Source organism: Achromobacter ruhlandii (assembly GCF_002082135.1).
Taxonomy (GTDB): domain Bacteria; phylum Pseudomonadota; class Gammaproteobacteria; order Burkholderiales; family Burkholderiaceae_B; genus Achromobacter; species Achromobacter ruhlandii.
In genome coordinates this window covers 947,420-1,004,530 of record NZ_CP017433.1, presented here as the reverse complement: position 1 = coordinate 1,004,530, position 57,111 = coordinate 947,420, and the positions used below count along the sequence as shown (strand labels likewise).

The following is a 57,111-nucleotide window of genomic DNA, read 5'->3' as shown; positions in this document are numbered from 1 at the left end:
CATGCGCTTCGCGCTGCCGCAGGGCTATTCGCACGCCGATCCGTTCTTCCAGTACCTGAAAGACAGCTTCGACGCGCTCTACGCGGAAGGCGACGAGGCGCCCAAGATGCTCAGCATCGGCATGCATTGCCGCCTGCTGGGCCGGCCCGGCCGCATCGTCGCCCTGCAACGCTTCCTGGATCACATCGCGCGCCATGACCGCGTGTGGGTCTGCCGCCGCCTGGACATCGCCCGGCACTGGCAGGCGCGCCATCCCTATCAACCCGCTGCCTGAACCGCGCAACCATGGCCCCTACCCTCGCCCGATTCAACGACGCCGCGCCGCAAGACGCCGCCGCCATGCTGGCCGACCTGTATCCCCACGCGCCCTGGGCCGCCGAGCAGGCGGTGCGGGCGCGCCCGGTGCACAGCGTGGCGCAGTTGCAGTTGGCCCTGCAGCGCGCGGTGGACGACACTGACGCCGCCATGCAATTGGCGCTGCTGCGCGCTCAACCCGTCGCCATGCTCGACGCGGCGGCGGACGCCGCCGCGCTGGCCGCCGACTATGCCGCGCGTTTCGGCTTTCCCTTCATCCTGTCCCACTACGGCCCGCGCGGCGCCGGCCCGCAAGACGGGCAATGGCGCCAGGCGCTCGAACGCCGCCGCCACAACGCGCCCGACGACGAACGCCGGGAGGCCCTGCGCCAATTGCACCGTGACGCCGAAGTGCGGCTTTACGACCGTTTCGGCGTCGAACCGGACCTGGGCAACGACATCTGGGACTGGCAGGAAAAACTCAGCGCGCACAGCGATCCGGGCTACGCCGAGAACGGCCAGCTCACCGTCACCTACCTGACCGACGCGCACCGCGCCTGCGCCCAGCGCATCTCACACTGGATGCGCGATTGCGGCTTCGACGAAGTCGGCATTGACGCGGTCGGCAACGTGGTCGGCCGCTATCACGCCAACCGCGCCGACGCGCCCATCCTGATGAGCGGCAGCCATTACGACACGGTGCGCAACGCCGGCAAATACGACGGCCGCCTCGGCATCTTCGTGCCGATGGCCTGCGTGCGCGCGCTGCACCGCCAGGGTCGGCGCCTGCCCTACGCGATCGAAGTCATCGCTTTTTCCGAAGAGGAAGGCCAGCGCTATCCGGCCACCTTCCTCGGCTCCGGCGCGCTGATCGGCGACTTCCAGCCGCGCTGGCTCGAACAGCGGGACGCTGACGGCATCAGCATGCGCGACGCCATGGCGCACGCGGGGCTGTGCGTGGACGACATTCCCAAACTCAAGCGCGACCCGGCCCGCTACCTGGGCTTTGTCGAAGTGCATATCGAACAAGGCCCCGTGCTCAATGAAATGGGCCTGCCGCTCGGCGTGGTCACGTCGATCAACGGCTGCGTGCGCTACCGCGTGCGGATCCATGGCACGGCCTGCCATGCCGGCACCACGCCGATGGACCGGCGCCGCGACGCCGCCGTGGCCGCGGCCGAGCTGATCGTGTTCGTCGAAGGCCGCGCCGCGCGCGACGGCGACTCGGTCGGCACCGTCGGCATGCTGGAAGTGCCCAATGGCTCGATCAACGTGGTTCCCGGCGAATGCCGCTTCAGCCTCGACCTGCGCGCGCCCAGCGATCCGCAGCGCGATGCGCTGGCCAGCGACGTGCTGGCCGAATTGGAAGCGATCTGCCAGCGCCGCGGCCTGCGCTATACGCTCGAGGAAACCATGCGCGCCGCCGCCGCGCCCAGCGCGCCGGCCTGGCAGCAGCGCTGGGAACGCGCCGTGCAGGCCCTGGGCGTGCCGGTCCATTGCATGCCGAGCGGCGCCGGCCACGATGCCATGAAGCTGCACGAGATCATGCCGCAGGCCATGCTGTTCGTGCGCGGCCAGAACGCCGGCATCAGCCACAACCCGCTCGAATCCACCACCAACCACGACATGCAGCTGGCCGCGCAGGCAATGCAGCGGCTGCTTGACGATCTCGCCAACGAAGCAACGAGCTGAACCATGACCGACTACGCCCGACTCGACGCCTGGGTGGACGCCCACTTCGATGAAGAAGTGCGCTTCCTGCAGGAACTGGTGCGCGTGCCGACCGACACGCCGCCGGGCAACAACGCCCCGCACGCCGTCCGCACCGCGGAACTGCTGCAAGGTTTCGGCCTGCCGGCCGAGTCCCATCCCGTGCCCGCCGACGAAGTGCGCGCCTACGGCATGGAGTCCATCACCAACCTGATCGTGCGCCGCGAATACGGCGCCGGCGGCCGGCGCATCGCCCTCAACGCCCACGGCGACGTGGTGCCGCCAGGCGACGGCTGGGAGCACGATCCGTATGGCGCCGAGATCGTGGACGGCTGCCTCTACGGGCGCGCCGCCGCGGTCAGCAAGAGCGATTTCGCCAGCTTCACCTTCGCGCTGCGCGCGCTGGAAGCGGTGGCGCGTCCGAGCCATGGCGCGGTCGAACTGCACTTCACCTACGACGAGGAATTCGGCGGCCTGCTCGGTCCCGGCTGGCTGCTGCGCCAGGGCCTGACGAAACCCGACCTGCTGATCGCGGCCGGCTTCAGCTATGAAGTCGTGACGGCCCACAATGGCTGCCTGCAAATGGAGGTCACGGTGCACGGCAAGATGGCGCACGCCGCCATTCCCGCCACCGGCGTGGATGCGCTGCAGGGCGCGGTCGCGATCATGAACGCGCTGTACGCGCAGAACGCGCGCTATCGCGAGATCACTTCGCGGGTCGAGGGCATCAGCCATCCCTACCTGAACATCGGCCGCATCGAAGGCGGCACCAACACCAACGTGGTGCCCGGCAAGGTGGTGTTCAAGCTGGATCGCCGCATGATCCCGGAAGAGAACGCGGCCGAGGTCGAGGCCGACATCCGCCGCATCATCGAAGAAGGCGCGGCCGCCACGCCCGGCCTGCGCGTCGAGATCAAGCGCCTGCTGCTGGCCAACGCCATGCGGCCGCTGCCCGGCAACCAGCCGCTGGTCGACGCCATCCGCAAGCATGGCCAGGACCTGTTCGGCGAGCCGATCCCCGCCATGGGCACGCCGCTCTACACCGACGTGCGCCTGTACGCGGAGGCCGGCATTCCCGGCGTGATCTACGGCGCCGGCCCGCGCACCGTGCTGGAGTCGCACGCCAAGCGCAACGACGAGCGCGTGGTGCTGGAAGACCTGCGGCGGGCCACCAAGGTCATCGCCCGAACCCTGGCCGACCTGCTGCGACCGGCATGAAAAAAGGGCATGACGCGCGTCATGCCCTTTCGATCCGTGCGTGGCGCAACGCCTGGCCTATGGCTGCGCCAGCCGCGTCACGCGGCGCCAGAACAGCACCGCCACCAGCGCGAACACCGCCAGCCCCAGGAACGAGGCGGTGCGCGCGAATTCCTCGCCCGCGATCGCCAGCGGCGCATCGGTGCCGGCGGCGCCGATGATGGCGGCCATCACCACGCCCACCAGGCTCTCGCCCACGATCAGGCCCGAGGCGATCAGCACGCCGCGCCGGTTGGCGGCGTCGGCGAACGATTCATAGTCCTTGCCGGCGGCCGCGGCGCGGCGGCGCAGCGTGCGCTCCAGCAGCCAGGCCAGCAGCGCGCCGACCACGATCGGCGCCGCCACGGTCGGCGGCAGGTAGATGCCGATGCCCACCGCCAGCACCGGGATGCGGGCCACCTTGCAGGTGCGCTTGAGGATCTCGTCCACCACGATCAGGCCCACGCCCACCGCCATGCCGATCAGGATCATGGTCCAGTTCAGTTGATGCGTGAAGATGCCGCGCGCGATCGCCAGCATCAGCGTGGCCTGCGGCGCCGACAACGCCTGGGACGGGTCCATGCCTGCGCGCGGCATCGCATCGGCGAAGCCGTAGGCGTTGTACAGCAGGTCCAGCACCGGCGAGATCACCGCCGCGCCAAGGACGCAACCGATCAATAGCGCCACCTGCTGGCGCCACGGGGTCGCGCCGACCAGCCAGCCGGTCTTCAGATCCTGCAGATTGTCATTGGAGATCGAGGCCACCGCCACCACCGCCGACGTGCTGAAGATCGCCAGCGCGATGGTCATCTGCACGCCGTTCTGCACCGCCAGCAGGTCGCCGCCCAGCGCCAGCAGCAACAGCGACACCAGCACGATGGCAACGATGCCAACGCCCGAGATCGGGCTGGTCGAGGTGCCCACCAGACCCGCCATGTAACCGCAGGCCGCCGCCACCAGGAAACCGAACACGAAAGCGAACAATACAGCGTAGGCCACCAGTTTCCAGACCGCGGCGGCCGTCAGCGGCGCGTCCGCCAGGAACACCTGGAACGTGATCACCAGCACCGCCACCAGCACCAGCGTGACGACCGAAATCCAGCCCGCCGACAGGTCCCGCTCGGTGCGCGGCGCCTTGCCCGCGCGCGCCGCGCCGGCGCGGGTCAACGCCGAGAACGAGGCCTTGACGCCCCGCGCCATCGGCATGAACAGCGTCGCCAGCGTCCAGATGGCGCCCACGCCGATGACGCCTGCGCCGATGAACCGCACCTGCGACGACCACAGCCCGGTGGCGAATTTCGCCAGCGACATGTCCGCGGGAATCTGGGCCATTGACGTCAGGATCGGCACCGCGATGCCCCACGAGATCACCAGTCCCGTCAGCATGGCCAGGCCCGCCACGATGCCGATCAGGTAACCCGCGCCCAGCAGCGCCAGCGAAAAACCCATCGGCAGCCGGAACACCGCGCCGCCCAGCGAAAACCAGCCGCTGACGCCGTCGCCCAGCACACGCAGGCCGCTGGCCGCGAAGCTGACCGCCGCCGCCACCACGCCGCCGCTGACGATGTCGCCCATGCCGGTGGCCCCCGGCCTGGCCGGCGCCCGAGCGGAATCCTCGGCCGCGTCCTGGGCGCGCTCGGCGCTGCCCACCCGCAGGATCTCGGCGGCCGCCACGCCCTCCGGGTACGGCAGGTCGCTCTGCACCACCATCACGTGGCGCAGCGGAATCGTGAACATCACGCCCAGCATGCCGCCGGCCGCGCAGATGCCCAGGGTCTGCCAGAACGGAAAGCCCTGCCAGTGGCCCATCATGACCAGGGCGGGCAGGATGAAGATGATGGCCGACAGCGTGCCGGCCGCCGAGGCCTGCGTCTGCACCATGTTGTTCTCGAGGATGTTGGCGTCCTTGAACAGGCGCAACACCGACATGGAAATGACCGCCGCCGGGATCGCCGACGAGAAGGTCAGGCCGACCTTGAGCCCCAGGAACACGTTGGAGGCGGTGAAGATAATGGTGATGACCGCGCCCAGCAGCACGCCGCGGAATGTCAGTTCCGGTAGCGTGACCTCTGCCGGGACGCTGGTAGGTTGAGTCATTGAAGTCTCCCTGTACTGGCCGGGACGCGAGCCCGCCGCTGGGGCGGGACGGCCCCGGCTATCAGGGCGTTGCCGCCCTGTCTGGTTGCCGGTTTGTTTTTTGTGAAGCGCGATTCTAGCGCCTTGGCGTCCAACAGGTGGTCACCACCGGTAAGCGGCCCAAGGCGGCAGATCCTGCCGCCGCCACCCAAATCGGCAAACGATTATGCTGAAAACCTGGATTTCCTCCCGGCATTTTGATCACCCATGCCCCAGCGACAGGACTAGCATGGCGCTTACAAGGAGACAAAACCATCATGTGCGATGCCAGCCATTCCCCCGCCGGGACAGTCCCCCGGCAGGATGCCGATCCCGCCGAAACCGCCGAATGGCGCGACGGCCTGCAATCCCTGGTCGAAGCGTCGGGCGCCGAACGGGCCGGCTATGTGCTGGACAACCTGCTGGGACACGCCGCCACGCTGGGCCTGCGCGCCAACAGCCAGACGCGCACCGCCTACCTGAACACCATTCCCGCCGACCAGGAGCCGCCCTTCCCCGGCAACCTGGCGGTCGAGGAACGCATTGCCCGCATCAACCGCTGGAACGCCCTGGCCATGGTGGTGCGTGCCAACCAGGCCCATGGCGAGCTGGGTGGCCACATCGCCAGTTACGCCTCGGCCGCCGACCTGTTCGAGGTCGGCTTCAACCACTTCTTCCGCGCGGCCACGGCCGACGGTCCCGGCGATCTGGTCTACATGCAGCCGCATTCGGCGCCCGGCGTCTACGCCCGCGCCTACCTCGAAGGCTTTCTCAGCGACGACGACCTGGCCCACTTCCGCCAGGAAATCACCGCCACCGCGCGCGGCCTGCGCGGGCTGTCGTCGTATCCGCATCCCTGGCTGATGCCGGACTTCTGGCAGTTCCCCACCGGTTCGATGGGCATCGGCCCCATCAACGCGATCTACCAGGCGCGCTTCATGCGCTACCTGGAACACCGCTCGCTGGTGCCCGCGAGCGACCGCAAGGTCTGGGGCATCTTCGGCGACGGCGAGATGGACGAACCGGAGTCGATCGCCGCGCTGACCCTGGCCGCGCGCGAAAAGCTCGACAACCTGGTGTTCGTGGTCAACTGCAACCTGCAGCGCCTGGACGGCCCGGTGCGCGGCAACGGTCGCATCATCGACGAACTCGAAACCCTGTACGCGGGCGCCGGCTGGAACGTCATCAAGCTGGTCTGGGGCAGCGACTGGGATGCCCTGCTGCGTCGTGACACCAACGGCGCCCTGGCGCGCGCCTTCGCCAACACGGTGGACGGCCAGTTCCAGACCTTCGCCGCCAACGACGGCGCCTTCAACCGCGCGCACTTTTTCAACCAGAATCCCGAACTGGCGGCGCTGGTGGCAGACTGGACCGACGAGGCCATCGACCGCCTGCACCGCGGCGGCCACGACATGGTCAAGATCCATGCCGCGTACCACCGCGCCGCGCACCATCGCGGCCAGCCCACCGTGATCCTGGCGCAGACCAAGAAGGGCTTTGGCATGGGCACGGCCGGCCAGGGCAAGATGACCACCCACCAGCAGAAGAAGCTGGACGACGAGGCGCTGCTGGCGTTCCGCGACCGCTTCGCCCTGCCGATCTCCGATGCCGATTGCCTGGCGCTCAAGTTCTATCGCCCGGCCGAAGACAGCGCCGAACTGCGCCACCTGCAGGCGCGCCGCGCCGCCCTGGGCGGCCACATCCCGCGCCGCCAGACCCAGGCGCCGCGCCTGGCGCCGCCGGCGGTGGACCAATGGGCGCGCTTCGCGCTCAGCGCCGACGGCAAGGAGATGTCGTCCACCATGGCCATCGTGCGCATGCTGACGGCGCTGCTGAAAGACCCGCAGGTCGGTCCGCGCATCGTACCCATCGTGGCCGACGAAGCGCGCACCTTCGGCATGGCCAACCTGTTCCGCCAGATCGGCATCTACTCGGCGCAAGGCCAGCTGTACGAACCCGAGGACATCGGCTCGGTGCTGTACTACCGCGAAGCGCGCGACGGCCAGATCCTGGAAGAAGGCATCACCGAGGCCGGCGCGATATCGTCGTGGACGGCGGCCGGCACCAGCTATTCGGTCAACGGCCTGCCGATGCTGCCCTTCTATATCTACTACTCGATGTTCGGATTCCAGCGCATCGGCGACCTGATCTGGGCCGCGGCCGACCAGCGCACCCGCGGCTTCCTCATCGGCGCCACGTCCGGCCGCACCACGCTGGGCGGCGAAGGCCTGCAGCACCAGGACGGCTCCAGCCACATCATGGCCGCGGCCGTGCCCAACTGCCGCGCCTACGATCCCGCCTACGCCTACGAAGTCGCGGTGATCGTCGAGTACGGCATGCGCCGCATGCTGGACGAGCAACGCGACGAGTTCTTCTACCTGACCGTCACCAACGAGAACCTGGCACAGCCCGATCTGCCACGGGACGAGGCGGCTACCCAGGGCATCCTGCGCGGCATGTACCGCCTGCGCCCGGCGCGCCAGCAGGCGGCGGTGCGCCTGTTGGGCGCCGGCCCCATGCTGCGCGAAGCGGAAATCGCCGCCGAGCGCCTGCACGCGGAATACGGCGTGGATGCCGAGGTCTGGAGCGTGACCAGTTTCTCCGAACTGGCGCGCGACGGTCGCGAGGCCGAACGCGCGCGCGCCCTCGGCCTGGCCACCGCGCCCGACGCGGACTGGGTGCGTGCCAGCCTGGGCGGCAGCGATGCGCCAGTGGTGGCCGCCACCGACTACGTGCGCGCCGTGCCCGAACAGATCCGTGCCTGGGTGCCCGCGCCCTACCGCACGCTGGGCACCGACGGCTTCGGCCGCAGCGACACCCGCGCCCGCCTGCGCGACTTCTTCGAGGTCAGCGCCGACTGGATCGTGCTGCACGCCCTGGACAGCCTGGGCCGGCAGGACCAGGCCAGCGCACTACGCCGCAAACTCGGCGCAGCCGATCGCGCCACGCCTCCCTGGGCGCAATAACGCCATGAAAGCAAAGGAGAAAAGCCCCAGCCCGGGGCTTTTCTCCTTTTTCATCGGCGCCATCACAAGGCGCGCCGGTTTGATCAAAATCGGACGATCGCTGCGCTGCAACAACCAATCCGCGCCGCTTTCTGTTGAAATACGGGTGTTCCCTAAGCATTTCCCAAAGAATACGGCGGGCCGCGAGCCCGCTTTTTGCTTTCCGTTTTACCTTCTCGCTTTTATCTCCAGTTAGCGCCGAAAAGGCTGTATCCCATGGACGAAACCCTCACCAAACTGGCGTTGGATTACCACGCCTATCCCACCCCCGGAAAGATCTCGGTCACCCCGACCAAGACCCTCGCCAACCAGGACGACCTGTCGCTGGCGTACTCGCCCGGCGTGGCCGCCGCGTGCATGGCCATCTTCGACCAGGGCGACGACGCCGCGTCCAAGTACACCTCGCGCGGCAACCTGGTGGGCGTGATCACCAACGGCACCGCCGTGCTGGGCCTGGGCAACATCGGGCCGCTGGCCGCCAAGCCGGTCATGGAAGGCAAGGGCTGCCTGTTCAAGAAGTTCGCCGGCATCGACGTGTTCGACATCGAACTGGCCGAGAACGACCCCGACAAGCTGGTCGACATCATCGCCGCGCTCGAGCCCACGCTCGGCGGCGTCAACCTTGAAGACATCAAGGCGCCCGAGTGCTTCTACATCGAGAAGAAGCTGCGCGAGCGCATGAAGATCCCCGTCTTCCACGACGACCAGCACGGCACCGCCATCATCTCCTCGGCCGCCATCCTGAACGGCCTGAAGGTCGTGGGCAAGGACATCGGCACGGTCAAGCTGGCCTGCTCGGGCGCTGGCGCCGCCGCCATCGCCTGCCTGGACCTGCTGGTGCACCTGGGCGTCAAGCGCGAGAACATCTACGTGGTGGACTCGCGCGGCGTGATCTGGGACGGCCGCGATGAAAACATGGAAGCCAACAAGAAGCGCTACGCGCAGAAGACCGACGCGCGCACGCTGGCCGACGTGGTCAACGGCGCCGACGTGTTCCTGGGCTGCTCGACCGCCGGCGTGCTGACCGCCGACATGGTCAAGACCATGGCCGATCGTCCGCTGATCCTGGCGCTGGCCAACCCGGAACCGGAAATCCGCCCGGAAGTCGCCAAGGCCGCCCGCCCCGACTGCATCATCGCCACCGGCCGTTCGGACTACCCGAACCAGGTCAACAACGTACTGTGCTTCCCCTTCATCTTCCGCGGCGCCATGGATGCCGGCGCCTCGCGCATCACCGAGGAAATGAAGCTGGCGTGCGTCAAGGCCATCGCCGAGCTGGCCCAGGCCGAGCAGAACGATGAAGTGGCCCGCGCCTACGCCGGCCAGGAACTGTCGTTCGGTCCCGACTACATCATCCCGAAGCCGTTCGACCCGCGCCTGATCGTCCAGATCGCCCCGGCCGTGGCCCAGGCCGCCGCCGACTCCGGCGTGGCCGCCCGTCCTATCGAGGACATCGAGGCCTACCGCCAGAAGCTGATGGGTTTCGTCTACCACTCGGGCCAGTTGATGCGCCCGCTGTTCGCCCAGGCCAAGAAGGCGCCCAAGCGCGTCATCTACGCCGACGGCGAAGACGAGCGCGTGCTGCGCGCGGTGCAGACCGTGGCCGATGAAAAGCTGGCGTTCCCAATCCTGATCGGCCGCCCGTCCGTGATCGAGATGCGCATCAAGAAGTTCGGCCTGCGCCTGGTCGCCGGCCAGCATTTCGAGATCGTCGATCCCGAAGACGACAGCCGCTTCAACGAAACCTGGAACGCGTACTACCAGCTCAAGGGCCGCGAAGGCGTGACCCCGGCCATCGCCAAGGCGATGATCCGCAAGCACAACACGCTCATCGGCGCGATGCTGCTGCGCCGTGGCGATGCCGACGCGCTGCTGTGCGGCGTGGCCAGCAAGTACGACAACCAGCTCAAGTACATCGACGAAATCATCGGCAGGAAGGAAGGCCAGACCTACGCCGCCCTGAACGTGCTGATGCTGCCCGACCAGACGCTGTTCGTCACCGACACCCACGTCAACGAAAACCCGTCGGCCGAGGAAGTCGCCAACATCACCATCCAGGCCGCCGACGAGATGCTGCGTTTCGGCGTGGTGCCCAAGATCGCCCTGCTGTCGCACTCGAACTTCGGCAGCCGCGTCACGGAATCGTCGCGCAAGATGGCCGCCGCGCGCCAGCTGGTGCAGGACCGCGCGCCCGACCTGGAAGTGGACGGCGAAATGCACGCCGACGCCGCCCTGTCGGAAAAGATCCGCGTGCTGGCCTACCCGGACAGCACCCTGAAGGGTCGCGCCAACCTGCTGGTCATGCCGACGCTGGACACCGGCAACATCACGTACAACATGCTGAAGATGACGGGCAGCAATGGCGTCGCGATGGGCCCGATCCTGCTGGGCGCCGCGCGTCCGGTGCACATCCTGACGACCAGCGCCACCGTGCGCCGCATCGTCAACATGACCGCCCTGGCCGTGGTCGATGCGCAGCAGGAAGCCGCCGAGGCCGCCAAGAAGCGCCGTTGATCGCACTGCGCTGATCGGCACGCAAGGGACGCCCCACGGGGCGTCCTTTTTTTTGGGCCGCTTGATGCCGCGATAGTGCGCCGCGACGGGCGAATGGTAAAAACGGGGCAGCGACTCCCCTCGACCCTTCCCTACCGGAGCCCGACCCTATGTTGCTCGACGCCTTCCTGGCCTGGTTTCACTTCCTGGCCATCTTCGTCCTGGTGGTGGTGCTGACCGCCGAAGCGGTGCTGCTGCGCCCCGACCTGACACCGGCCACGCTCAAGCGCCTGGTGGTCTATGACCGCCTGTATCTGCTGAGCGCGATACTGGTGCTGGCCACCGGCGTGCTGCGCCTGACACTGGGGGTCAAGGGGGCCGCGTTCTACATGGGCAACCCATGGTTCCACGCCAAGATCACGCTGTTCGTCATCATCGGCCTCTGTTCGATCCCGCCCACGCTGGCCTTCCTGCGCTGGGCCAAACAGGCGCGCCAGCAGCCCGCCTTCGTGCCGGACGCCGCCCAGATCAAGCGCGCGCGCCGCTGGGTAATGATCGAATCGCACCTGTTCATCTTGCTGCCTCTGTTCGCCGTGCTGATGGCGCGCGGCATCGGCGCGTAGGGCGCGCCGCGATCCGCGCGGCCCGCCCGTCTTAGGGACAGCGCGCGCGGGTCGGCTGTGGCGTGTCGTCGCCGACGGTGATAGTGGCGAAGTGGAACACGCCGACGGCGTCGTTCCGGACCACGTCGATCACTTCGCCGGACAGCGTCTGCCTCACCGACATGCCCTCGGGCACATCGGGCTGGCCATCGCGCCGGGCGACGTCGCCGTTCCAGGGACTCAGCACCAGCACTCCCGGAAACGGCTCGCGGGCATCGCCACGACCGCGCCGCATCGACTGCACCTGGGTGCCGGCGGCATAACGGACGCCGCCGAACGTCGTCGGGCAGGCCAGCTCGGCATCGCTGACGCGCAACAGGCGCCGCTCGCCATCCAGGTAAAGCCGGGGCTCGCTCAATGGCAGCCCGAACACCTTGACCGCCACCGGGTCCTTGACCTCGATACGCCATTGATCCGGATCGCGCGAGCCATCCGTGTAGACGGTGCCGCTCGATCCATACACGATCGAACCAGGCGCAAGATCCAGCGTGTCGACCCGGTTGCCCGGCCCCAGCACGCATTTGTTCAGCGCCATCATCGCGCCATCCTTCGCCACGTCGAATTCAATGTCCTGGGTGGCGTCGCATTGCCAGCCCAGCACCGTCTGGCTGCCAGCGCCGCGCAGCAGGACGCTGCGCGGATGGCGCCCGCGCAGGGCGTAGGTGTCGCTGTCGTACTCGGCGTCCAGATAGCGTTGCGCGCGCGACGCCTGCACGCCGTACATGGTCACCGGCTGCGGAAACTCCGCTTCGACATAAGTTTCCAGTTCGCCCTCGTCCTGCAGCTTGAGGCGCGTGCCGGCGGGCATGGCAGTGCCGCCTACCGTCGTCGGCGCCTGCAGGGTGACGTTGCGGGCGGCCTCGCGGCGCGCGCCTTCGCGCTCGATCTGCCAGATGACCGTCTGGACCCAGGCATAGAAGGCAAAGGGGACCAGCAGCACCACGAACAGCAGTCCGGAGGTCTTCCAGTATTTGCGGACCGTGCGGCGCGCGCCGCCGCTGGCGACCAGCACCAGCGCCCAACCAAGCAGCACCAGGCCGGCAAGAAAACCCAGGGAAACGAGAATGTAGAAGCCCGCTGAGGGCAGCGCTATCGGAATCATGGCAAGGATGATAAACGCCAAACCGCGACGGCGGGGCGGCCATCGGCGGAACCGGCCGTGGAGCCGGCGGCCAACAAAAAACCGCCCGAAGGCGGTTTCCTGGTCAAGCGTGGCAGCGTATCAACGCTTGTCCATCGGGGGCACGTCGCGCGTGACCGAACCGGTGAACAGCTGGCGCGGACGGCCGATCTTGTAATCGGGATCCGACAGCATTTCGTTCCACTGGGCGATCCAGCCCACCGTGCGGGCCAGCGCGAAGATGGCCGTGAACAGCGAGGTCGGGATGCCGATGGCGCGCTGGACGATACCCGAGTAGAAGTCCACGTTCGGGTACAGCTTGCGCTGCACGAAGTACGGATCTTCCAGGGCGATGCGTTCCAGTTCCATGGCCAGCTTGAACAGCGGGTCGTTTTCCAGGCCCAGGGCCGAGAGCACTTCCTTGCACGTTTCCTGCATCAGCTTGGCGCGCGGGTCGTAGTTCTTGTAGACGCGGTGGCCAAAGCCCATCAGGCGCACGCCCGAGTTCTTGTCCTTGACCTTCTCCATGAACTCGCCGACCTTGGCGATGCCGCCGTTGGCTTGCAGCTCTTCGAGCATCTGCAGGCAAGCTTCGTTGGCGCCGCCGTGAGCCGGGCCCCAAAGGCAAGCCACGCCGGCCGAGATGGCGGCGAACGGGTTGGTGCCCGACGAACCGCACAGGCGGACCGTGGAGGTCGAGGCGTTCTGCTCGTGGTCGGCGTGCAGGATGAAGATGCGGTCGAGCGCGCGCTCGACGACTTCGTTGACCTTGTACTCTTCGCACGGCGTGGCGAACATCATGCGCAGGAAGTTGCCCGTGTAGGACAGGTCGTTCTGCGGGTAGATGAACGGTTGGCCTTGCGAGTACTTGTACGCCATCGCGACCAGCGTCGGCATCTTGGCGATCAGGCGGATGGCCGAGATGTGACGATGCTGCGGGTTCGTGATGTCGGTCGAGTCGTGGTAGAACGCCGACAGCGCGCCCACCAGGCCCGTCAGGACGGCCATCGGGTGGGCGTCGCGACGGAAGCCGCGCAGGAAGAAGTGCAGCTGTTCGTTGACCATCGTGTGATGGGTCACTTGCGAATCGAAATCGGCCTTCTGTTCCTGGTTCGGCAGTTCGCCGTTCAGGATCAGGTAGCAGATGTCCATGAAGTCGCAATTGACGGCCAGCTGTTCGATCGGGTAGCCGCGGTACAGCAGCTCGCCCTTGTCGCCGTCGATGTACGTGATGCCCGATTCGCAAGCCGCGGTCGACATGAAACCGGGGTCGAACGTGAACATGCCCGTCTGGCCGTACAGCTTGCGGATGTCGATCACATCCGGACCGACCGTGCCCTTGTAGACAGGGAACTCAATGGGTGCGCTGCCGTCCGAGAAGGACAGAGTGGCTTTTTTGTCAGACAGGTTCATGTTTTTCCTCTCAATTAATCAGAGCGACCGCATCTGGCCGATGATGCCGCGGAGTCGGGGCGTGTCCAGTGCGCCCTCGAGTTCCTTGCGGGCCAGCAGCAGGTCGAGAAGATCGTTGTCTCCCAACTCGAAGAGCTGCGTCAATGCCGTCACGTCATCGTCGGTAAGCTCGGCCTCGTAGGCGTCGAGATACCGGGTGATGATCAAGTCGTTTTCGAGCAGGCCCCGGCGCGCCCGCCAACGCAGCCGCGCCCGTTCCAGTTCAGTAAGCCTGCTCATCATTACACCTTAAATACACCAAACTACTAGACCGTGCGACGGACCATCAGTTCCTTGATCTTGCCAATGGCCTTGGTCGGGTTCAGCCCCTTGGGACAGACGTCGACGCAATTCATGATGGTGTGGCAACGGAACAGGCGGTACGGATCTTCCAGGTTGTCCAGACGGCTGCCGGTGGCTTCGTCGCGGCTGTCGGCGATGAAGCGGTAGGCTTGCAGCAGGCCGGCCGGGCCGACGAACTTGTCCGGATTCCACCAGAACGACGGGCAGGAAGTGGAACAGCACGCGCACAGGATGCACTCGTACAGGCCGTCCAGCTCTTCGCGCGCCTCGGGCGACTGCAGGCGCTCTTTCTCGGGCGGCGGCGTGTCGTTGATGAGGTACGGGCGGATCGAGTGGTACTGGTTGAAGAAGTGCGTCATGTCCACGATCAGGTCGCGGATCACGGGCAGGCCCGGCAGCGGGCGCAGCACGATCGGTTCCTTCAGCTCGCGCAGGTTGGTCGTGCAGGCCAGGCCGTTCTTGCCGTTGATGTTCATGGCGTCCGAACCGCACACGCCTTCACGGCACGAGCGGCGCAGGGCCAGGCTGTCGTCGACGTCGTTCTTGATGCGCACCAGCGCATCGAGCAGCATCTTGTCGGTCGGCTGGAGTTCGACTTCCAGCTTCTGCATGTAGGGGCGCTCGTCCTTGTCCGGATCGTAGCGGTAGATTTCGAACTTGACGATTCTCTTGGTGCTCATAGTAGGCTCTATCCGGACTTAGAAGGTACGCGCCTTGGGCGGGAAGGACTCGACCGTCAGCGGCTTCATCTGCACAGGCTTGTAATCCAGGCGGCTGCCTTCGGAGTACCACAGCGTGTGCTTGAGCCAGTTCTCGTCGTCGCGAGTCGGGTGATCGTCCAGCGCGTGGGCGCCGCGGCTCTCGGTGCGGTTGGCGGCCGACTTGATAGTGGCGCGGGCCACTTCGGTCATGTTGGCCAGTTCCAGCGCCTCGACGCGCGCGGTGTTGAACACCTTGGACTTGTCCTTGAAGTAGATGTTGTCGGCTTGCTTGGCCAGGTCTTCGATCTGGGTCACGCCTTCGTTCAGCAGTTCCAGCGTGCGGAACACGCCGCAGTGGCGCTGCATCGAGAAGCGGATGGCATTGCCGATATCCTGGGTCTTCTCGCCCGAGGTGCGCGATTCCAGCTTGTTGACGCGGTCCATCGAGAATTCGACGGCCTGCTGCGGCACGGGCTGGTGCGCGTGCTGGCGTTCCGGATGCGAATTGACGATGTGGTTGCCGGTGGCGCGGCCGAACACGATCAGGTCCAGCAGCGAGTTGGTGCCCAGGCGGTTGGCGCCGTGCACCGACACCGCGGCGCATTCGCCGATGGCGTACAGGCCGTTGACGATCTTGTTCTCGCCGTTTTCGCGCGTCAGCACCTGGCCGTGGTAGTTGGCCGGGATGCCGCCCATCTGGTAGTGGATGGTCGGGACGACGGGGATCGGTTCCTTGATCGGGTCGACGTTGCCGAACTTGATGGCGATTTCGCGGATCGAGGGCAGGCGCTTGTTGATGACGTCGGCGCCGAGGTGGTCGAGCTTGAGCACCACGTAGCTGCCGTCCGGACCGCAGCCGCGGCCTTCCTTGATTTCCTGGTCCATCGAGCGCGACACGAAGTCACGCGGGGCCAGGTCCTTCAGCGTGGGCGCATAGCGCTCCATGAAGCGCTCGCCATCCTTGTTCAGCAGGATGCCGCCTTCGCCGCGCACGCCTTCGGTGATCAGCACGCCGGCGCCGGCCACGCCGGTCGGGTGGAATTGCCAGAATTCCATGTCCTGCAGCGGGATGCCCGCGCGGGCGGCCATGCCCAGGCCGTCGCCGGTGTTGATGAAGGCGTTGGTGGAGGCGGCCCAGATACGGCCGGCGCCGCCGGTGGCCAGCACCGTGGTCTTGGCTTCCAGGATGTAGATCTCGCCGGTTTCCATTTCGAGGGCGGTCACGCCCACGACGTCGCCGGCTTCGTTGCGCAGCAGGTCCAGCGCCATCCATTCGACGAAGAACTGGGTGCGGGCGGCGACGTTGCGCTGGTACAGGGTGTGCAGCAGCGCGTGGCCGGTACGGTCGGCAGCGGCACAGGCGCGCTGGACCGGCTTTTCACCGAAGTTGGCGGTGTGGCCGCCGAACGGACGCTGGTAGATGGTGCCGTCGGGATTGCGGTCGAACGGCATGCCGAAGTGTTCGAGCTCATACACGGCGTTGGGGGCTTCGCGGCACATGAACTCGATGGCGTCCTGGTCGCCCAGCCAGTCCGAGCCCTTGACGGTGTCGTACATGTGCCAGTACCAGTTGTCTTCGCTCATGTTGCCCAGCGAGGCGCTCACGCCGCCCTGCGCGGCAACGGTGTGCGAGCGCGTGGGGAACACTTTGGACAGCACCGCAACGGACAGGCCCGCTTGGGACAGTTGCAGCGAACAACGCATGCCGGCTCCGCCGGCGCCAACGACCACCACATCAAACTGGCGGCGCGGCAAGGATTTCATGACAGAGACCACGGCTTAGATGCTCCAGAGGATTTGCGCGAAGTAAACGACCGAACCGATCAGCCAGAGGATCGTCAGCACTTGCAGCAGCAGGCGCACGCCCACCGACTTGACGTAGTCCATCCAGATGTCGCGCACGCCAATCCAGGCATGCCAGGCCAACGCAATGAATGCAAGGGTCGCCAGGATCTGGCCGACCGGAAGAACGCCCACGTAGAACGTGAACAGCGCGTGCCACGATTCATACGTGAAGGCAGGCATCAACAGGATGCCGATGAGCAGCACCAGCGTATACACGGCCATGATGACGGCGGTGATGCGCTGGATGATGAAATCCATGACGCCATAGTGGGCGCCGACGACCAGGCGCTTGGGTCCGTAGTTTTTAGCGGCGGCCATTTACAGCACTCCGAACAGTTTGAGGGCGAACACCAGGGTCAGCGCCAGGCTGACACCGAAAACCACGCCGGCGCTTTTCTTGGCCGACAGCTTGTCGATGCCCAGGTGCAGGTCCAGCAGCAGGTAGCGGATGCCCGCACAGAAGTGATGCAGGTAGCCCCAGATCAGGACCAGGAGGACGAGCTTGACGATCGGATTGCCGGCATACGCGGCGACGGCCGCGAAGGTCTGCGGCGAGGCCACGCTGGCCGCGAACAGCGGCAGAATGACCAAGGGCAGACAGAGGAACAGCAATATGCCGCTGATGCGGTGCAGGATGGACAGCTTGCCGGCCAGGGGCAGGCGATAGGAGAACGCAACTTGGGCAAGCCCAATATTGCGAAACTGCGGACGTGGCTTGGCAGCGGTGTCGGACATGACGGCCTCGGTGTTTCGGAACTAGGGAATCGTGACGGCGGCAACGCCGTGGCCCTTGCGGGCAAACACGGTATTTTCGCCCAGAGATCGGGTTGGTATCAAATCGTAGGTAAAAAGCTCATCAATTCAGACTATTGCGGTAGTGATATCGATCGGTCAAGTACAAGCCCCGCCGGATTTCCATGGGGCGGTCACCATACGTGTACGACACGCGATCCACCTGCAACAACGGCGTGCCGGCGGCAACATTAAGCAGCGTACAGGCTTCGGACGGCGCCGCCACGGCGCGCAGCTTTTCGTCCGCGCGCACCATGCTGACGCCGAACTCGGATTCGAACAGACCGTAGAGCGGCGCCTTGTTGGCGCTCAACAGCTCGAAGGTGAGGCCGCGGAAGATGGATCCGGGCAGCCAGATGTCGTCCAGCACGGTGGGCGTCTGCCCCATGGACAGCAGGCGGCGGATCATGACGACGGTTTCGCCGGCCCGCAGGTCGAGCGCGCGCGCGATCTCGGCGGGCGCCCGCAGGCGCCGGCATTCGAGGATGCGGCTTTCGGCGCGGCCGGCCTCGCCCTCTTCATCGGGGGCCAGGCGCAGGAAGCGGTAGCGCACGCGGGCTTCATGGTGGGTGGCGACGAAGGTGCCCTTGCCCTGGCGGCGCAGCAGCAGGTGTTCGGCGGCCAGTTCATCGACCGCCTTGCGCACCGTTCCCTGGCTGACCTGGAAGCGGGCAGCCAGATCGATTTCGCTGGGGATGAGTTCGCCGGGCTTCCATTCGCCGCGATCCAGGCTCTGGACCAGCAGGTCCTTGATCTGGCGGTACAACGGGCTGAAAGCGGCCCCCTCGCCCGTCGGACGGGCGGCGCGAGTGCGTAGGGGAGTTTCGGGCCGGGGGTCTGCCATGGATCGTCTTGGAAGTGTCATGTTCATCCGGAGAATGGAAGGCAGCGCAAACGATGCGGTTTCCATTCGCATGCGCTGCTGCGGTGCCGGTGTTCTGGCCTGATACAGGCGCGCAGCCGGCGGTGCTGCGGCGCATTCGAACAAACGCTCTATTGTGGCATATCGGGGGTGGCGCTGTCCAACGTCTTATGTCTTATATAAGATATAAGATCAATTGACGCACCCGTAAATTAGTTCTAGGATTCCTGGCTGTCCGGCGACACATCCGCCCCCTCGCGCGCGGGCCGTCTTCGCCGTTCAACGGATTACACTGATTGGTGAGATTATTTTCTCGCCACACCATTACGGAGAACGTCCATGTCTAAGCCTGCCTTGCGTGTCGCCGTCACCGGCGCCGCCGGCCAAATCGGTTACGCACTGCTGTTCCGCATCGCCTCCGGCGAAATGCTGGGCAAAGATCAGCCCGTCATTCTGCAACTGCTTGAAATCCCCGACGAAAAAGCGCAAAAGGCCCTGAAGGGCGTCATCATGGAACTGGATGACTGCGCCTTCCCGCTGCTGCAGGAAGTCACCGCCCACAGCGATCCGCGCACGGCATTCAAGGACGCGGACGTGGCCCTGCTGGTCGGCGCCCGCCCGCGCGGCCCCGGCATGGAACGCAAGGATCTGCTGTCGGTCAACGCCCAGATCTTCACGGCCCAGGGCAAGGCCCTGAACGACGTCGCCAGCCGCAACGTCAAGGTGCTGGTGGTCGGCAACCCGGCCAACACCAACGCCTACATCGCCATGAAGTCGGCGCCGGACCTGCCCGCCAAGAACTTCACCGCCATGCTGCGCCTGGACCACAACCGCGCCCTGTCGCAACTGGCCGCCAAGTCGGGCAAGGCCGTGGCCGACATCGAGAAGCTGGTCGTCTGGGGCAACCACTCGCCCACCATGTACCCCGACTACCGCTTCGCCACCGTCGGCGGCGAATCGCTGGCCAAGCTGATCAACGACGACGCCTGGAACCGCGACACCTTCATCCCCACCGTGGGCAAGCGTGGCGCCGCCATCATCGAGGCCCGTGGCCTGTCGTCGGCCGCCTCGGCCGCCAACGCCGCCATCGACCACGTGCGTGACTGGGTCCTGGGCAGCAACGGCAAGTGGGTCACCATGGGCATCCCGTCCGATGGCTCCTACGGCATCCCCGAAGGCATCATCTACGGCGTGCCGGTCACCACCGAAAACGGCGAATACAAGCGCGTCGAAGGCCTGGAAATCGATGCCTTCTCGCGTGAACGCCTGGACTTCACGCTGAAAGAGCTCCTGGAAGAGCGCGACGGCGTCAAGGACCTGCTGAAGTAAGCAGCCGGCAAGCAGAATTGGGCCCGTTGACGCGGGCCCAATTCGCAAGCGGACGGGGCATCGACGGACGCCCCGTCCGCGGCACGTAAATCTGTCCCCTTTGCGACCGCCCCTTTGCGAGCGCGCAAGGAATTGTCGCGAAGGGGACAGATTTACGTGCCGCGGCCGCGGTAAGGTCATGGCCAGGGGCCGCGCCCCGATCCGGCCCGCCGCGGACCCGCAAGACCTGACATCCCAGCCGGGGCAACGTCACGACACCCGGCCCCTATAACGGAGACTCCCCCATGTCCAGACCCGAATCCGCCGGCGCCCTGTTCCGTCGCGCGCTCGCCGAAGAAAACCCGCTGCAGATCATCGGCGCCATCAACGCCAACCACGCGCTGCTGGCCAAGCGCGCCGGCTACCGCGCCATCTATCTCTCGGGCGGCGGCGTGGCGGCGGGCTCGCTGGGCCTGCCCGACCTGGGCATCAACACGATGGACGACGTGCTGACGGACGTGCGCCGCATCACCGACGTTTGCGACGTGCCGCTGCTGGTGGACATCGACACCGGCTTCGGCCCGTCGGCATTCAACATCGCCCGCACCGTCAAGAGCCTGATCAAGTTCGGCGCCGCCGCCTGCCACATAGAGGACCAGGTCGGCGCCAAGCGCTGCGGCCACCGTCCGGGCAAGGAAATCGTCAGCACCGAGGAAATGGCCGACCGCGTCAAGGCCGCGGCCGACGCCCGCACCGACAGCGACTTCTACCTGATCGCGCGCACCGACGCCATCGCCTCGCACGGGGTGGACGCCGCCATCGAGCGCGCCCTGGCCTGCGTCGAAGCCGGCGCCGACGCCATCTTCGCCGAAGCCGCCTACGACCTGCCGACCTACGACCGCTTCGTCAAGGCCGTCAAGGTGCCGGTGCTGGCCAACATCACCGAATTCGGCAAGACGCCGCTGTTCTCGGTGGAAGAGCTCAAGAGCGTGGGCGTGGGCATGGTGCTCTACCCGCTGTCGGCCTTCCGCGCCATGAACAAGGCCGCCGAGGCCGTCTACACCGCCATCCGCCGCGATGGTCACCAGAAGAACGTGGTCGACCTGATGCAGACGCGCGAGGAACTGTACGACCGCATCGGCTACCACGAATTCGAATCGCGCCTGGACGCCCTGTTCCAGAAGGGCAAGGCCTGACGCGCGCCACCGTATCCGGCGCCGCGGCGATCCCGCGGCGCCCCGCTTCCCCCATTGCATCGACCACCGCGAAAGGAAAGGAGTAGAGACATGAGCACGGCTCCCAAGAAGCAAGCTGCCAAAACGGATACCACCGCGGACGCCACCCCGGCCGCCAAGCCGGAAGAAAAGGCTGGCTTCAAGCCCAAGAAATCGGTCGCGCTGTCCGGCGTGGTCGCAGGCAACACCGCGCTGTGCACGGTCGGCCGCAGCGGCAACGACCTGCACTACCGCGGCTACGACATCCTGGACATCGCCCACACCAGCGAGTTCGAGGAAATCGCCCACCTGCTGGTGCATGGCAAGCTGCCCAACAAGGCCGAACTGGCCGCCTATAAGCAGAAGCTGCGCTCGCTGCGCGGCCTGCCGGTGCAACTGCAGGACGCGCTGGAGGCCTTGCCGGCCGCGAGTCACCCGATGGACGTGATGCGCACGGCCGTCTCGGTGCTGGGCTGCGTGCTGCCCGAGAAGGACGACCACAACCTGCCCGGCGCGCGCGACATCGCCGACCGCCTGATGGCCAACCTGGGCTCGGCCCTGCTGTACTGGTACCACTACAGCCACAATGGCCGCGTGATCGACGTGCAGACCGACGATGACAGCATCGGCGGCCACTTCCTGCACCTGCTGCACGGCGAGAAGCCGAGCGACGAATGGGTCAAGGCGATGCACATCTCGCTGAACCTGTACGCCGAGCACGAGTTCAACGCCTCCACCTTCACCGCCCGCGTCATCGCCGGCACCGGCTCGGACATGTACTCGGCCATCACCGGCGCCATCGGCGCGCTGCGCGGCCCCAAGCACGGCGGCGCCAACGAGGTCGCCTTCGACGTGCAGAAGCGCTACGAGACGCCGGACGAAGCCGAGGCCGACATCCGCCGCCGCGTCGAGGCCAAGGAAGTCATCATCGGCTTCGGCCACCCGGTCTACACCGTGTCCGACCCGCGCAACAAGGTCATCAAGGAAGTGGCCAAGAAGCTGTCCAAGAAAGCCGGCAGCACCAAGATGTTCGACATCGCCGAACGCCTCGAGACGGTCATGTGGGACATCAAGAAGATGTTCCCCAACCTGGACTGGTTCTCGGCTGTCAGCTACCACATGATGGGCGTGCCCACCGCCATGTTCACCCCGCTGTTCGTGATCGCGCGCACCGCGGGCTGGTCGGCCCACATCATCGAGCAGCGCGTGGACAACAAGATCATCCGCCCGACCGCCAACTACGTCGGACCGGAAGACCAGAAGTTCGTGCCGCTCGACAAGCGCAAGTAGGACGACGACATGGGCCTGCCGACGCCTTCCCCCGCGCCGCGCGGGCCCAGTGCCGCCTGTATTCACTCAGGAGAGGTACCCAATGTCTGCCCCGATCTCCAACGTCCGTCCCGAGCCCGACCAGGTCCTGGTCGATATCGCCGACTACGTCCTCAACTATGAAATCCAGAGCGGCCTGGCCTACGAGACCGCTCGCAACTGCCTGATCGACACCCTCGGCTGCGGCCTGGAAGCGCTGGAATATCCGGCGTGCCGCAAGCTGCTGGGCCCCGTCGTTCCCGGCACCGTCGTCCCGCACGGCGCCAAGGTGCCCGGCACCCAATTCCAGCTGGACCCCGTGCAGGCCGCGTTCAACATCGGCGCGATGATCCGCTGGCTCGATTTCAACGACACCTGGCTGGCCGCCGAATGGGGCCACCCGTCCGACAACCTTGGCGGCATCCTGGCCACCGCCGACTGGCTGTCGCGCACCGCCGTCGCCGCCGGCAAGCCGCCGCTGACCATGCGCGCCGTGCTGACCGGCATGATCAAGGCGCACGAGATCCAGGGCTGCATCGCGCTGGAAAACTCCTTCAACAAGGTCGGCCTGGACCACGTGGTGCTGGTCAAGGTGGCGTCCACCGCCGTGGTGGCGCAGATGCTGGGCCTGACCCGCGACGAAGTCATCAACGCCGTCTCGCTGGCCTGGGTCGATGGCCAGAGCCTGCGCACCTATCGCCACGCCCCCAACACCGGTAGCCGCAAGAGCTGGGCCGCCGGCGACGCCACCAGCCGCGCCGTGCGCCTGGCGCTGATCGCCCGCACCGGCGAGATGGGCTACCCCTCGGTGCTGTCCGCCAAGACCTGGGGCTTCTACGACGTGCTGTTCAAGGGCCAGCCGTTCCGGTTCCAGCGCCCCTACGGCAGCTACGTCATGGAAAACGTGCTGTTCAAGATCTCGTTCCCGGCCGAGTTCCACTCGCAGACCGCGGTCGAGTGCGCCATGCAGATCCACGACCGCCTCAAGTCCCTGGGCAAGTCCACCGACGACATCGCCAGGATCACCATCCGCACCCACGAGGCGTGCATCCGCATCATCGACAAGAAGGGCCCGCTGAACAATCCCGCCGACCGCGACCACTGCATCCAGTACATGGTCGCCGTGCCGCTCCTGTTCGGCCGCCTCACCGCCGCCGACTACGAGGACGACGTCGCCGCCGACCCGCGCATCGACGCCCTGCGCGACAAGATCACCTGCGTCGAGGACCCGGCCTACACCCGCGACTACCACGACCCCGACAAGCGCTCCATCGCCAACGCCCTCACCGTCCGGTTCACCGACGGCACCCAGCTCGACGAGGTCGTCTGCGAATACCCCATCGGCCACAAGCGCCGCCGCGCCGACGGCATCCCCCTGCTCGAAGCCAAGTTCCGCACCAACCTCGCCCGCATCTTCCCCGCCCGCCAACAGGCCCGCATCCTGGAAGCTTCGCTGGACCAGAAAAAGCTGGAAGCGATGCCGGTCCACGAGTACGTCGATCTGTATGTGATTTGAGGCGACAAGCACGGATCTGATCCGAAGCGACAAGCGCAGATCTGAAGCGACAACCTGCACGCCCCACGGCCCCATCACGGCAACACCGTCCGGGGCCGCTCTTCTCCCCTCCTCGCGGCTGCGCGCCAAGCAAGCACCTGCCCACCACCGCGCAGCGCCCCCCCCGTCTCGACGCAAGCCACCGCGTAAGTCAGGACCGGCCGCCCGCGCGGCCGGTCCTGACGGGCCCCGCAAACCTCTCCACCCCCCACCGGTCTGGCAGCGCATCATTTCTCGAAACCCGTAGCCCGTCGCGGCGGCGGTTTGGGGGGCGGGCAACCTCGATGCGCCCGACGGAAACCGAAGGCAGCCGCCGAACGGCGGCCACGAGGTTGAGGCAGGGGCAGTCCGGAGCGAACGCTCCGGACCGCAATCGTGGGCGCCCGCCCCCCAAACCGCCGCCGCGACGGGCGACCTACGAAGAACCCCCAGCCCTCAGCAATTACAATCCCCCTTCCCCAAGAAAACAGAGACCGCCCCCCACCATGTCCATGCTCTGGGTAAAAACCTTCCACATCGTCTTCATCGCCTCCTGGTTCGCCGGCCTGTTCTACCTGCCCCGCATCTTCGTGAACCTGGCCCAGCAATCGGATTCGGCCGTGCAGGTCACCCTGCTCGGCATGGCGCGCCGCCTCTACCGCTTCACCACCATCCTGGCGGTCGTCGCCGTCGCGCTCGGCATGTGGCTGTACCTGGGTTACGGCATCGGCGTCGGCCCCGGCAACGGCTGGATGCACGCCAAGCTCTTTTTCGTCCTGCTCGTCATCGGCTACCATCACGCCTGTGGCGTCATGCTGCGTAAATTCGAACAGGGCAAGAACACCCGTTCGCACAAGTTCTATCGCTGGTTCAACGAAGTTCCCGTCTTGCTGCTCTTGGTGGTGGTGGCGCTGGTCGTCGTCAAACCCTTCTGATTCCCCCTACCCTTTGCACATTCGCCAGGATTCGTATGTCCGCTGATGACCAGGACCGCCCGCGCAAGACGCTGACGATCAAGAAAACCGCGCGCGACGCGCACGCCGAAGCCGCCCCCAAGCGGGTGCGCACCGGCGCCCGCGCCCGCCTGGTCGCCCAGAACGAGCGCGCCAAGGACAACATCGAGCGTCAGAAGGACCCCGAGGGCTACCAGCAGCGCCAGGCCGCCGCCCGCGCCGCGCGCCGGCCGGACGATCGTGAACGCGGCGACGGCCCGCGCGGCGACCATCCGCGACGCGGTGACGGCCCCCGCGGCGACAGCCCCCGACGCGGTGACGGCTCTCGCAATGACAGCCCGCGCCGTAACGACAGCGCACGCGGCGACCGGCCCCGCCGTGGCGATGACGCGCGCGACGACCGCCCGCGCCGCGATGCGGAGCCGGCGCCGCGGTCGGGCCGCACGCCCCAGCGCGCCCCGCGCCTGGATGACCAGTACGTCGCCCCCGCCACGCCCGCCGGCCGCTTCTACGATCCGTTCGAGGACGACGGCCCCGCGCCCGAATTCGCGCCCGAACCCGATTACGACGACGAGGCGCCGGTCGACGCCGGCCCGGCGCACGGCGCCGACGCACCACATCGTCGCGCCCCGACCGTCGAGGTGCGCGAACGCCGTCCGCGCGAACCGCGCCAGGCCGAGCGCTTCAAGGTGTTCGCCCCCTGCCCTCAAGGCCTGGAGGAAGCACTGACGGCCGAGATGCAGGCTCTGGGTTACGAAGATGCCGAAGCCGGCCGCGCAGGCTGTTCCTTCACGGCCGATTGGGCGGGCGTGCAGCGCGCCAACCTGTATTCGCGCCTGGCGACCCGCATCCTGGTGCAAGTCGCGCACGCCGAAATTTCGCACGAGGACGATATTCTCGACCTGGCCCGCGACACGCCCTGGGAGCGCTGGTTCGGCGCCGAACAGACTTTGCGCGTGGACACCTCGGCGATCAAGAGCCCGGTGCAGAGCCTGCAGTACTGCAACCTGCGCGCCAAGGACGGCATCTGCGACCGCCTGCGCGAGCTGGAAGGCGAACGCCCCAGCATCGACACCGTCCGCCCCGACGCGCGCGTACACCTGTTCCTGACCGGCCACACCGCCACGCTGTACCTGGATACCTCGGGCGAATCGCTGTTCAAGCGCGGCTGGCGCCTGGACAAGGGCGATGCGCCGCTGCGCGAGAATCTTGCCGCCGGCATGCTGGCGCTGGCGGGCTGGGACCCGGCCGCGCCGCTGCTGGATCCGTTCTGCGGCTCGGGCACCATCCTGATCGAGGCCGCCTGGATCGCGCTGGGCGTGCCTCCCGGGATTTCGCGCCCGTTCGGCTTCGAGCGCCTGCGCGGCCACGACGCCTACCGCTGGCGCGACCTGAAGGACGACGCCCGCTCGCGCATCCTGCCGCAGTTGGACGCGCCACTGGTGGGCTACGACCTCGATCCGCAGGCGGTCGAATTTGCCCGCAACAACGCCGAGCGGGCCTGGCTCACCGCCGACACCATCCGGTTCGAGGTAGGCGACGCCCGTGAAATACAGGCGCCGGCGGATCATGGCTGGATCGTCACCAACCCGCCCTATGGCGAGCGCATGGCCACCGAGCAGGACGCCGACCTGTGGCGCGACTGGGCCACGTGCCTGAAGCGCAATTTCGCCGGCTGGCAACTGCACGTCATCACCAGCGACCTGACCCTGCCCAACCAGATGCGTCTCAAGCCCAAGCGGCGCGTGCCGCTGCACAACGGCGCGCTGGACTGCCGCCTGTTCGGCTTCGAACTGGTCGCCGCCGGCTACCGCGACGCCTGACCCCGGTACGCCCCGGGGCGGCGCCCCCCGGGCTCGCCCCCTTTTCAGCTGCCGGCGCGTTGTAAAAGCGCCGCAACATCGTGCCCGTATCTTTGCTTATGGTGCCCCGCAGCGCCGATTTGGGGCATCATCAGCACCAGGGTGTTGCCGGTACGCACCAGGTGCTTGCACAGTTTCAGGGTTAACCCTATAATTCGGGTTATCCCTAGTAGCTAAACAACAGTGCAAGCCCGTGGAGGCTATTGTGATCAACCCGAACAACACCATCCGCCTGACCGACGAACTCGAGCGTCAACTGATGCTTCAGGCCATTGAAGAACAGTTCCGCCCGCACCCGATGCGTGCGTTGGCCGCGGGCCTGCGTAAGCTGGCTCACGGCGTCCGTGCCCTGGCTGGCAAGACGAGCGCCAAGAACGCGCACTCCGCCGCCTGAGCAGGACCCAGGCCTTCGGGCCTGAACGATTTCCCCTTGGGGGCTGCATAGCCCCTTTTATAGACCCGCCCTTACCGGCGGGTTTTTTTTATGGCCGAAGCCGGGAAACCGTCAACCCACCAGGTGGCGGCTTTGTCGGATAATACCGGCCCATGACCGACGCCTCCCTCGACCAGACCCCCAACCGGCTGCGCCGGTTCGCCTGCATGATGTACGAAGCCGTGCTGCTGTTCGGCGTGGTTTTCCTGGCGGGATACCTCATGGATACCCTGACCCAGAGCAAGAATGCGCTGGAACTGCGGCCCGCCCGCCAGGCCTGGCTGTTCGTGGCCATTGGCGCCTACTTCGTGCTGTGCTGGCGCCGCCGCGGCCAGACGCTGCCGATGAAGACCTGGAACATCCGCCTGGTCGATCGCGATGGCAACCCGCCGTCCACCGCCCGCCTGATCCTGCGCTACGTGCTGGCGTGGCCGCTGGTGCTGGCGGGCGCCGCCGTGGTGTGGGCCGCCGCCAGCGCCACCGGTTGGCCCTCGATGGACATGTTCATCGTGGCCGCGCCGTTCACGATCTTCATCTGGTCCTGGTTCGATCCGGACGGCCAGTTCCTGCACGACCGCCTGCTCGGCACGCGCCTGCGCAATGCGCCGCAGCGCAAGAAAACCCGTTGAGCGACAGGAATCGGACGCCTGAACGGGCGCTGAACATACCTGCTTACAACTAGCAAAATCGTGCGGCGAATTAGGCGCAGGCTTTCAGAAAGTTGAAAGTCGCGTGCAAAGACAATGGGGCCCCTTTCATAGACGCTCCAATAACTCATCATGCGCGCATTCCTTTCCCGCCTGTCGCTGGCCGCCGCCAGTGCCTTGTTGTTCCTGCCCTTCGGCGCCTCGGCCCAGAATGCCGCCGCGCAACAGGAGATCGAAGCCGCGATGAAGGCCGCCTACGCGGCCGCCCAGGAAGGCCCGGCCGACGTGAAGCTGGGCGACCAGGCCGTGGTGCACCTGCCCGAATCGATGTTCTTCGTGCCGCGCCTCCAGGCCGATCGCCTGATGGCCGCCTACGGCAATGGCAAGGACCCCTCGCTCTTGGGCGTGGTCATGCCCAAGAGCGACGATGACGACTGGGTCATCACCGTCAACTTCGACAAGGCCGGCTACATCAAGGACGACGACGCCAAGAACTGGAACGTCAACGAGCTGCTGGACAGCCTGCGCGACGGCACCGAGGAATCCAACGTCGAACGCAAGAAGCGCGGCTTTCCCGAGCTGGTCATGGACGGTTGGGTCGAGGCGCCCAAGTACGACAGCAACACCCAGCGCCTGGTCTGGTCGGTCGCCGTCAAGCACAAGGGCGAAGCGGCCAACGACAACCCCACGGTCAACTACAACACCTACGCGCTGGGCCGCGACGGCTACATCACGCTGGACCTGATCACACAGAAGAACCTGGTGCCGAAGGACAAGACCGCGGTGCTGACCCTGCTGGACAACCTGAAGTACGTCGAAGGCAAGCGCTACGCCGACTTCAACTCGTCCACCGACAAGGTCGCCGAATACGGGCTGGCCGCGCTGGTCGCGGGCGTCGCCGCCAAGAAGCTGGGCCTGTTCGCCGTGATCGCGGCGTTCCTGGCCAAGTTCGCCAAGGTCGGCATCCTGGCCGCCGCGGCGCTGGGCGGCGGGCTGTGGAAGCGCTTTCGCGGCAAGAAGGCCGAACAGCAACAGCCCTGAGCGATGAAGCTGCTGCTACTGCTGTTCTCGGGCCTGAAATACCTGAAGTTCGGCAAGCTGTTCGCCACCGGCGGCACCATGCTGCTGTCGGTGGCGGTCTACGCCTTCGTCTTCGGCTGGCGCTACGCGGCCGGCTTCGTGCTGTTGCTGCTGGTGCATGAACTGGGCCACTACATCGCGGCGCGCCAGCGCGGGCTGGACGTGGGCGCGCCCGTCTTCATCCCGTTCGTCGGCGCCTGGATCCAGCTCAAGGAAATGCCGCACGATGCCGACACCGAGGCCTATGTGGGCCTGGGCGGGCCGCTGGCCGGCACGGTGGCGTCGCTGGCTTGCTACTTCGCGGCGCGCAGCACCGGCAGCGACCTGCTGCTGGCGCTGTCCTACGCGGGCTTTTTCATCAACCTGTTCAACCTGATCCCGCTGTCGCCCTTCGACGGCGGCCGCATCACCGCGGTGCTGTCGCCGCGCATCTGGCTGGTGGGCGTGCCGGTGTTGGTGGCACTGTTCTTCTGGCGCCCCAGCCCGATCCTGATCCTGGTGGCCGTACTGGCCTTGCCCAACGTGCTGCGGGCCTTCAAGTACGATCCCTCGCTGCCCGAAAACCAGGCCTATTACGGCACCTCGCTGGAAAGCAAGCTGACCTACACCTGCGCCTACCTGGGCCTGGTCTGCGTGCTGGCGATCATGGCCCACGACGTGCACGAGATGCTGGGGCACCTGCGCGGCTGAAGCTCTCCTGTTTGACGGCCGCCACCGCCGAAACGAGCGCGGCCGTCACAACAGCGTCACTTTTTTTTCATGTCACGGTCATCGCGGGATGGTTTCATTCCCAGGCATGACGACAGCCCCCATGGATAGCACCGTGAACGAAATCCGCCCCACGCACTGGCGCGCTCTCTGGATTTCCGACATTCACCTGGGCACCGCCGGGTGCAAGGCGGAGTTCCTGCTGGATTTCCTCGAGCACAACGATTCCGACACCCTGTACCTGGTCGGCGACATCGTCGACGGCTGGCAGCTGCGCAAGCACTGGCACTGGCCGCGGGCCCACAACGACGTGATCCAGCGCATTCTGCGCAAGGCGCGCAACGGCACCCGGGTGGTGTTCATCCCGGGCAATCATGACGAGTTCGCGCGCGAGTTCGCCGGCTACGCCTTCGGCGACATCGAGATCCTGGACGAAGACGTGCACGTCACCGCCAAGGGCTTGCGTCTGCTGGTGCTGCACGGCGACCAGTTCGACGGCGTGATCCAGCACAGCCGCTGGCTGGCGCACCTGGGCGACGGCCTCTACCAGCTGGCGCTGTGGATCAACCATCATTTCAACCGCCTGCGCCACCGCCTGGGGCTGCATTACTGGTCGCTGTCGCAGTACCTCAAGCACAAGGTCAAGAACGCGGTGTCGTTCATCACCGACTTCGAGGAAGCGCTGGCCGGCGAGGCCCGCCGCCGCGGCCTGGACGGGGTGGTGTGCGGCCACATCCACAAGGCCGAACTGCGCGACGTGGGCGGCATCCTGTACTGCAACGACGGCGACTGGGTGGAAAGCCTGTCGGCGCTGGCCGAGACCCACGACGGCCAGCTGCAGTTGCTGGACTGGGCCGCGATCCAGGCCGAGCGCCAGGCCGACCCGGCGCAGCGCAAGCCGCGCTCGCTGTCCCTGCCGGCGCTGCCGTCGGCGCTGCGCCGCCAGGGCAAGCACCCGTGATAACCCTTATACGTCCCCGTTACGCAACGGGGATATTGCAGTTCACGGCCCTCTAGGTCATGCTTGCAATTGGGGCAACGGGCAAAAACTGACCCGTTCACGCTGCAACATGCTCACAACATAGGGCCATGAACGACCAATATCAGGTGCTCTACCAAACATTCCGCTGGCTGGTTCCCACCCAGTTCAACATCGCGGAAGCGTGCTGCCACCGCTGGGCATCCAGTAGTCCGGATGCGCGGCGCATCGCCATCTACTACGAAGATGAAGCCGGCAACCGCGAGGTCTGGACCTATGCGCGGCTGGCCGAGGCCGCCAATCAACTGGCCAATGGACTGGTGAAGATGGGCGTGGGACGCGGCGACCGCGTCGGTGTGGTTTTGGGACAACGCCCTGAAACCGTGGTTGCGCACATGGCGATCTACAGCGTCGGCGCGGTGGTGCTGCCGCTGTCGGCCCTGTTCGGCCCCGAAGCCCTGCAAAGCCGCCTGTGCGATTCGGAAACCCGCGTCGCCATCGTCGACCACGCCTCCAGCGCCAACCTGCTGGCCGTCAGCGACAACTGCCCCAACCTGCAACAGATCATCGGCATCGGCTTCGCCGACGAGCGCGTCCTGCCCTGGCGCAGCCTGTTGGCGCGCCAGCCGAGCGAATTCAAGCCGGTGCCGACGCGTTCGTCGGATCCGGCCATCCTGCTCTATACCTCCGGCACCACCGGCGCGCCCAAGGGGGCCTTGCTGCCGCACAGCGCGCTGATCGGCAATCTGCCGGGCTTTGTCGCCTCGCAGGATTGGTTCCCTCGACCCGCCGACGTTTTCTGGTCGCCGGCCGACTGGGCCTGGACCGGCGGCATGATGGACGCGCTGCTGCCCACGCTGTATTTCGGCCACCCCATCGTCGGCACCCGGGGCCGCTTTTCGGTCGAGCGCGCGTTCGAGCTGCTGGAACGCTACCAGGTCACCAATACTTTCCTGTTCCCGACGGCGCTGAAGATGATGATGAAGGCGGTGCCCGAGCCGCGTAATCGCTATCAGCTGGCTCTGCGCTCGATCATGAGCGCGGGCGAAAGCGTGGGCGAAACCGTGTTCGAGTGGTGCCAGTCGGCCCTGGGCGTCACGCCCAACGAGATGTTCGGCCAGACCGAAATGAACTACGTGGTCGGCAACAGCCAGAAGCGCTGGCCGGCCAAGCCCGGCAGCATGGGCCGGCCCTACCCCGGCCATCGGGTCGCGGTGCTGGATGACGCCGGCCAGCCGGTGGCGCCGGGAGAAACCGGCGAGATCGCCGTCAATCGCTACGATATCCACGGTTATCCCGACCCGGTGCTGTTCCTGGGCTACTGGCGCAACGAGGCCGCCACTCAGGCAAAGTTCAAGGGCGACTGGTGCCTGACGGGCGACCTGGCGCGGATCGACGCCGACGGCTACCTCTGGTACGCCGGCCGCGCCGATGACGTATTCAAGTCGTCCGGCTACCGCATCGGCCCGGGCGAAATCGAAAGCTGCCTGATCGGGCACCCGGCCGTGGCCAATGCCGCGGTGGTGCCCAAGCCGGACGCCGAGCGCGGCGCGGTGGTCAAGGCCTATGTGGTGCTGACGCCCGAGTTCGCCCAGCGCGACCGCGGCGACATCATCGAAAACCTGCAGGAACACGTGCGCGAGCGCCTGGCGCCCTACGAGTATCCCAAGGAAATCGAATTCGTCGAAGAATTGCCCATGACCACCACCGGTAAAATCCAGCGTCGCATCCTGCGCCAGCGCGAAGAAGAACGCGCCCAGGCGTCCAGGCCCCAATGACGCGGGCGGGTCCGCCAGAGACCCGCCGCCGTACCCGGAGACAGGGCATGCCCATTTACCAGCTCGACGACCTCATTCCCCGCATTGATCCCGCCGCCTACGTGGCCGATAGCGCCGACATCATCGGCAACGTCACGCTGGAAGCCGGCGTCAGCATCTGGTCGCATGTCTCCATCCGCGGCGACAACGATGCCATCCTGATCCGCCAGGGCACCAATATCCAGGAGGGCAGCGTGCTGCACGTGGACACCGGCTGTCCCATGACCATCGGCCCGAACGTCACCGTGGGCCATCAGGCCATGCTGCATGGCTGCACCATCCACGAAGGCGCGCTGGTGGGCATGCAGGCGATCGTGCTGAACAATGCCGTGATCGGCCGCAACTGCCTGATCGGCGCCGGCGCCATCATCCCGGAAGACCGGGTGATTCCGGACAACTCCCTGGTCATCGGCATCGGCAAGATCGTGCGCGAGCTGTCGGACGAGGAAATCGCCAATCTGCACAAGAACACCGCCCATTACGTGGCGCGCGGCCAACACTACAAGACGGCCCTGAAACGGCTGGCCTGACCGCGCCGCCGGGAACACCCCGCAAGACCCCCTACGTCCCTGCCGGCGGCAGGGGGAATCGGCCGCGCGATCGGCTAACATTCTCCCATGACCGATCAGCTCAAGAAATACCTCCTCGAAGACCGAAGCGTCCGCGTCCAAGCGGTGCGCCTCACGGATACCTGGAAGGCCGTCCAGGCCAACCACGACTACCCGCCCGCCATCACCCACCTGCTGGGCGAACTGGTGGCGGCCTCCACCCTGCTGGCCGCCAACATCAAGTTCGACGGCTCGCTGGTGCTGCAGATCCAGGGCGACGGCCCGATCGCCCTGCTGGTGGTGGAATGCCGCGCTGACCTCAGCCTGCGCGCCACCGTCAAGGTGCGCGAAGGCCACGCGGTGCCGGCCGATGGCGACATGCAGAGCCTGCTGAACCCCGGCGGCAACGGCCGCTTCATCGTGGTGCTGGATCCCCAGAACAAGGTGCCCGGCCAGCAGGCGTACCAGGGCATCGTGCCCCTGGAAGGCGAGACCGTCGCCGAAGCGCTGCAGCACTATATGAAAGCCTCGGAACAGCTCGACACGCGCCTGTGGCTGGCCGCCGACGCCGACCATGCCGCCGGCCTGCTGATCCAGCGCCTGCCCTACCACGGCGGCTCGGACAATCCCGTCCTGACCGAACAGGCCGCCGCCGAGACCTGGGACCGCGCCGCGGCGCTGGCCGCCACGCTCAAGCGCGACGAACTGCTGGCCACGGATATCGACACCCTGATCCACCGGCTGTACTGGGAAGAGACTCTGGTGGCCTTCGATCCGCAGCCGGTGCGCTGGCACTGTCCCTGCACCCGCGAACGCGTGGCCAACATGCTGCGCTCGCTGGGACAGGCCGAGGTCGACGACATCCTGGCCGAGCGCGGCCAGGTCGACGTGGCCTGCGACTTCTGCGGTAAGCCTTACGTCTTCGACGCGGTCGATTGCGCCGCGCTGTTCACCGGCGGTCAGCCGGCCAACAGCGACACGCCGCCCACCGTGCATTGAACCCGCGCCGAGGGCTGCCCCCTCGGCTTGTACGCATCGACAGGCGGTCATGCCCGCGCCACACTGGCCGGCCATGACCGCCTTTTTTTGCGCCCCATCCCGGCGCGGCAGGCGCCCGCCGCAACGGGGTGCCGCCGCCCTCGAGTTCACCCTGGCCGCGGCCACGGCGCTGCTGCTGGCGCTCCTGGCGCTGGAGGCCGCGCGCTGGCAGCTCACCCGCCAGGTCGCCCAGTTGGCCCTGATGGAAGCCGCCCGCGCGGGCAGCACCGGACACGCCGACCCCGCCCTCATGCGGGCAGCCTTCCTGCGGGCGTTGCTGCCCCTGCATGCCGGCCCCGGCGGAACGACCGGCGCCCGCCGCCGGCAGGCGCGCGATCTCGAACGCGGCGCGGCCCTGATGGGCATGCCGCCGTGGCGCATCGAAATCCTGCGGCCCCTCCCTTCCGATGGCCATGCCCGCGCGCCGGATGGTCGCCCCCAAGGCGGCACGCTCAAGCTGCGGCTGACCTACCTGTACCGGCCCTTGCTGGCGCCGCTAAGGACGCTGCTGGCGGCCCTGGCCCCGGCCGACGACAGCTATGGCGGGCAGGCGTGGCGCCACGGACTGGCGCCGATCGGCATGGAACTCGTCATGGAAATGCACTCGGAACCGCGGGATGAAGCCCGGGGGCGGCCGCCGCCGGCCGGCATGGTGCAAGGCGCTTGCCGTCGCCTGCGCTGCCCGCGCACGGACGCGCCGGCGGCAAGTCAGTGACGGGTGTTGGCGTTGCCGGCGGCATTGCCGCTGGCGGGACGGGCATTGGCCGGCCGGGCGGCCGGGGTGGCCGGTGCGCTGGCGCGCGTGGGCGTGGCGGGCCGACTGGCCGCATCGGTGGCCAACGAGGCGCCGCCCGCGGGCGGCTGGGTGTTCTGGGGCAGGATGTGCACGAAGACTTCGCCTTCGCGCATCATGCCCAGTTCGCCCCGCGCCCGTTCCTCGATGGCGCCGGAGCCGTTGTCCAGGTCGCGGACTTCGGCTTCCAGCGCGGCGTTGCGCGCGCGCAGGCCTTCGTTGGTCTCGCGCTGCGCCGCCACCTGGCGTTGCAGGTCCCAGACTTTGAACCAGCCGCCCTTACCCAGCCAGAGCGGGTATTGGATCAGCCCTACCAGCACGAACAGCACCAGGAACAACAGGCGCATACGCGGGAACCCTCAGCAGTCGTGGCGCTAACAAGGCCGCGGCGCGTGCCGCGGCCCGCTTACATTAACGCAAGTTGTAGAAGGCTTCCAGGCCGGGGTACGACGCGACTTCGGCCAGTTCTTCCTCGATGCGCAGCAGCTGGTTGTACTTGGCCATGCGATCCGAACGCGACAGCGAGCCGGTCTTGATCTGCATGGCGTTGGTGGCCACGGCGATGTCGGCGATGGTCGAATCCTCGGTTTCGCCCGAACGGTGCGAGACGACGGCGGTGTAGCCGGCGCGCTTGGCCATTTCGATGGCGGCAAAGGTTTCGGTCAGGGTGCCGATCTGGTTGATCTTGATGAGGATCGAGTTGGCGACGCCCTTCTGGATGCCTTCGCGCAGGATCTTGGTGTTGGTGACGAACAGGTCGTCGCCCACCAGCTGCACCTTCTTGCCAAGCTGGTCGGTCAGCAGCTTCCAGCCTTCCCAGTCGTTTTCGGCCATGCCGTCTTCGATCGAGATGATCGGGTACTTGTCGCACCAGGTCGCCAGCAGGTTGGTAAATTCCTGCGAGGACAGCGAGATGCCGCCTTCGCCGGCCAGCGTGTACTTGCCGTCGCGGTAGAACTCGGAGCTGGCGCAGTCCAGGCCCAGGGCGATCTGCGTGCCCGGCTCGTAGCCGGCTTCGGTGATGGCCTTCAGGATCAGCTGGATGGCGGCTTCGTGGCTGGCCACGTTGGGGGCGAAACCGCCCTCGTCGCCCACCGCCGTGGACATGCCCTGGCCGTGGATCAGCTTCTTGAGCATGTGGAAGACTTCGGCGCCCCAGCGCAGGGCCTCGCGGAAGCTGCCCGCGCCTACCGGCAGGATCATCAGTTCCTGCAGGTCGAGGGTGTTGTTGGCGTGCGCGCCGCCGTTGATGACGTTCATCATCGGCACCGGCATGCTCATGGGGCCGCTGCCGCCGAAGTAGCGGTACAGCGACAGGCCGGACTCGTCGGCGGCGGCGCGGGCCACGGCCATCGAGGCGGCCAGGATGGCGTTGGCGCCCAGGCGTTCCTTGGACTCGGTGCCGTCCAGCTCGATCAGGGTGCGATCGACGAAGGTCTGCTCCTGGGCGTCCAGGCCCATCAGCGCTTCCGAGATTTCGGTATTGAGGTTCTCGACGGCGCGCAGCACGCCCTTGCCGAGGTAGCGGCCCTTGTCGCCGTCGCGCAGCTCGATGGCTTCGCGGGCGCCGGTGGACGCGCCCGACGGCACGGCCGCGCGGCCCATGGCGCCGGATTCCAGCAACACGTCACATTCGACGGTCGGGTTGCCGCGCGAATCCAGAATCTCGCGGCCGATGATATCGACGATTGCACTCATGACTTTACATTCCCTGAACGATAAACATATTCATCACGGCCGCGCCTTCACGGGCATTGCGGGCGCGTCGGTACTGCCAGGAGTCGTAGAAGGCCTGGGCCGCGGCCATGGAGGGAAACTCCATGACGACGGTGCGGCCGGGCTCACGCCCCTCAAGGTGCCGGGATTCGCCGCCGCGCACCAGGATCTTGGCATCGTACGCGCGCATGGCGAGCGTGGACAGACGCTTGTAATCCTCGTACTGCGCGGGCTTGGTCACTGTGACGTCGGCGATGAGATAGGCACTCATGGGGTTCCTTCAGGGCAGTTGCATTGATGGGGTCGCGGCGCCGGACCGCGAGACACGGGCAGTGTCGCGCAACACGGCGGGGCCGTGCCTGTCCGATGCTAAGTGGTTGTATCCGAAAGCAGCGCCGCGGCGCGAGGCCACGGCGCGTTGTCCGCCAGGAGCGACGGCGGGAATAAGGCCGGCGGCCCGGGCGGCGCAAATGCGCGGCTCGGTGCCGCCGACCGCCATTACGCCCCCTGGCCGCGGCGAGCCTTCTGCTCGATGGCGGCGCGGATGTAGCTGGAGAACAGCGGGTGGCCGTCACGCGGGGTGGACGTGAACTCCGGGTGGAACTGGACGCCGACGAACCAGGGGTGGTCGGGCAGTTCCATGATTTCCGGCAGGTTCTCGGTCGGGGTGCGCGCGCTGATCACCATGCCAGCCTCTTCGAGGCGCGGCACGTAGACGTTGTTGACTTCGTAGCGGTGGCGATGGCGTTCGTTGACTTCGTCGCCGTAGATCGACTGAGCGCGGGTGCCCGGCTTGATCGGCACGCGCTGCGCGCCCTTGCGCATGGTGCCGCCCAGGTCGGACGAGTTGTCGCGCTTTTCGACCTTGCCTTCGCGGTCCATCCATTCGGTGATCAGGGCCACCACGGGATGCGGCGCCGACGGATCGAACTCGGTGCTGTTGGCGCCGCCCAGGCCCGCCACGTGGCGCGCGAATTCGATCACGGCCAGTTGCATGCCCAGGCAGATGCCCAGGTACGGCACGCCGTTTTCACGGGCGTAGCGGATCGCGGCGATCTTGCCTTCGGTGCCGCGCTTGCCGAAGCCGCCCGGCACCAGGATGGCGTCCAGGTGCTTGAGCTGGTCGGTGCCGCGGGTTTCGATGTCTTCGGAATCGATGTACTCGATATTGATCTTGGAGCGCGTGTGGATGCCGGCGTGCACCAGGGCTTCGGTCAGCGACTTGTACGACTCGGTCAGGTCGACGTACTTGCCGACCATGCCGATGGTCAGCTGGTGCTCGGGGTGTTCGAGCGCGTCGACCAGGTTGTCCCACATGGACAGGTCGGCCGGCGGCGGGGTCAGGCCCAGCGCTTCGCAGACGATGTTGTCCACGCCCTGCTTGTGCAGCATGGCCGGGATCTTGTAGATCGAGTCGGCGTCCCACACCGAGATGACGGCATCCAGGGGGACGTTGGAGAACATCGAGATCTTGGCGCGCTCGTCGTCCGGAATGGGACGGTCGGCGCGGCACAGCAGCGCGTTCGGGTAGATGCCGATTTCGCGCAGCTTCTGCACCGAGTGCTGGGTGGGCTTGGTCTTGAGTTCGCCGGCGGACGCGATGAACGGCACCAGCGTCAGGTGCACGAAGGCGGCATTGTTGCGGCCCATGCGCAGGCTCATCTGGCGCGCGGCTTCCAGGAAGGGCAGCGATTCGATGTCGCCCACGGTGCCGCCGATCTCGACGATGGCGACGTCGGTGTTGCCGTTCCAGGCGGCGTCCGCGCCACGGGCGATGAAGTCCTGGATCTCGTTGGTGATGTGCGGAATGACCTGGACGGTCTTGCCCAGGTAGTCGCCCCGGCGCTCCTTGCGCAGCACCGATTCGTAGATCTGCCCGGTGGTGAAGTTGTTCACCTTGTGCATGCGGGCGGAGACGAAACGCTCGTAGTGGCCCAGGTCCAGGTCGGTTTCGGCGCCGTCTTCCGTGACGAACACCTCACCGTGCTGGAACGGGCTCATGGTGCCCGGATCGACGTTGATGTAGGGGTCGAGCTTGAGCATGGTGACCTGCAGACCACGCGACTCGAGGATGGCGGCGAGCGACGCAGCGGCGATGCCCTTGCCCAGGGAAGACACCACTCCGCCGGTGACAAATACGTATTTGGTCATCGTAATAAGCGCCCGGGACGAGCGGGCGCGTGCGGGAAATTTGGATTATAGCCGGGAGGCGGAACTTGTCTGGGTTTTCCCCTAGCGGCCAGGCGTAACATTTGGCTGCACTCGGCCGGCGCCCCGACATGCCTCGCGGGCGGGGACCATGCTATGTTCGTCCCCGATTTCGACATCCCGAGGAGCCCGTCGCCGATGAACGCCCCGCCCGAACGCCCGAACGCCCTGGCCTGGCGCCTGGTCACCGCCGTCGTCTGCCTGCAATTGCTCGCCGCGGCGCTGCTGCAGGCCTATCTGTTGCTGGCGTCCCCGTTGGCCGAGCGGATCCGCGAGACGTTCGCGCGCCCCGAGATGGTGGCCACCACGGTCGTGCAAATCGTCGCCGGCACCGTCCTCATGGCGCTGGTCACCTGGTGCACCACGCAACGCTGGCTACGCCGGCACGACGCCGCCGGCGTCGACCGGCCGGGCCGGATGACGGCCGTGCTGTTGATGGTCTCGCTGGTGTTGTTCGTGCTGATCTCCGCCGCCCAGGCGCTGCTGCAGCATGCGTTCTATTCGTTCGTCCTGGCGAACCGGGAATGGGTGGACAACGTTTTCGGCTACTACCGCCCGGCCCGGGTGCTGGTGATGGCGCTGCCGCTCAAACTGTGTGGCCTGCTGCTGGTGATCGCGGGCGCCTGGCTGGCGGTGCGCATCGCGGCCTGGAGCGTCAGGCCGGCCGGCGGACCGGCGGCGCCGTCCCACACGCCCCGCCACGCGGCATGGATCGCCGCGCTGACGCTGCTGCTGTGGCAATTGCACGTCGGACTGGTGTTGGGCGGCTACTTCATGACCTATGTGCGTTCGGAGCAACTGCTGGAGTACGCCCTTGGCTACTGGGTGCTGCCGGCCCTGATCTTGGGTCTGGCGGCGTGGGTCTGCCTCAAAAGCCTGCCACGGACGCTGGGCACGGCCGGGTTCGGCTGCGCCATCGCCCACGGCACCTTCGCGTTCTGGCTGACGCAGGTGCTTGGCGTCGGCCTGGCCTTCCTGATCCTCTGGAACATGACCTGGGACCAGCTGATGCGCGCCGCCGAGTCGTACATGACGACCGCGGTGTCGCTGCTGATCTATGGCGTGCTGATCGCGCTGGGATGCTATGCCGGCGCCCGGCTGTTCTACCGGCATCGCGAGACGCCGCCGGCGAACGCGCCGGCCTGAGGCGCCGCCGCGCGAAGGCGCAACGCCGCAAGCGCAATGACAAAAGGCCCCGTTGGGGCCTTTTGTCATTGCAGGACGCGACCGTCACATTGCAGGACGCGACCGTCAGATGGCCGCGGTGCGGCGTTCCAGCCAGGCCAGCGCTTCGCCCTCGACCAAGGGCGACAGGCGCTCGAACACGGTCTTGTGATAGTCGTTGAGCCACGCGATTTCATCCGCGCGCAGCAGCGACGGCTCGATGCAGCGCGTGTCGATCGGGCACAGCGTCAGCGTCTCGAAACACAGGAACTCGCCCAATTCGGACGTCAGCCAGGCGCGGTTGGCCACCAGGTTCTCGATGCGCACGCCCCAGCGGCCGGGACGATAGATGCCCGGTTCGTTGGACGTGATCATGCCCGGCTCCATGGCCGTGTGCGGACCGGGAACCGCGCGATAGGAGATGACCTGCGGGCCTTCGTGCACGTTCAGGAAGTAGCCCACGCCGTGGCCGGTGCCGTGGCCGTATTCGGCGCCGCCTTCCCAGATCGGGGCGCGCGCGATGGCGTCCAGCATCGGCGACGGCGTGCCGCGGGGGAACGAAGCGCGCGACAGCGCGATCATGCCCTTGAGCACCAGCGTGAAGTCGACCTTCTGGTCGGCGCTGGGCGTGCCCACCGCGACCACGCGGGTGATGTCGGTGGTGCCGCCCAGGTACTGGCCGCCGGAATCGATCAGCAGCAGGCCGTCGCCTTCGATGGTGGCGTGCGACTCGGCCGTGGCGCGGTAGTGCGGCATGGCGCCGTTGGCGTTGAAGCCGGCGATGGTGGCGAAGCTGGGGCAGACGTAGTCCGGCCGGCGCGCGCGGGCGGCGGTGATCTGTTCGTCGATGGTCAGCTCGGTGATACGCTCGTTGCCCAGCGCGCCCTCGAACCAGGCGAAGAACTCGCACAGCGCCGCCCCGTCCTGCGCCATGGCCTGGCGCACGTTGGCCAGTTCAGCGTCGGTCTTGCGCGACTTGAGCAGCGTGGACGGGTTGATGGCCTCGACGCGCGGCACGGCCGGGTCCATCGCGTGGAACACGCCGCAGGTGACGCGGGCCGGGTCGATCAGCAGCTTCTGGTCCAGTTCGAGCGAGGCCAGCGCGTCGGCGGCCTGGGCGTAATCGGCCACTTCGACGCCATCGGCGGCCAGGGTGGCGCGCAGCGCGGCGTCGATCTTGCCGTCAGCCACGAACAGCGTAGCGTGGTCCAGGCCGAGCAGCGCATGGCCGACGAACACCGGGTTGTAGTCGACATCGGCGCCGCGCAGGTTGAAGAGCCAGGCGATGTCGTCGAGCGTGCTGATGAAATGCACGTCGGCGCCATGGGCGCGCATGGCGGCGCGCACCTGGGCCAGCTTGTCGGCGCGCGTGACGCAGGCCTGCGGCGCCACGTGTTCGTAGATCGCGGCCAGCGGCAGGCCGGCGCGGTCGGTCCAGATATCGTCCAGCAGGTCGGCGCGGATCTCCAGCGTGGCGCCGGACGTGGCGGCGGCCACCGACAGCGCGCGGAACGCGGCCAGGCCCAGCACCTGCCCATCGACGCCGATGACATCACCGGCGCGGGTGTTGGCGGCCAGCCAGTCCACATGGCCCGGCGTGGTGGCGACGGCGATCTTCATCAGCTGCACCCCGGTGCCGGCCAGTTGCGCCTCGGCCTGCACCCAGTAGCGGCTGTCGACCCACAGGCCGGCGAAATCGGCGGTCACCACCAGCGTGCCCACCGAACCCGTGAAGCCCGACAGCCAGCGCCGGCCCTGCCAGCGCGCCGGCAGGTATTCGGACAGGTGCGGATCCGAGGACGGCACGATATAGGCGGACAGGCCGTGGCGGCGCATGGCTTGCCGCAGTTGGGCGATACGGGTGTCGGTGCTGGACATGGGTTTCCTTAGCGCAACATGAAGGACATGGCGGCCAGGCTGTTCAAGGTGCGGATGGCGGCCTGCATGCTGTCCGTGGTGAACCGCAGCGTCACGCCGTCCACGCGCTCCAGCGTGGGCCACATGCAGAACAGGTCGGCCAGGGCCGACGACTGCGTCTGCAACCGGCATTCTATAGGGGCGGGGATCCGGAACGGAACCGCCTTTCCACCGCTGGGCCGCCCCGAGGTGGAAACGCCCCCCTGCGGGGCAGCAAGCCCGCCTTGCGGGCGCGGCGTGGGGGTCGTTCCCTTCAAGTTGCGCACGGCGGTCTCCGCGGCGGCGGCGATCGCGCGGCGCGAGGCCGCCGGCGACAGCGTCACGCCGCTGCCCTGGCCGTGCGCCACCTTGGTCTGCACCCACTGCGCGCCGGGGAACAGGTCGGCGGTCTCGGCGATGAACACGTCGTCGCCGGTGGCCAGGATGACGGGCACGCCCATTTCACCGGCCAGCGCGCCGTACAGGCCGGCCTCGCCCAGCTCCATGCCATTGATGAAGACGCGCGAGAAAGCGAAGCTGTTGATGGTGTGCGCGAGGATGCCGCGGCCCTGCGAGCGCGAGTGATAGCCGATCATGAAGACGGCGTCGCAGCCCTCTTCCAGGCCACCCATCATGCCCAGGTAGCGCGGCTTGCCCAGCACCAGGCGGGCGCGTTCGTCGATGCCGTCCGGCAGCAGGTTGCGGAAACCGCCGTGCGAATCATTGACCAGGATCTCTTCGGCGCCGCCAGCGATGGCGCCCTGCACGGCCGCGTTGGCCTCGGCGGTCATCCAGGCGCGGGCCCGCTCGTATTCGCCGTTGCCGGCACGGACTTGCTCGGCGTGGAAGACGCCGGCGACGCCTTCGATATCGGTGGAAATCAGGATCTTCATGGGGAGTGCCTTGGTGGGATTCAGAATTCGGTGTCCGCCAGCCATTGGCGCCAGTCGGGCGCGGCGTCGCGGATGGCGGCGCGGTGATGGCCGTCGCGGCCCTGCACGCCTTCGGCCCGCCACAGCGCGGCGATGATGGCCTGCTCGCAGGCCTCGGCCGCCGCTTCGAATAGCGGATCGATGCGGGTTTCGTGCAGCATGGCCAGCGCCGGCATCGGCCGCTCGGCCTGTTGCGGCACGGTGTAGGCGGTGGAGAACGCCAGCGCGATGTCGCCGCTGCCATGGCCGAACACCGAGCCGGTGCGGGCCAGGCCGGCGCCGGCGCGCAGCGACAGTCGGCGCAACTGGCGCGCGTCCAGCGGCGCGTCGGTGGCCACCAGCAGGATGATGGAGCCCTTCTCCGGCACGATGGCGGCGTTCTCTCCCGCCTGCGCCAGGCCGCGGTCCAATTGGTCCGCCAGCCGCCGGCCGAAGGGCCGGCCGGCCACGGTCAGGTTGGGCAGGCGACCGAAATTGGCCAGCACCAGCGCGCCGACGGTGTAGCGCAGGTCACGCTGGATCGCGGCCACGCGCGAGGCCGAGCCGATGCCGCCCTTGAAGGAAAAGCACGACATGCCACGACCCGCGCCGACCGCGCCCTGCGCCATGCGCTTGTCCGCGGCGGCCAGCGCCTGGGCGTAGTGCGATTCCTGCACCGCCATGGCCTGGATGTCATTCAGATAGCCGTCGTTGCACTCGAACACCAGCGGATTGACCGTCGACATGCCGCGGCCGATCTCGGGCGTGGCCGCCACCGCCGCGCGGATCTGGGCGTTGGCCACGGTGCCCACGCCGAAGGTGTTGGTCAGCGCGATCGGCGTTTCCAGCACGCCCAGTTCCTGCACCTGGACCAGCCCGGTGCTCTTGCCGAAGCCGTTCAGCACCGTGGCGGCCGCCGGCACCTTGTCCAGGAACAGATTGCCGCCGTGCGGCCGCACCACGGTCACGCCGGTCTGCAGCGCGCCGTCGTCCAGCGTGCAGTGGCCGACGCTGATGTCGCCCACGTCGCAGATCGAATCTAGCGGGCCGGCCTCCAGCTTGCCGATGCGGGGTTGGTCCAACGCTTGTTTGTCCATGCTTGTCGCTGCGTGTCGCCACGCTCCAGAATGCAAAATGCCGCCGTCCCGCGCGGCCGTGGCGCCCGCCGCGAGGCGGGCGCCCGGACGCGGGCGGCGGCAAGGGGACCGATGACACGCGCCGAGCCCCGAGGGGCGACCGACGCGGTAGCCATCATCCGCTTGGCGGTTACTTGCGATCGATCTTCGGATCGAGCGCGTCGCGCAGGCCGTCGCCCAGCAGGTTGAACGCCAGCACGGTCAGGAAGATCGCCAGCGCCGGGAAGATCGCCACGTGCGGGGCGATCACCATGTCGGCGCGCGCCTCGTTCAGCATCGCGCCCCACTCCGGCGTGGGAGGCGAGGCGCCCATGCCCAGGAACGACAGGCTGGCCGCGGTGATGATCGAGGTGCCGATGCGCATCGTGCCATACACCACGATCGGCGAGATCGTGCCGGGCAGGATGTGGCGCATGATGATGGTCCAGTCGGACGCGCCCACGCTCTTGACGGCCTCGACGTAGGTCATCTGCTTGATCGACAGCGTGTTGCCGCGCACCAGGCGGGCGAACGCCGGCACGCTGAACACGGCCACGGCCACGATCACGTTGACCATGCTCGAGCCCAGGATCGCGACCACGCCGATCGCCAGCAGCATGCCGGGGAACGCCAGCAGCACGTCGGAGACGCGCATCGTGATGCGCTCCCACCAGCCTTCGTAGTAACCCGCCATCAGGCCCATGAAGGTGCCGACGATGGCGCCCATGGCGACGGACAGGAAGCCGGCGGCCAGCGAGATGCGCGCGCCCATGATGATGCGGCTGAAGATATCGCGGCCCAGCGAGTCCACGCCCAGCCAGTGCGTCCAGGACGGACCGGCGTTGAGCGCGTCGTAGTCGAAGAAGTTCTCCGGGTCGAACGGCACGATCCAGGGGGCCAGGATCGCCACCACGACCAGCAGCAGGACAAAGAGGCCGGCGCCCACGGCCAGCTTCTGCTTCTTGAACTTGCGCCAGAACTCGGTGGCGGGCGTGCGCACGTCGTTCTTGGGCACGGCGGTGGCGACGGTTGCGGCGGGTGTCGTATTGCTCATGGCCGCCTCACTTGTAACGGATGCTGGGATTGATGACGCCGTAGAGCACGTCGACAATCAGGTTGATCAGGATGAATTCGAACGAGAACAGCAGCACCAGGCCCTGGATCACCGGGTAGTCGCGCTGGGTCACGGCGTCGACCAGCAGGCGGCCGAGGCCGGGCCAGTTGAACACCGTCTCGACCACGATCGAGCCGCCCAGGAGGAAGCCGAACTGCAGGCCCATCATGGTGACGACCGGAATCAGCGCGTTGCGCAGCGCGTGCTTGATGACCACGCGGCGCTCGCTCAGGCCCTTGGCGCGGGCGGTGCGCACGAAGTCTTCCTGCACCACTTCGACGAAGGAAGCGCGGGTAAAGCGCGCCATCACCGCGGCCACCGCCGCGCCCAGCGTGATGGACGGAAGTATGTAGTGTTTCCAGCTGGAGGCGCCCACGGTCGGCAGCCAGCCCAGGTTCACGGAAAAGATCTGCATCAGCATCATGCCCAGCGCGAACGCGGGGAACGAGATACCGGACACCGCCAGCGTCATGCCCAGGCGATCGGGCCAGCGGTTGCGCCAGACGGCCGACACGATCCCGATGATCATGCCGAAGGTGACGGACCAGGCCATACTGGCGATCGTCAGCCACATGGTGGGCATGAAGCGATCGGCGATTTCGGTCGAGACGGGACGCTTGGTACGCAGCGAGGTACCCAGGTCGCCTTGCAGCATGTGGCTGAAGTAGCGCACGAACTGCTGCGGCAGGGGCAGATCCAGGCCCAGTTCCTTGCGCACCAGTTCGACGGTCTGCTGGTCGGCCTCCTGGCCCGCGGCCAGTCGCGCCGGGTCGCCCGGAAGCATGTGCACAAACAGGAACACGACCACGGCCACCAGCAGCAGCGTGGGGATCATGCCCAAAAGACGTTTGACGATATAGGTCAGCATTGAAATTCCTGCAACATCGGCGGGGACACCGCGTCCCCGCCGTATGTGGCCTTGCAAGGGGCCGAACGGCCCCGTGAGTTACCGCCGCGCGATTACTGCTTCAGGTCGATATCGCCGAACCAGAACGAGGTGTCCGGCTCCACGTACACGCCCGACAGGTTCTTCGACTTGACGTACAGGTTGTTCTGGGTCACCAGGAAGGCCCACGGGGCGTCCTTCCAGATGGTTTCCTGAACGGTCTTGTAGATCTCGGTCTTCTTGGCGCGGTCGGTCGTCGCCAGGGCTTGCTGGATGCCGTCGTCAACCGACTTGTTCGAGTAGTACGACACGTTGTTGAGCACCGGCGGGAACGCGGCGGTGGTCAGCAGCGGACGCAGGCCCCAGTCGGCTTCGCCGGTCGAGGACGACCAGCCGGCGTAGTACATGCGGACCTTGGCGTCTTCAGGCTTCTGCACCTGTTGCACGCGCTGCACGCGCTGGCCCGATTCCAGCACTTCGACCGACACCTTGATGCCGACTTGCGCCAGTTGCTGCTGCAGGAACTGCACCACCTTCACCGAGGTGCCGTCGTTGTAGGCGGACCAGAGCTGGCTTTCGAAGCCGTTGGGGTAGCCGGCTTCAGCCAGCAGGGCCTTGGCCTTCTTGATGTCGTACGGCCACGGGCCGGTCTTGTGGGCAAAGTCCACGCCTTGCGGCACGACGCCGTCGACGACGGTGGCGTAGCCCGAGAAAGCGACCTTGGCCAGGGCTTCCTTGTTGATGGCGTAGTTGATGGCTTCACGCACCTTGACGTTGTCGAACGGCTTTTGCTGCGTGTTCATCGACAGGTAGCGGGCCATGATCGAGTTCTTGTGGTCGACCACGTCCAGCTTGTCGTTCTTGGACAGCACGGCGGCCTGCTCGAACGGCACCGGGAAGGCGAATTGCGCTTCGCCCGTCTGCACCACGGCGGCGCGGGTGTTGTTGTCGGTCACGGTGCGGAAGGTCAGGGTGTCGACCTTCGGGTAGCCCTTCTTCCAGTAGCCGTCGAACTTCTTGACCTTCAGGTATTCGGCGGGCTTCCATTCGACGAATTCGAACGGGCCGGTGCCGACCGGGTGGAAGCCGATTTCCTTGCCGTACTTAGCCAGGGCGGCCGGCGAGATCATCATGGCGGCCGGGTGGGCCAGCGCGTTGATGAAGGCCGAGAACGGCTTCTTCAGGGTGATCTTGACGGTCAGCGGGTCGACCACTTCGGTCTTGTCGATGACGCTGAACTGGATGTAGCGCGACAGGCGGTTTTCCGGGTTGGCCGGACGGTCGAAGTTGATCTTGACGGCTTCGGCGTTGAACGGGGTGCCGTCATGGAACTTGACGCCATCGCGCAGCTTGAAGGTGTACACCAAGCCGTCTTCGCTGACGGTGTAGTCGGTGGCCAGGACCTTCTGGACCTTCAGGTCCTTGTCGAACTCGAACAGGCCTTCGTAGTAGGCCTTGCCGGCCGCCTGGTTCAGCGTGCTGTTGGTGTTGTACGGGTCGAGCGTTTCCAGCGCGATGGAGACGGCAAACGTCACGTCCTTGGCAGCATGCGCCAGCGGCGAGGTGAGCACGCCGAAGGCCACCGCGGCGGCGGCCATCAGCTTGGTGGGGCGCAGAACTTTCATCATTGCAACTCCTGGTTCCTGTGCGGAATTAGGGGGTTTGGTGGAAGAAAAACAAGTACGACAACTGACTCAATACGCTCCGCCGACCGCGTGGCGGGCGACAAAGTGATCGGTTCCTACCTGCACCAGCGGCTGCACCACCGGCTCGTCGCCGAGCCTGCGGATCGGGCTGGGAATTTCATCGGACAGCAAGGTGCGTTTCATGTGGCGGCGCGCCGGATCGGCGATCGGCACGGCGGCCATGAGCTTCTTGGTATAGGGGTGCTGCGGGTTCTCGAAGATGGCCCGGCGCGGACCGATCTCGACAATCTGCCCCAGGTACATGACGGCCACGCGATGGCTGACGCGCTCGACCACGGCCATGTCGTGCGAGATGAACAGGAAAGAAATGCCCATGTCGCGCTGCAGGTCGATCAACAGATTGACGATCTGCGCCTGGATCGACACGTCCAGCGCCGACACCGATTCGTCCGCGATCACGACCTTGGGATTGAGGGCCAGGGCGCGCGCGATACAGATGCGCTGGCGCTGGCCGCCGGAGAATTCGTGCGGGTAGCGTTGCGCCATTTCGGGCGGCAGGCCGACGCGCTCGAGCAGTTCGGCCACGCGCTGCTCGGCCTCTTTGCCCTTGGCCACGCCGTGCACCAGCAGCGGCTCCATGATCGAGAAACCGACCGTGACGCGGGGATCGAGCGAAGCAAAGGGATCCTGGAACACGAACTGGATGTCGCGGCGCAGCGATTGCAGTTCGCCCGTCTTCAGGCGCACGATGTCGCGCCCGCCGAAGCGGATCTCGCCCCCCTGGCTTTCCACCAGGCGCAGCAGCGAACGGCCGGTGGTGGACTTGCCGCAACCGGACTCGCCCACCAGCGACAGCGTCTCGCCGGGATACAGGTCGAAGCTGACCTTCTCGACCGCGTGCACGCGGCGCTGCACGCGGCTCAGGATGCCGCCGCGCAGGTCGAAGCGCGTCACCAGGTTGCGCACGCTCAGGATCGGCTCGCGACGCGCGGCCGGCACTTCCTGGGTGCTGGCCGCGCCGGGTTCGGCCACCGGCTGCGCCTTGCCGTCCACCTGCAGCAGCGGGAAACGCGCCGGCAGGTCGGTGCCCTGCATCGCGCCCAGCTTCGGCACGGCCGACAGCAGCGCCTTGGTGTAGGCGTGCTGGGGCGTGGCGAATACCGACGCCGACGGGCCTTCCTCGACCTTGTCGCCGCGATACATGACCAGCACGCGGTCGGCCACTTCGGCCACCACGCCCATGTCGTGGGTGATGAACACCACGCCCATGTGCATTTCTTCCTGCAACTGGCGGATCAGTTGCAGGATCTGCGCCTGGATCGTGACGTCCAGCGCGGTGGTGGGCTCGTCGGCGATCAGCAGCGCCGGCTTGCAGGCCAGCGCCATGGCGATCATGACGCGCTGGCGCATGCCGCCCGACAACTGGTGCGGGTAGCGGTCCAGCACCGACTTGGCTTCCGGAATGCGCACCTGTTCCAGCATGCGCAGGGCCTCGGCGCGCGCGGCCGCGGCGTCCATGCCCTGGTGCTCGCGGATCGACTCGGCGATCTGGTCGCCGGCCGTGAACACCGGGTTCAGGGAGGTCATCGGCTCCTGGAAGATCATGGCCATGTCGGCGCCGCGCACATTGCGCATGGCGCGCTGATTGGCGTTGACCAGGTCGATCACGGAACCGTTGCGCCGGCGCAGGGCCATGCTGCCCTGGGCGATGCGGCCGCCGCCATGTTCCACCAGGCGCATCAGCGCCAGCGACGTCACCGACTTGCCCGACCCCGATTCGCCCACGATGGCCAGGGTCTCGCCCCGGTCCACATGGAACGACAGGTTGCGCACGGCTTCGACCGTGCGCTCCGAACCCACGAAGCGCACCGTCAGGTCGTCGACCTGGACCACGCGGTTATCCGGCAGCGCCAGGCTGTTTGCGCGATCAACCATATCTCTAGTAATCCCCAAAACTGACAAAAACGAAGCCCGCCGCCGCTCAGCGGTAGATGGCGGTGACCGGCTTCTCGCCGACGCGGGCGTAACCGCGGTACATGCCTTCCGTGTTGAACGGCAAGGCCACATTGCCCTGGGCGTCAACGGCCACCAGGCCGCCCTTGCCGCCGATGGTGGGCAGTTTTTCCATCACGACGCGGTCCGCCGCCGTTTCCAGCGAGGCGCCGCAATATTCCATCTGGGCCGCCACGTCATAGGCGGCGACCATGCGGATGAACATCTCGCCCGTGCCCGTGGTGGACACGGCGCAGGTCTTGTTGCTGGCATAGGTGCCGGCGCCGATCAGCGGCGCGTCGCCGACGCGGCCGACCTGCTTGTTGGTGATGCCGCCGGTGGAGGTGGCCGCGGCCAGGTTGCCCTGCGCGTCCACGGCCACGGCGCCCACGGTGCCGAACTTCTTGTCCGCATCCAGCGGATCGGCCGGCGCCGGCTGGCCGCGCGCGACCATGGCCTGGCCGTCGTGGTCCAGCACCGCCGCTTCCGGCGTTTCGCGCTGCACGCGCAGCAATTGCTCGCGGCGCGCCTCGGTGGAGAAATACGAGGGGTCGACAATTTCCAGGCCGGCTTCCTTGGCGAAGGCTTCGGCGCCCTCGCCCACGAACAGCACGTGCTTGCTGGTTTCCATGACCTTGCGCGCGGCGAACACCGGGTTGCGCACGCAGTTGACATTGGCGATGGCGCCCGAACGCAGCGTGGCGCCGTCCATGATGGCGGCGTCCAGTTCATGGGTGCCGGCGCTGGTGAACACGGCGCCATGGCCGGCGTTGAACAGCGGGCAATCTTCCAGGAGGCGCACGGCTTCGGTGACGGCGTCCAGCGCGCTACCGCCACGGGCCAGCACGGCCTGACCGGCGGTCAGGATGGACTCGAGGGCGCTCAGGTATTCCTGCTCTTTCTCGGGCGACATGGCCGCGCGGGACATCGCGCCGGCGCCACCGTGAATCGCGATCACGGGTTGAATCATCGTTTACCTACTCCATGGATGAGCCACGGCATCACGGACTGGGTCACCCCAGCGGCGGCCGCGACGGAATTCTTGGCCCGATAGGCCACCGCCGCCGACAAAGCCTCGATCAGGCCGAGCGCGGCGGTTTCGGAATTGGGGATCAGCTGGCGCGTGGACACGGCGTACAGCACCACCGACGCGGTCGGCGCCAGCGGCGAAGTGGGCTTGTCGGTCAGCACCAGCACCGGCACGCCGGCCTGCTTGGCGGCGCCAGCCAGGGTGACGGTATCGGCCAGGTAGCGCGGAAAGCCGATCGCGATGACCAGATCCTTGCTGGTCATGCGCGACATCTGGCGGGCGGCGTGCGACACGCCGCCAGGGCCCGCCAGCGATTCGACCGAATGCAGGTGCATGCACAGGCCGCGCTGCAGCATGCCGGCCAGGAAACCGCTGGCGCCGAAACCGATGATGAAGACGCGGTCGGCGGCCAGGATGGCGTCGACCGCCTGTTCACAGGCGGTGGCATCCAGACTCTGCAGGTTGCGCTGGGCGTTGCGGATGTCTTCTTCGAGCGTCGCGGCGAATATCTGCACCGCGCTGGCCGAATGCGCGAGTTCGGTGCGCAATTTTTCGACCGGCTCCAGCGCCGCCTCGAAACCGCGCGCCAGTTCGGCGCGGAATTGCGGGTAACCCGGCAGGTCCAGGGCGCGCGCGAAACGGTTGGCGGTCGCGACGGACACCCCCGCGGCCGTCGCGAATTCGTCGATGGTCATCGTGGCGACGCGGAACTGGTGCGCCAGGACGTACTCGGCCATCTTGTGCTGCGTGCGGCTCAGCGCGGGCTGGGCCCGGGCGATCCGATCAGCGATCGTGAGTGCGGCCTTGGTCATCGAGAATTAGGGGGGAAAACGTAGCGGAGGTTTGTGTAAATCTGTTTACACACAAATTTTAGATAAGAAAATTCATTTTCATACTAAGGGTATACCCGTGAATTTATGTAACAGTGCTTCAAAAGAAACGGGGCCGGTTTGATGTACGCTTGATCCCCGCCTTTCTGCCTCGAATTTCGGACTTTTCACATGCCCCTCTGGACCTGCAAGCCCCACGCCGAACTGACCCTGGCCGAGCTCTACGCCATCCTGCGCCTGCGCTCGGAAGTCTTCGTGGTGGAACAGGACTGCGTCTTCCTGGATATGGACGGCAAGGACCTGCAGGGACAGACGGAACACCTGATGGCCTGGGAAAACGGCGCGCTGCTGGCCTACTGCCGCCTGCTCGAACCCGCGCTGAACGACGGCCAGGCGGTCATTGGCCGCGTCATCACGGCGCCGGCGGCGCGCGGCACGGGCCTGGGGCACGAGCTGATGCGCCGCGCCAAGGACGAAGTGGCGCGGCTGTGGCCGGGCCAACCGGTCTACCTGGGCGCGCAGGCCAGGCTGCGCGACTATTACGCCGGCCACGGCTTCGTGCCGGTGACCGAGGAATACATCGAAGACGGCATTCCGCACGTCGGCATGCTGCTGCGCGAAGCGGCCTGATCGCCGCGCCCCGGGGCGCCCTGCCCGCCACGCCTGGCGGGCCCTCAATGAAAAACGCCCCTTGCGGGGCGTTATTCATGATGCCTTGGCGGCGGATTACTTGACCGCCGACACATCCATCTTGGCGGCCGTCTTGGACTGGATCTCGTCCACCGTCACGCCAGGGGCCGTTTCCAGCAGCTTCAGACCGTTGTCGGTGACTTCCATCACGCCCAGGTCGGTGATGATCAGGTCGACCACGCCCACGCCGGTCAGCGGCAGGTTGCATTCGGGCAGCAGTTTGATGTCCTCGGTGCCGTCCTTCTTCTTGGCCACGTGTTCCATCAGCACGACCACGCGGCCGACACCGGCCACCAGGTCCATCGCGCCGCCCATGCCCTTGACCATCTTGCCCGGGATCATCCAGTTGGCCAGGTCGCCCTTTTCGGAGACCTGCATCGCGCCCAGGATGGCCAGGTTGATCTTGCCGCCGCGGATCATCGCGAACGAGTCGGCCGACGAGAAGATCGACGAGCCGGGCAGCGTCGTGACGGTCTGCTTGCCGGCGTTGATCAGGTCGGCGTCGACCTCGGCGTCGGTGGGGAACGGGCCGATGCCCAGCAGGCCGTTTTCGGATTGCAGCCAGACCTCGACGCCCTTGGGAACGTGGTTGGCCACCAGGGTCGGCAGGCCGATACCCAGGTTCACGTAAAAACCGTCTTGCAGCTCGCGCGCGGCGCGCGCCGCCATTTCATCGCGGGACCATGCCATGTCGTGTTCTCCTTAGGCCGGGCGAGTGGTGCGTTGTTCGATGCGCTTTTCCGGATTGGCGTTCAGCACGATCCGGTGCACATAGATGCCGGGCAGGTGGATCTGGTCGGGGTCCAGGCTGCCGGTGTCGACGATCTGCTCGACCTCGACCACCGTGAACTTGCCGGCCATGGCCACGTTCGGGTTGAAGTTGCGCGCCGTCTTGCGGAACACCAGGTTGCCGCTGCGGTCGGCGATATGCGCCTTGACCAGCGACACGTCCGGCACCAGCGAGCGCTCCATCACGTATTGGTGACCGTCGAATTCGCGGATTTCCTTGCCGTCGGCGACGATGGTGCCCACGCCGGTGCGGGTGAAGAAAGCCGGGATGCCCGCGCCGCCGGCGCGCAGCTTCTCGGCCAGCGTGCCCTGGGGCGTGAACTCCAGCTCGAGTTCGCCCGACAGGTACTGACGCTCGAATTCCTTGTTCTCGCCCACGTACGAGGCAATCATCTTGCGGACCTGGCGGGTGTTCAGCAATTGGCCCAGGCCGAAGCCGTCGACACCCGCGTTATTGCTGATGCACGTGAGATCCTTGACGCCCGAATCGCGCAGCGCGGCGATCAGGGCCTCCGGGATGCCGCAGAGGCCGAAACCGCCCACGGCGATCATCTGGCCGTCCTTGACGATGCCTGCCAGCGCCTCCTGGGCGCTTGCAAAAACCTTGTCCATCGCTCCAACTCCTAGTTAAGGTCGAACTGAAGAGAGTCCGCCCGCCTGCCGGAGCGCATGCCTCGCGAGAGGCCGGCGATCCTGGGAGGACCCTGTTTGTACTTGGGACGCGGCTGCCGGCCTCGCGGCCCGGCGGCATCGCGGCCTGGCCCGATGCCTGCTGGTTCGCGGCGCCGAGGGTGGCGCGCCCTGTCATTCGTATTGTGTTCTGTGCGGGATTTTAACGGCATGGCCGACAAATGCGGGCGCCGTTTCAAACGCCGCATCGAAGTCGGACCGCCACCGCCCCCGCGCCTAGGCGGCCGGCTTGAACTGCGTGGCCATTTTCGCCAGCACTTCGGGCGGCCACGGAGCGGACGTATTGGCCACGTAGTCCATCCACACCAGCACATTGCGCCCGCGGGCGTAAGGGCCGCCGTCATCGCCGACCTTCTCGAGCAGCAGCTCAAATTCGGCGCTGGAACGGCCAATGCGCGTCACCTTGTGCGTCACCCGCACCGTCGCCGGATAGGTCAACGGGCGCAGGAAATCACAGGATGCGTGCGCCAGGATGGCGCCGTCGTCGGCCGGCAGTTCAAAGCCCGCGTCGTACAGGATCTGCATGCGCGCCTCTTCCATGAGGCGGAAATACAGGGTGTTGTTGAGATGGTTCAAGGCGTCGGAATCGCCCCAACGCAAAGGCAAATCCACCTGGTGGGTATCGCCCACCGCCAGAATCCGCGCAGACTGTGTGTCCGGGTTCACCAAATACTCCTGATGGCTGAAAGAAATGCGAAGACGTGCAAGGTCTCCGCCTGCAATACAATCGCCGATAATACTTCCAGCCATATATGGAATACATACGGGGAGCTTTGCAATGTCTGAACGCGAGTCGATGGAATATGACGTGGTCGTGGTTGGCGGGGGTCCCGCCGGCCTGGCCACCGCTATCCGTCTGAAGCAGCTGGCCGCTGAAAAGAATCAGGAAATCGGCGTCTGCGTCCTGGAAAAAGGCGCCGAACTGGGCGCCCACATCCTTTCCGGCGCGGTGATGGATCCGCTGGCGCTGACCGAACTGATTCCCGACTGGAAAGACAAGGGCGCCCCGCTCAATGTGCCCGTGACGCAGGACAAATTCCTGTTCCTGTCCGAGAACGGCGCGCGCGCCACTCCCAATTGGCTGCTGCCGCCCTGTTTCCACAATGAAGGCAACTACATCGTCCGCCTGGGCGACGTGGTCAAGTGGCTGGGCGAGCAGGCCGAGGCGCTGGGCGTCGAGATTTTCCCCGGCTTCGCGGCGGTCGAAGTGCTGTACGACGACAACGGCGCGGTGCGCGGCGTGGCCACCGGCGACATGGGCGTGGCCCGCGACGGCAGCCATACCGCCCACTACCAGCCCGGCATGGAACTGCACGCGCGCTACACGGTGTTCGCCGAAGGCGCGCGCGGCCAGCTCGGCCGCCAGCTGATCGAACGCTACAAGCTCGACGACGGCCGCGACCCGCAGGCCTACGGCATCGGCATCAAGGAAATGTGGGAAGTCGATCCGGCCCAGTCCAAGCCCGGCCTGGTGATCCACACCGCCGGCTGGCCGCTGGATTCCGACACCTACGGCGGCTCGTTCCTCTACCACCTGGACAACAACCTGGTGGCGGTGGGCATGATCGTCGGCCTGGACTACGCCAATCCCTGGCTGTCGCCGTTCGACGAATTCCAGCGCTACAAAACCCATCCGGCCATCCGCGGCACCTTCGAAGGCGGCAAGCGCATCGCCTACGGCGCGCGCGCCATCACGGCGGGCGGCCTGCTGTCGCTGCCCAAGCTGACCTTCCCCGGCGGCGTGCTGGTCGGCTGTGAGGCCGGCTTCCTGAACGCCTCGCGCATCAAGGGCAGCCATGCCGCCATCAAGTCCGGCAAGCTGGCCGCCGAGGCCGCGTTCGACGCGTTGGTGGCCGACCGCCGCCACGACGAACTGGCCGCGTATCCCGAGGCCTTCAAGAATTCGTGGCTGCACACCGAGCTGAACAAGGCCCGCAACTTCAAGCAGTGGTTCAAGAAGGGCCGCACCGTGGCCACGCTGATGACCGGCATCGAGCAACTGGTGTTCAAGGGCAAGATGCCGTGGACCCTGCGCCACAGCAAGCCCGATCACGCCTGCCTGCAGCCGGCCTCGCAATGCGCCCGCATCGATTACCCCAAGCCCGACGGCAAGCTGACCTTCGACAAGCTCAGCTCGGTGTTCATCTCCAACACCAACCATGACGAGAACGAGCCGGTCCACCTGACGCTGAAGGATCCCTCGGTGCCGGTGCAGGTCAACCTGGCCAAGTACGGCGGCCCGGAATCGCGCTACTGCCCTGCTGGCGTCTATGAGTTCGTCAAGGACGACCATGGCGAGGACCGCCTGCAGATCAACGCGCAGAACTGCGTGCACTGCAAGACCTGCGACATCAAGGACCCGACCCAGAACATCGTCTGGGTGGCGCCGCAAGGCGGCGAGGGCCCGGTCTACAGCGGCATGTAGCAGGCATCGGCGGCCATGGCTGAACGCGTGCTTTTCATCGGCTGCGGCGATCTCGGCCAACGCGCCGCGCGCCGCCTGCTGGCGCGCGGCGACACGGTCTACGCATTGCGCCGCCGCCCGCCGGCCGACGACGCCAGCGGCATCCGCTGGCTGGCGGGCGACATCAGCCAACCCGATAGCCTGCCGGCGCTGCCGGCTGGCATCACCCGCGTGATCCACGTCGCCACCGCCGGCGCGCGCGATCCCGCCGCCTATCGCGCCGTGTTCGTCGACGGCCTGAACCACGTGCTGGATGCGCTCGACACGCGCCAGGTCGAGCGCATCGTGTTCGTATCGTCCAGCGCGGTGTATGGCGAACATTGCGGCGACTGGGTCGATGAAGACACGCCGCCCGCGCCGCAAGGCTTCAACGGCCGCATCCTGCTCGAGGCGGAAGCGGCGCTGGCCGCGCGCGCGACCCCGCACACCACCCTGCGCTTCGCCGGCCTCTACGGCCCCGGCCGCCTGCAACTGATCGAACGGCTGCGGACGGGCATGGCCAGCGCGCCGCTCGAACCGCCGCACTGGGCCAACCGCATCCACATCGACGACGCCGCGGCCGCCATCGCGCACGTGGCGCTGCTGCCCGATGCGTTGCCGGTCTATATCGGCTGCGACGACACGCCCCTGCCGCTGCATGAACTCTATGCCGACCTGGCGCGGATGATCGGGGCGCCAGCGCCTGGCGACGGCCCCGCGCCCAAGGGGGTCGGCAGCAAGAAGCTCAGCAACGCCCGTCTGCGGGCCAGCGGCCTGGCGCTGCAATGGCCGGACTCGCGCGCTGGCTATGCCGCGCTGCTGGCGGACACCGCGCAGGCATAGTTCGACCAAGGCCGAATCGTCGCTGGCGCGAGGCGGTGATACTGGCTGTCCCTGATCCAGCCGCGCCGCCCATGTCCACGCCCTTCCCTACCGATCCGCTGCAGGCGGTCACGCACGCCGATCCCTACCCCTATTACGCCACGCTGGCCCGCGACCGCCCCCTCTACCGGGACACTCGGCTAGGCCTGTGGGTGGCCAGCGATCCAAGGCTGATCCGCGACATCATGCGCCATCCCGCCGCCCGTGTGCGCCCCCTCGCCGAGCCAGTGCCCGAGGGCATCGCCGCGGGTCCCGCCGGCCTGCTGTTCGGCCGCTTCCTGCGGATGAACGATGGTC

Annotated in this window: 52 protein-coding genes (2 of these 52 only partly in view); 27 read left to right on the top strand and 25 right to left on the bottom strand. The window is 66.8% G+C overall.

Annotation, left to right across the window (positions count from 1 at the left end):
• The 3 genes in view from puuE to AruCF_RS04565 are tightly spaced (at most 11 nt apart) and all read left to right on the top strand, a layout consistent with a single transcriptional unit that may run on beyond the window.
• Positions 1-274: the end of an allantoinase PuuE gene (gene puuE / locus AruCF_RS04575; protein WP_049072265.1), read on the top strand. The gene continues 671 nt to the left of window position 1, outside the view; 274 of the gene's 945 nt are visible here — the last part of the coding sequence; its start codon lies beyond the left edge, outside the window; it ends in the stop codon at positions 272-274.
• Positions 275-285: 11 nt separating this feature from the next.
• On the top strand, positions 286-1,986 hold the full coding sequence (locus AruCF_RS04570; RefSeq protein ID WP_049072263.1) for a hydantoinase/carbamoylase family amidase: 1,701 nt from the start codon (positions 286-288) through the stop codon (positions 1,984-1,986).
• Between the two features lie 3 nt (positions 1,987-1,989).
• Positions 1,990-3,222: a M20 family metallopeptidase gene (locus tag AruCF_RS04565; protein WP_049072261.1), complete on the top strand. Its 1,233-nt coding sequence runs from the start codon at positions 1,990-1,992 to the stop codon at positions 3,220-3,222.
• Between the two features lie 57 nt (positions 3,223-3,279).
• Here AruCF_RS04565 and AruCF_RS04560 read toward each other — a convergent pair whose 3' ends face one another.
• Entirely contained in the window at positions 3,280-5,337 is a 2,058-nt protein-coding gene (locus tag AruCF_RS04560) for an OPT family oligopeptide transporter (RefSeq protein WP_049072260.1), read from the bottom strand.
• Positions 5,338-5,633: 296 nt separating this feature from the next.
• On the opposite strand from AruCF_RS04560, the gene mdeB reads away from it, so the two are divergent.
• From mdeB to AruCF_RS04545, 4 genes are all read left to right on the top strand, one after another.
• Positions 5,634-8,321 carry an alpha-ketoglutarate dehydrogenase gene (gene mdeB, locus AruCF_RS04555; RefSeq protein WP_049072259.1) on the top strand — a complete coding sequence of 896 codons (2,688 nt, stop codon included), beginning with the start codon at positions 5,634-5,636 and terminating at the stop codon, positions 8,319-8,321.
• A 4-nt stretch (positions 8,322-8,325) separates the two neighbouring features.
• Complete coding sequence (locus AruCF_RS29025; RefSeq protein ID WP_144419087.1) at positions 8,326-8,556, top strand: hypothetical protein; 231 nt, start codon at positions 8,326-8,328, stop codon at positions 8,554-8,556.
• A gap of 20 nt (positions 8,557-8,576) precedes the next feature.
• Positions 8,577-10,874 carry an NADP-dependent malic enzyme gene (locus AruCF_RS04550; RefSeq protein ID WP_049072257.1) on the top strand — a complete coding sequence of 766 codons (2,298 nt, stop codon included), beginning with the start codon at positions 8,577-8,579 and terminating at the stop codon, positions 10,872-10,874.
• A gap of 149 nt (positions 10,875-11,023) precedes the next feature.
• A complete protein-coding gene (locus AruCF_RS04545) occupies positions 11,024-11,476 on the top strand; it encodes a DUF2214 family protein (RefSeq protein ID WP_049072255.1) in 453 nt (150 codons plus the stop codon).
• A gap of 31 nt (positions 11,477-11,507) precedes the next feature.
• On the opposite strand, the gene AruCF_RS04540 is transcribed toward AruCF_RS04545, so the two are convergent.
• From AruCF_RS04540 to AruCF_RS04505, 8 genes are all read right to left on the bottom strand, one after another.
• Entirely contained in the window at positions 11,508-12,617 is a 1,110-nt protein-coding gene (locus tag AruCF_RS04540; protein ID WP_049072254.1) for a hypothetical protein, read from the bottom strand.
• Between the two features lie 120 nt (positions 12,618-12,737).
• On the bottom strand, positions 12,738-14,048 hold the full coding sequence (locus tag AruCF_RS04535) for a citrate synthase (RefSeq protein WP_047992235.1): 1,311 nt from the start codon (positions 14,046-14,048) through the stop codon (positions 12,738-12,740).
• Between the two features lie 18 nt (positions 14,049-14,066).
• On the bottom strand, positions 14,067-14,327 hold the full coding sequence (locus AruCF_RS04530) for a succinate dehydrogenase assembly factor 2 (protein ID WP_049077540.1): 261 nt from the start codon (positions 14,325-14,327) through the stop codon (positions 14,067-14,069).
• Positions 14,328-14,353: 26 nt separating this feature from the next.
• Positions 14,354-15,070, bottom strand: a complete 717-nt coding sequence (locus AruCF_RS04525) for a succinate dehydrogenase iron-sulfur subunit (RefSeq protein WP_024068140.1) — start codon at positions 15,068-15,070, stop codon at positions 14,354-14,356.
• A gap of 18 nt (positions 15,071-15,088) precedes the next feature.
• Positions 15,089-16,855 (bottom strand): succinate dehydrogenase flavoprotein subunit, encoded by a 1,767-nt coding sequence (gene sdhA / locus AruCF_RS04520; RefSeq protein WP_211485699.1) that lies wholly within the window; start codon positions 16,853-16,855, stop codon positions 15,089-15,091.
• A gap of 15 nt (positions 16,856-16,870) precedes the next feature.
• Positions 16,871-17,254, bottom strand: coding sequence for a succinate dehydrogenase, hydrophobic membrane anchor protein (gene sdhD / locus AruCF_RS04515; protein WP_049072252.1), 384 nt, complete (start codon positions 17,252-17,254; stop codon positions 16,871-16,873).
• Entirely contained in the window at positions 17,255-17,671 is a 417-nt protein-coding gene (sdhC, locus tag AruCF_RS04510) for a succinate dehydrogenase, cytochrome b556 subunit (RefSeq protein WP_006389362.1), read from the bottom strand.
• Between the two features lie 121 nt (positions 17,672-17,792).
• Positions 17,793-18,572 carry a GntR family transcriptional regulator gene (locus AruCF_RS04505; protein WP_049072250.1) on the bottom strand — a complete coding sequence of 260 codons (780 nt, stop codon included), beginning with the start codon at positions 18,570-18,572 and terminating at the stop codon, positions 17,793-17,795.
• A gap of 357 nt (positions 18,573-18,929) precedes the next feature.
• Here AruCF_RS04505 and AruCF_RS04500 point away from each other — a divergent pair, with 357 nt between their 5' ends.
• The 15 genes from AruCF_RS04500 (at position 18,930) to AruCF_RS04430 (ending at position 34,734) form a co-directional block, all read left to right on the top strand.
• A complete protein-coding gene (locus AruCF_RS04500) occupies positions 18,930-19,919 on the top strand; it encodes a malate dehydrogenase (RefSeq protein ID WP_049072248.1) in 990 nt (329 codons plus the stop codon).
• 284 nt (positions 19,920-20,203) lie between these two features.
• Entirely contained in the window at positions 20,204-21,094 is an 891-nt protein-coding gene (prpB, locus tag AruCF_RS04495; protein WP_006389359.1) for a methylisocitrate lyase, read from the top strand.
• Between the two features lie 90 nt (positions 21,095-21,184).
• On the top strand, positions 21,185-22,402 hold the full coding sequence (gene prpC, locus AruCF_RS04490) for a bifunctional 2-methylcitrate synthase/citrate synthase (protein ID WP_049072246.1): 1,218 nt from the start codon (positions 21,185-21,187) through the stop codon (positions 22,400-22,402).
• Between the two features lie 82 nt (positions 22,403-22,484).
• Positions 22,485-23,936, top strand: a complete 1,452-nt coding sequence (locus AruCF_RS04485; RefSeq protein ID WP_049072245.1) for a bifunctional 2-methylcitrate dehydratase/aconitate hydratase — start codon at positions 22,485-22,487, stop codon at positions 23,934-23,936.
• A 524-nt stretch (positions 23,937-24,460) separates the two neighbouring features.
• A complete protein-coding gene (locus AruCF_RS04480) occupies positions 24,461-24,889 on the top strand; it encodes a CopD family protein (RefSeq protein WP_006384749.1) in 429 nt (142 codons plus the stop codon).
• 482 nt (positions 24,890-25,371) lie between these two features.
• Positions 25,372-26,730, top strand: a complete 1,359-nt coding sequence (locus tag AruCF_RS04475; RefSeq protein ID WP_169537195.1) for a THUMP domain-containing class I SAM-dependent RNA methyltransferase — start codon at positions 25,372-25,374, stop codon at positions 26,728-26,730.
• Between the two features lie 244 nt (positions 26,731-26,974).
• Positions 26,975-27,163 carry a hypothetical protein gene (locus AruCF_RS04470; RefSeq protein WP_006393542.1) on the top strand — a complete coding sequence of 63 codons (189 nt, stop codon included), beginning with the start codon at positions 26,975-26,977 and terminating at the stop codon, positions 27,161-27,163.
• Positions 27,164-27,315: 152 nt separating this feature from the next.
• Positions 27,316-27,831, top strand: a complete 516-nt coding sequence (locus AruCF_RS04465) for an RDD family protein (protein WP_006389354.1) — start codon at positions 27,316-27,318, stop codon at positions 27,829-27,831.
• A gap of 150 nt (positions 27,832-27,981) precedes the next feature.
• Positions 27,982-28,890: a DUF2167 domain-containing protein gene (locus tag AruCF_RS04460; RefSeq protein WP_049072242.1), complete on the top strand. Its 909-nt coding sequence runs from the start codon at positions 27,982-27,984 to the stop codon at positions 28,888-28,890.
• A gap of 3 nt (positions 28,891-28,893) precedes the next feature.
• Complete coding sequence (locus AruCF_RS04455) at positions 28,894-29,619, top strand: site-2 protease family protein (RefSeq protein WP_049072241.1); 726 nt, start codon at positions 28,894-28,896, stop codon at positions 29,617-29,619.
• A gap of 106 nt (positions 29,620-29,725) precedes the next feature.
• The gene (locus AruCF_RS04450; protein ID WP_100503962.1) at positions 29,726-30,598 is read left to right on the top strand and encodes a UDP-2,3-diacylglucosamine diphosphatase; all 873 of its coding nucleotides are present in this window, start codon (positions 29,726-29,728) and stop codon (positions 30,596-30,598) included.
• 128 nt (positions 30,599-30,726) lie between these two features.
• A complete protein-coding gene (locus AruCF_RS04445) occupies positions 30,727-32,394 on the top strand; it encodes an acetate--CoA ligase (RefSeq protein ID WP_049072238.1) in 1,668 nt (555 codons plus the stop codon).
• Positions 32,395-32,441: 47 nt separating this feature from the next.
• The gene (locus AruCF_RS04440) at positions 32,442-32,963 is read left to right on the top strand and encodes a gamma carbonic anhydrase family protein (protein ID WP_006389349.1); all 522 of its coding nucleotides are present in this window, start codon (positions 32,442-32,444) and stop codon (positions 32,961-32,963) included.
• 87 nt (positions 32,964-33,050) lie between these two features.
• Positions 33,051-33,980, top strand: coding sequence for an Hsp33 family molecular chaperone HslO (gene hslO, locus AruCF_RS04435; protein ID WP_049072237.1), 930 nt, complete (start codon positions 33,051-33,053; stop codon positions 33,978-33,980).
• A gap of 73 nt (positions 33,981-34,053) precedes the next feature.
• Entirely contained in the window at positions 34,054-34,734 is a 681-nt protein-coding gene (locus AruCF_RS04430) for a hypothetical protein (RefSeq protein ID WP_049072236.1), read from the top strand.
• Here the strand turns inward: AruCF_RS04430 and ftsB are convergent.
• The 4 genes from ftsB to pyrG all read right to left on the bottom strand — a co-directional run bounded on the left by ftsB (position 34,728) and on the right by pyrG (position 38,679).
• Positions 34,728-35,159, bottom strand: a complete 432-nt coding sequence (gene ftsB, locus AruCF_RS04425; protein WP_049072235.1) for a cell division protein FtsB — start codon at positions 35,157-35,159, stop codon at positions 34,728-34,730. The genes AruCF_RS04430 and ftsB overlap by 7 nt on opposite strands.
• A 64-nt stretch (positions 35,160-35,223) precedes the next feature.
• Complete coding sequence (eno, locus tag AruCF_RS04420) at positions 35,224-36,510, bottom strand: phosphopyruvate hydratase (RefSeq protein ID WP_006389345.1); 1,287 nt, start codon at positions 36,508-36,510, stop codon at positions 35,224-35,226.
• A gap of 4 nt (positions 36,511-36,514) precedes the next feature.
• Positions 36,515-36,799, bottom strand: a complete 285-nt coding sequence (locus AruCF_RS04415; RefSeq protein ID WP_006389344.1) for a DUF1330 domain-containing protein — start codon at positions 36,797-36,799, stop codon at positions 36,515-36,517.
• A gap of 227 nt (positions 36,800-37,026) precedes the next feature.
• Positions 37,027-38,679, bottom strand: coding sequence for a CTP synthase (gene pyrG / locus AruCF_RS04410; RefSeq protein ID WP_006389343.1), 1,653 nt, complete (start codon positions 38,677-38,679; stop codon positions 37,027-37,029).
• A gap of 195 nt (positions 38,680-38,874) precedes the next feature.
• Between pyrG and AruCF_RS04405 the strand changes: the two genes are divergently transcribed.
• Positions 38,875-39,882, top strand: a complete 1,008-nt coding sequence (locus tag AruCF_RS04405; protein ID WP_049072234.1) for a hypothetical protein — start codon at positions 38,875-38,877, stop codon at positions 39,880-39,882.
• A 105-nt stretch (positions 39,883-39,987) separates the two neighbouring features.
• Here AruCF_RS04405 and AruCF_RS04400 read toward each other — a convergent pair whose 3' ends face one another.
• The 9 genes from AruCF_RS04400 to AruCF_RS04360 form a co-directional block, all read right to left on the bottom strand.
• Positions 39,988-41,778 (bottom strand): aminopeptidase P family protein, encoded by a 1,791-nt coding sequence (locus tag AruCF_RS04400; RefSeq protein ID WP_049072233.1) that lies wholly within the window; start codon positions 41,776-41,778, stop codon positions 39,988-39,990.
• Between the two features lie 8 nt (positions 41,779-41,786).
• Complete coding sequence (locus AruCF_RS04395; RefSeq protein ID WP_049072232.1) at positions 41,787-42,689, bottom strand: M55 family metallopeptidase; 903 nt, start codon at positions 42,687-42,689, stop codon at positions 41,787-41,789.
• Positions 42,690-42,709: 20 nt separating this feature from the next.
• A complete protein-coding gene (locus AruCF_RS04390) occupies positions 42,710-43,804 on the bottom strand; it encodes a DmpA family aminopeptidase (RefSeq protein ID WP_049072231.1) in 1,095 nt (364 codons plus the stop codon).
• A 169-nt stretch (positions 43,805-43,973) separates the two neighbouring features.
• Positions 43,974-44,876 (bottom strand): glutathione ABC transporter permease GsiD, encoded by a 903-nt coding sequence (gene gsiD, locus AruCF_RS04385; RefSeq protein ID WP_049072230.1) that lies wholly within the window; start codon positions 44,874-44,876, stop codon positions 43,974-43,976.
• A gap of 7 nt (positions 44,877-44,883) precedes the next feature.
• The gene (gene gsiC, locus AruCF_RS04380) at positions 44,884-45,804 is read right to left on the bottom strand and encodes a glutathione ABC transporter permease GsiC (protein WP_049072229.1); all 921 of its coding nucleotides are present in this window, start codon (positions 45,802-45,804) and stop codon (positions 44,884-44,886) included.
• A 92-nt stretch (positions 45,805-45,896) separates the two neighbouring features.
• The gene (gene gsiB / locus AruCF_RS04375) at positions 45,897-47,450 is read right to left on the bottom strand and encodes a glutathione ABC transporter substrate-binding protein GsiB (protein ID WP_049072228.1); all 1,554 of its coding nucleotides are present in this window, start codon (positions 47,448-47,450) and stop codon (positions 45,897-45,899) included.
• Between the two features lie 66 nt (positions 47,451-47,516).
• Positions 47,517-49,403, bottom strand: coding sequence for a dipeptide ABC transporter ATP-binding protein (locus tag AruCF_RS04370; protein WP_049072227.1), 1,887 nt, complete (start codon positions 49,401-49,403; stop codon positions 47,517-47,519).
• A gap of 46 nt (positions 49,404-49,449) precedes the next feature.
• The gene (locus tag AruCF_RS04365; protein ID WP_049072226.1) at positions 49,450-50,430 is read right to left on the bottom strand and encodes an isoaspartyl peptidase/L-asparaginase family protein; all 981 of its coding nucleotides are present in this window, start codon (positions 50,428-50,430) and stop codon (positions 49,450-49,452) included.
• Entirely contained in the window at positions 50,427-51,302 is an 876-nt protein-coding gene (locus AruCF_RS04360) for a MurR/RpiR family transcriptional regulator (protein ID WP_049072224.1), read from the bottom strand. Before AruCF_RS04360 ends, AruCF_RS04365 begins: the two co-directional genes overlap by 4 nt.
• 189 nt (positions 51,303-51,491) lie before the next feature.
• Here AruCF_RS04360 and AruCF_RS04355 point away from each other — a divergent pair, with 189 nt between their 5' ends.
• On the top strand, positions 51,492-51,950 hold the full coding sequence (locus AruCF_RS04355) for a GNAT family N-acetyltransferase (RefSeq protein WP_049072222.1): 459 nt from the start codon (positions 51,492-51,494) through the stop codon (positions 51,948-51,950).
• Between the two features lie 96 nt (positions 51,951-52,046).
• Here the strand turns inward: AruCF_RS04355 and AruCF_RS04350 are convergent, their stop codons facing one another.
• From AruCF_RS04350 to AruCF_RS04340, 3 genes are all read right to left on the bottom strand, one after another.
• On the bottom strand, positions 52,047-52,700 hold the full coding sequence (locus tag AruCF_RS04350; RefSeq protein WP_049072221.1) for a CoA transferase subunit B: 654 nt from the start codon (positions 52,698-52,700) through the stop codon (positions 52,047-52,049).
• Positions 52,701-52,712: 12 nt separating this feature from the next.
• Positions 52,713-53,411 (bottom strand): CoA transferase subunit A, encoded by a 699-nt coding sequence (locus AruCF_RS04345; protein WP_049072219.1) that lies wholly within the window; start codon positions 53,409-53,411, stop codon positions 52,713-52,715.
• A gap of 294 nt (positions 53,412-53,705) precedes the next feature.
• Positions 53,706-54,155, bottom strand: a complete 450-nt coding sequence (locus AruCF_RS04340) for an acyl-CoA thioesterase (protein ID WP_049072218.1) — start codon at positions 54,153-54,155, stop codon at positions 53,706-53,708.
• 112 nt (positions 54,156-54,267) lie between these two features.
• On the opposite strand from AruCF_RS04340, the gene AruCF_RS04335 reads away from it, so the two are divergent.
• From AruCF_RS04335 to AruCF_RS04325, 3 genes are all read left to right on the top strand, one after another.
• Entirely contained in the window at positions 54,268-55,914 is a 1,647-nt protein-coding gene (locus AruCF_RS04335; protein ID WP_059269547.1) for an electron transfer flavoprotein-ubiquinone oxidoreductase, read from the top strand.
• 15 nt (positions 55,915-55,929) lie between these two features.
• A complete protein-coding gene (locus tag AruCF_RS04330) occupies positions 55,930-56,775 on the top strand; it encodes an NAD-dependent epimerase/dehydratase family protein (protein ID WP_049072215.1) in 846 nt (281 codons plus the stop codon).
• A 71-nt stretch (positions 56,776-56,846) separates the two neighbouring features.
• Positions 56,847-57,111 carry the start of a cytochrome P450 family protein gene (locus tag AruCF_RS04325; RefSeq protein ID WP_049072214.1) on the top strand. 854 nt of this gene lie beyond the right edge of the window, so 265 of the gene's 1,119 nt are visible here — the first part of the coding sequence; it begins with the start codon at positions 56,847-56,849; its stop codon lies beyond the right edge, outside the window.

What these genes read in the sequence shown, in the direction of transcription:
- AruCF_RS04355 (WP_049072222.1), top strand. Translation starts at nt 51,492, where the DNA reads ATGCCCCTCTGGACCTGCAAGCCCCACGCCGAACTGACCCTGGCCGAG.
- AruCF_RS04455 (WP_049072241.1), top strand. Translation starts at nt 28,894, where the DNA reads ATGAAGCTGCTGCTACTGCTGTTCTCGGGCCTGAAATACCTGAAGTTC.
- AruCF_RS29025 (WP_144419087.1), top strand. Translation starts at nt 8,326, where the DNA reads ATGAAAGCAAAGGAGAAAAGCCCCAGCCCGGGGCTTTTCTCCTTTTTC.
- AruCF_RS04570 (WP_049072263.1), top strand. Translation starts at nt 286, where the DNA reads ATGGCCCCTACCCTCGCCCGATTCAACGACGCCGCGCCGCAAGACGCC.
- prpC (WP_049072246.1), top strand. Translation starts at nt 21,185, where the DNA reads ATGAGCACGGCTCCCAAGAAGCAAGCTGCCAAAACGGATACCACCGCG.
- AruCF_RS04440 (WP_006389349.1), top strand. Translation starts at nt 32,442, where the DNA reads ATGCCCATTTACCAGCTCGACGACCTCATTCCCCGCATTGATCCCGCC.
- AruCF_RS04445 (WP_049072238.1), top strand. Translation starts at nt 30,727, where the DNA reads ATGAACGACCAATATCAGGTGCTCTACCAAACATTCCGCTGGCTGGTT.
- AruCF_RS04465 (WP_006389354.1), top strand. Translation starts at nt 27,316, where the DNA reads ATGACCGACGCCTCCCTCGACCAGACCCCCAACCGGCTGCGCCGGTTC.
- AruCF_RS04460 (WP_049072242.1), top strand. Translation starts at nt 27,982, where the DNA reads ATGCGCGCATTCCTTTCCCGCCTGTCGCTGGCCGCCGCCAGTGCCTTG.
- AruCF_RS04335 (WP_059269547.1), top strand. Translation starts at nt 54,268, where the DNA reads ATGTCTGAACGCGAGTCGATGGAATATGACGTGGTCGTGGTTGGCGGG.
- AruCF_RS04405 (WP_049072234.1), top strand. Translation starts at nt 38,875, where the DNA reads ATGAACGCCCCGCCCGAACGCCCGAACGCCCTGGCCTGGCGCCTGGTC.
- AruCF_RS04390 (WP_049072231.1), bottom strand. Translation starts at nt 43,804, where the DNA reads ATGGACAAACAAGCGTTGGACCAACCCCGCATCGGCAAGCTGGAGGCC.
- AruCF_RS04450 (WP_100503962.1), top strand. Translation starts at nt 29,726, where the DNA reads ATGACGACAGCCCCCATGGATAGCACCGTGAACGAAATCCGCCCCACG.
- ftsB (WP_049072235.1), bottom strand. Translation starts at nt 35,159, where the DNA reads ATGCGCCTGTTGTTCCTGGTGCTGTTCGTGCTGGTAGGGCTGATCCAA.
- AruCF_RS04565 (WP_049072261.1), top strand. Translation starts at nt 1,990, where the DNA reads ATGACCGACTACGCCCGACTCGACGCCTGGGTGGACGCCCACTTCGAT.
- AruCF_RS04350 (WP_049072221.1), bottom strand. Translation starts at nt 52,700, where the DNA reads ATGGCATGGTCCCGCGATGAAATGGCGGCGCGCGCCGCGCGCGAGCTG.
- AruCF_RS04395 (WP_049072232.1), bottom strand. Translation starts at nt 42,689, where the DNA reads ATGAAGATCCTGATTTCCACCGATATCGAAGGCGTCGCCGGCGTCTTC.
- mdeB (WP_049072259.1), top strand. Translation starts at nt 5,634, where the DNA reads ATGTGCGATGCCAGCCATTCCCCCGCCGGGACAGTCCCCCGGCAGGAT.
- hslO (WP_049072237.1), top strand. Translation starts at nt 33,051, where the DNA reads ATGACCGATCAGCTCAAGAAATACCTCCTCGAAGACCGAAGCGTCCGC.
- sdhC (WP_006389362.1), bottom strand. Translation starts at nt 17,671, where the DNA reads ATGTCCGACACCGCTGCCAAGCCACGTCCGCAGTTTCGCAATATTGGG.
- AruCF_RS04525 (WP_024068140.1), bottom strand. Translation starts at nt 15,070, where the DNA reads ATGAGCACCAAGAGAATCGTCAAGTTCGAAATCTACCGCTACGATCCG.
- pyrG (WP_006389343.1), bottom strand. Translation starts at nt 38,679, where the DNA reads ATGACCAAATACGTATTTGTCACCGGCGGAGTGGTGTCTTCCCTGGGC.
- AruCF_RS04485 (WP_049072245.1), top strand. Translation starts at nt 22,485, where the DNA reads ATGTCTGCCCCGATCTCCAACGTCCGTCCCGAGCCCGACCAGGTCCTG.
- sdhA (WP_211485699.1), bottom strand. Translation starts at nt 16,855, where the DNA reads ATGAAATCCTTGCCGCGCCGCCAGTTTGATGTGGTGGTCGTTGGCGCC.
- AruCF_RS04505 (WP_049072250.1), bottom strand. Translation starts at nt 18,572, where the DNA reads ATGGCAGACCCCCGGCCCGAAACTCCCCTACGCACTCGCGCCGCCCGT.
- AruCF_RS04400 (WP_049072233.1), bottom strand. Translation starts at nt 41,778, where the DNA reads ATGTCCAGCACCGACACCCGTATCGCCCAACTGCGGCAAGCCATGCGC.
- gsiC (WP_049072229.1), bottom strand. Translation starts at nt 45,804, where the DNA reads ATGCTGACCTATATCGTCAAACGTCTTTTGGGCATGATCCCCACGCTG.
- prpB (WP_006389359.1), top strand. Translation starts at nt 20,204, where the DNA reads ATGTCCAGACCCGAATCCGCCGGCGCCCTGTTCCGTCGCGCGCTCGCC.
- eno (WP_006389345.1), bottom strand. Translation starts at nt 36,510, where the DNA reads ATGAGTGCAATCGTCGATATCATCGGCCGCGAGATTCTGGATTCGCGC.
- AruCF_RS04540 (WP_049072254.1), bottom strand. Translation starts at nt 12,617, where the DNA reads ATGATTCCGATAGCGCTGCCCTCAGCGGGCTTCTACATTCTCGTTTCC.
- AruCF_RS04345 (WP_049072219.1), bottom strand. Translation starts at nt 53,411, where the DNA reads ATGGACAAGGTTTTTGCAAGCGCCCAGGAGGCGCTGGCAGGCATCGTC.
- AruCF_RS04545 (WP_049072255.1), top strand. Translation starts at nt 11,024, where the DNA reads ATGTTGCTCGACGCCTTCCTGGCCTGGTTTCACTTCCTGGCCATCTTC.
- AruCF_RS04330 (WP_049072215.1), top strand. Translation starts at nt 55,930, where the DNA reads ATGGCTGAACGCGTGCTTTTCATCGGCTGCGGCGATCTCGGCCAACGC.
- AruCF_RS04365 (WP_049072226.1), bottom strand. Translation starts at nt 50,430, where the DNA reads ATGATTCAACCCGTGATCGCGATTCACGGTGGCGCCGGCGCGATGTCC.
- AruCF_RS04415 (WP_006389344.1), bottom strand. Translation starts at nt 36,799, where the DNA reads ATGAGTGCCTATCTCATCGCCGACGTCACAGTGACCAAGCCCGCGCAG.
- AruCF_RS04550 (WP_049072257.1), top strand. Translation starts at nt 8,577, where the DNA reads ATGGACGAAACCCTCACCAAACTGGCGTTGGATTACCACGCCTATCCC.
- AruCF_RS04370 (WP_049072227.1), bottom strand. Translation starts at nt 49,403, where the DNA reads ATGGTTGATCGCGCAAACAGCCTGGCGCTGCCGGATAACCGCGTGGTC.
- AruCF_RS04535 (WP_047992235.1), bottom strand. Translation starts at nt 14,048, where the DNA reads ATGAACCTGTCTGACAAAAAAGCCACTCTGTCCTTCTCGGACGGCAGC.
- AruCF_RS04560 (WP_049072260.1), bottom strand. Translation starts at nt 5,337, where the DNA reads ATGACTCAACCTACCAGCGTCCCGGCAGAGGTCACGCTACCGGAACTG.
- AruCF_RS04360 (WP_049072224.1), bottom strand. Translation starts at nt 51,302, where the DNA reads ATGACCAAGGCCGCACTCACGATCGCTGATCGGATCGCCCGGGCCCAG.
- sdhD (WP_049072252.1), bottom strand. Translation starts at nt 17,254, where the DNA reads ATGGCCGCCGCTAAAAACTACGGACCCAAGCGCCTGGTCGTCGGCGCC.
- gsiB (WP_049072228.1), bottom strand. Translation starts at nt 47,450, where the DNA reads ATGATGAAAGTTCTGCGCCCCACCAAGCTGATGGCCGCCGCCGCGGTG.
- AruCF_RS04500 (WP_049072248.1), top strand. Translation starts at nt 18,930, where the DNA reads ATGTCTAAGCCTGCCTTGCGTGTCGCCGTCACCGGCGCCGCCGGCCAA.
- AruCF_RS04530 (WP_049077540.1), bottom strand. Translation starts at nt 14,327, where the DNA reads ATGAGCAGGCTTACTGAACTGGAACGGGCGCGGCTGCGTTGGCGGGCG.
- gsiD (WP_049072230.1), bottom strand. Translation starts at nt 44,876, where the DNA reads ATGAGCAATACGACACCCGCCGCAACCGTCGCCACCGCCGTGCCCAAG.
- AruCF_RS04430 (WP_049072236.1), top strand. Translation starts at nt 34,054, where the DNA reads ATGACCGCCTTTTTTTGCGCCCCATCCCGGCGCGGCAGGCGCCCGCCG.
- AruCF_RS04480 (WP_006384749.1), top strand. Translation starts at nt 24,461, where the DNA reads ATGTCCATGCTCTGGGTAAAAACCTTCCACATCGTCTTCATCGCCTCC.